Origin of the sequence: Rhodoplanes sp. SY1, assembly GCF_046000175.1 — a bacterium.
Classification (GTDB): domain Bacteria; phylum Pseudomonadota; class Alphaproteobacteria; order Rhizobiales; family Xanthobacteraceae; genus Rhodoplanes.
This window is the reverse complement of record NZ_JBEOMB010000064.1, coordinates 1-56,534: the sequence shown is the minus strand read 5'-3', so window position 1 is coordinate 56,534 and position 56,534 is coordinate 1. Positions and strand designations below refer to the sequence as shown.

Annotated in this window: 47 protein-coding genes and 3 pseudogenes; 28 read left to right on the top strand and 22 right to left on the bottom strand. The window is 70.6% G+C overall.

Annotated elements, in window-relative coordinates:
* Positions 1–283 precede the first annotated feature (283 nt).
* Together ABTU92_RS17695 and ABTU92_RS17690 are read right to left on the bottom strand one after the other, a co-directional pair.
* Positions 284–3,457 carry an efflux RND transporter permease subunit gene (locus ABTU92_RS17695; RefSeq protein WP_408093022.1) on the bottom strand — a complete coding sequence of 1,058 codons (3,174 nt, stop codon included), beginning with the start codon at positions 3,455–3,457 and terminating at the stop codon, positions 284–286.
* Positions 3,457–4,836 carry an efflux RND transporter periplasmic adaptor subunit gene (locus ABTU92_RS17690; protein WP_408092922.1) on the bottom strand — a complete coding sequence of 460 codons (1,380 nt, stop codon included), beginning with the start codon at positions 4,834–4,836 and terminating at the stop codon, positions 3,457–3,459. The genes ABTU92_RS17695 and ABTU92_RS17690 overlap by 1 nt, the downstream gene beginning before the upstream one ends.
* Positions 4,837–5,488: 652 nt before the next feature.
* On the opposite strand from ABTU92_RS17690, the gene ABTU92_RS17685 reads away from it, so the two are divergent.
* From ABTU92_RS17685 to ABTU92_RS17630, 12 genes and pseudogenes are all read left to right on the top strand, one after another.
* Positions 5,489–5,689, top strand: coding sequence for a hypothetical protein (locus tag ABTU92_RS17685; RefSeq protein ID WP_408092920.1), 201 nt, complete (start codon positions 5,489–5,491; stop codon positions 5,687–5,689).
* Positions 5,690–5,752: 63 nt separating this feature from the next.
* Positions 5,753–6,627: pseudogene (locus ABTU92_RS17680) on the top strand (M20/M25/M40 family metallo-hydrolase).
* Positions 6,627–8,024 carry a UbiD family decarboxylase gene (locus ABTU92_RS17675; RefSeq protein ID WP_408092918.1) on the top strand — a complete coding sequence of 466 codons (1,398 nt, stop codon included), beginning with the start codon at positions 6,627–6,629 and terminating at the stop codon, positions 8,022–8,024. The pseudogene ABTU92_RS17680 and the gene ABTU92_RS17675 overlap by 1 nt, the downstream one beginning before the upstream one ends.
* A gap of 15 nt (positions 8,025–8,039) precedes the next feature.
* Positions 8,040–8,381 (top strand): annotated as a pseudogene (locus ABTU92_RS17670) (DUF917 family protein); the annotation flags it as partial.
* Positions 8,382–8,480: 99 nt separating this feature from the next.
* On the top strand, positions 8,481–9,431 hold the full coding sequence (locus ABTU92_RS17665) for a LysR family transcriptional regulator (protein ID WP_408092916.1): 951 nt from the start codon (positions 8,481–8,483) through the stop codon (positions 9,429–9,431).
* Between the two features lie 167 nt (positions 9,432–9,598).
* Positions 9,599–10,498, top strand: coding sequence for an ABC transporter ATP-binding protein (locus tag ABTU92_RS17660; RefSeq protein ID WP_408092914.1), 900 nt, complete (start codon positions 9,599–9,601; stop codon positions 10,496–10,498).
* Positions 10,495–11,361, top strand: a complete 867-nt coding sequence (locus tag ABTU92_RS17655; protein WP_408092912.1) for an ABC transporter permease — start codon at positions 10,495–10,497, stop codon at positions 11,359–11,361. The genes ABTU92_RS17660 and ABTU92_RS17655 overlap by 4 nt, the downstream gene beginning before the upstream one ends.
* A gap of 65 nt (positions 11,362–11,426) precedes the next feature.
* Complete coding sequence (locus ABTU92_RS17650; RefSeq protein ID WP_408092910.1) at positions 11,427–12,512, top strand: ABC transporter substrate-binding protein; 1,086 nt, start codon at positions 11,427–11,429, stop codon at positions 12,510–12,512.
* Complete coding sequence (locus tag ABTU92_RS17645) at positions 12,509–13,498, top strand: ornithine cyclodeaminase family protein (protein ID WP_408092908.1); 990 nt, start codon at positions 12,509–12,511, stop codon at positions 13,496–13,498. The genes ABTU92_RS17650 and ABTU92_RS17645 overlap by 4 nt, the downstream gene beginning before the upstream one ends.
* On the top strand, positions 13,495–15,234 hold the full coding sequence (locus ABTU92_RS17640; RefSeq protein ID WP_408092906.1) for a CocE/NonD family hydrolase: 1,740 nt from the start codon (positions 13,495–13,497) through the stop codon (positions 15,232–15,234). The genes ABTU92_RS17645 and ABTU92_RS17640 overlap by 4 nt, the downstream gene beginning before the upstream one ends.
* Positions 15,235–15,427: 193 nt before the next feature.
* On the top strand, positions 15,428–16,405 hold the full coding sequence (locus ABTU92_RS17635; RefSeq protein ID WP_408092904.1) for a Bug family tripartite tricarboxylate transporter substrate binding protein: 978 nt from the start codon (positions 15,428–15,430) through the stop codon (positions 16,403–16,405).
* Between the two features lie 177 nt (positions 16,406–16,582).
* On the top strand, positions 16,583–17,746 hold the full coding sequence (locus ABTU92_RS17630) for a serine hydrolase domain-containing protein (RefSeq protein ID WP_408092902.1): 1,164 nt from the start codon (positions 16,583–16,585) through the stop codon (positions 17,744–17,746).
* A gap of 78 nt (positions 17,747–17,824) precedes the next feature.
* Here ABTU92_RS17630 and ABTU92_RS17625 read toward each other — a convergent pair whose 3' ends face one another.
* The 4 genes and pseudogenes from ABTU92_RS17625 to ABTU92_RS17610 form a co-directional block, all read right to left on the bottom strand.
* Positions 17,825–18,214: a nuclear transport factor 2 family protein gene (locus ABTU92_RS17625; protein WP_408092900.1), complete on the bottom strand. Its 390-nt coding sequence runs from the start codon at positions 18,212–18,214 to the stop codon at positions 17,825–17,827.
* A complete protein-coding gene (locus ABTU92_RS17620) occupies positions 18,172–18,603 on the bottom strand; it encodes a tripartite tricarboxylate transporter permease (RefSeq protein WP_408092898.1) in 432 nt (143 codons plus the stop codon). The genes ABTU92_RS17625 and ABTU92_RS17620 overlap by 43 nt, the downstream gene beginning before the upstream one ends.
* 11 nt (positions 18,604–18,614) lie before the next feature.
* Positions 18,615–21,338, bottom strand: a complete 2,724-nt coding sequence (locus ABTU92_RS17615) for an ATP-binding protein (RefSeq protein WP_408092896.1) — start codon at positions 21,336–21,338, stop codon at positions 18,615–18,617.
* Positions 21,339–21,501: 163 nt separating this feature from the next.
* Positions 21,502–21,570: pseudogene (locus tag ABTU92_RS17610) on the bottom strand (DNA starvation/stationary phase protection protein); the annotation flags it as partial.
* Positions 21,571–21,698: 128 nt separating this feature from the next.
* Between ABTU92_RS17610 and ABTU92_RS17605 the strand changes: the two are divergent.
* The 9 genes from ABTU92_RS17605 (at position 21,699) to ABTU92_RS17565 (ending at position 29,806) form a co-directional block, all read left to right on the top strand.
* A complete protein-coding gene (locus tag ABTU92_RS17605; protein ID WP_408093021.1) occupies positions 21,699–22,106 on the top strand; it encodes an ATP-binding protein in 408 nt (135 codons plus the stop codon).
* The gene (locus tag ABTU92_RS17600) at positions 22,103–22,726 is read left to right on the top strand and encodes a response regulator transcription factor (RefSeq protein WP_408092894.1); all 624 of its coding nucleotides are present in this window, start codon (positions 22,103–22,105) and stop codon (positions 22,724–22,726) included. Before ABTU92_RS17605 ends, ABTU92_RS17600 begins: the two co-directional genes overlap by 4 nt.
* A 124-nt stretch (positions 22,727–22,850) precedes the next feature.
* The gene (locus ABTU92_RS17595; protein WP_408092892.1) at positions 22,851–23,201 is read left to right on the top strand and encodes a response regulator transcription factor; all 351 of its coding nucleotides are present in this window, start codon (positions 22,851–22,853) and stop codon (positions 23,199–23,201) included.
* 106 nt (positions 23,202–23,307) lie between these two features.
* A complete protein-coding gene (locus tag ABTU92_RS17590; protein WP_408092890.1) occupies positions 23,308–23,976 on the top strand; it encodes a hydrolase in 669 nt (222 codons plus the stop codon).
* A gap of 158 nt (positions 23,977–24,134) precedes the next feature.
* On the top strand, positions 24,135–24,971 hold the full coding sequence (locus ABTU92_RS17585; RefSeq protein ID WP_408093020.1) for an alpha/beta fold hydrolase: 837 nt from the start codon (positions 24,135–24,137) through the stop codon (positions 24,969–24,971).
* A gap of 276 nt (positions 24,972–25,247) precedes the next feature.
* Positions 25,248–25,541, top strand: a complete 294-nt coding sequence (locus ABTU92_RS17580; RefSeq protein ID WP_408093019.1) for a DUF1427 family protein — start codon at positions 25,248–25,250, stop codon at positions 25,539–25,541.
* Between the two features lie 51 nt (positions 25,542–25,592).
* Positions 25,593–27,575: an amidohydrolase gene (locus ABTU92_RS17575; RefSeq protein WP_408092888.1), complete on the top strand. Its 1,983-nt coding sequence runs from the start codon at positions 25,593–25,595 to the stop codon at positions 27,573–27,575.
* A gap of 156 nt (positions 27,576–27,731) precedes the next feature.
* Positions 27,732–28,157 carry a DoxX family protein gene (locus ABTU92_RS17570; protein WP_408092886.1) on the top strand — a complete coding sequence of 142 codons (426 nt, stop codon included), beginning with the start codon at positions 27,732–27,734 and terminating at the stop codon, positions 28,155–28,157.
* On the top strand, positions 28,154–29,806 hold the full coding sequence (locus ABTU92_RS17565) for an MFS transporter (protein WP_408092884.1): 1,653 nt from the start codon (positions 28,154–28,156) through the stop codon (positions 29,804–29,806). Before ABTU92_RS17570 ends, ABTU92_RS17565 begins: the two co-directional genes overlap by 4 nt.
* A 24-nt stretch (positions 29,807–29,830) precedes the next feature.
* Here the strand turns inward: ABTU92_RS17565 and ABTU92_RS17560 are convergent, their stop codons facing one another.
* Entirely contained in the window at positions 29,831–30,451 is a 621-nt protein-coding gene (locus tag ABTU92_RS17560; RefSeq protein WP_408092882.1) for an SGNH/GDSL hydrolase family protein, read from the bottom strand.
* A gap of 161 nt (positions 30,452–30,612) precedes the next feature.
* The gene (locus ABTU92_RS17555) at positions 30,613–31,716 is read right to left on the bottom strand and encodes an alkene reductase (protein WP_408092880.1); all 1,104 of its coding nucleotides are present in this window, start codon (positions 31,714–31,716) and stop codon (positions 30,613–30,615) included.
* Positions 31,717–31,902: 186 nt separating this feature from the next.
* Here ABTU92_RS17555 and ABTU92_RS17550 point away from each other — a divergent pair, with 186 nt between their 5' ends.
* The gene (locus ABTU92_RS17550; protein WP_408092878.1) at positions 31,903–33,687 is read left to right on the top strand and encodes a metallophosphoesterase family protein; all 1,785 of its coding nucleotides are present in this window, start codon (positions 31,903–31,905) and stop codon (positions 33,685–33,687) included.
* 136 nt (positions 33,688–33,823) lie between these two features.
* Here ABTU92_RS17550 and ABTU92_RS17545 read toward each other — a convergent pair whose 3' ends face one another.
* Both ABTU92_RS17545 and ABTU92_RS17540 read right to left on the bottom strand, forming a co-directional pair.
* Positions 33,824–34,861: an AI-2E family transporter gene (locus ABTU92_RS17545; RefSeq protein WP_408092876.1), complete on the bottom strand. Its 1,038-nt coding sequence runs from the start codon at positions 34,859–34,861 to the stop codon at positions 33,824–33,826.
* Between the two features lie 139 nt (positions 34,862–35,000).
* Complete coding sequence (locus tag ABTU92_RS17540; RefSeq protein ID WP_408092874.1) at positions 35,001–35,507, bottom strand: hypothetical protein; 507 nt, start codon at positions 35,505–35,507, stop codon at positions 35,001–35,003.
* A 315-nt stretch (positions 35,508–35,822) separates the two neighbouring features.
* Between ABTU92_RS17540 and ABTU92_RS17535 the strand changes: the two genes are divergently transcribed.
* Complete coding sequence (locus ABTU92_RS17535) at positions 35,823–36,575, top strand: SDR family NAD(P)-dependent oxidoreductase (protein ID WP_408092872.1); 753 nt, start codon at positions 35,823–35,825, stop codon at positions 36,573–36,575.
* Between the two features lie 297 nt (positions 36,576–36,872).
* Positions 36,873–39,245, top strand: coding sequence for a Tex family protein (locus ABTU92_RS17530; RefSeq protein WP_408092870.1), 2,373 nt, complete (start codon positions 36,873–36,875; stop codon positions 39,243–39,245).
* 113 nt (positions 39,246–39,358) lie between these two features.
* On the opposite strand, the gene ABTU92_RS17525 is transcribed toward ABTU92_RS17530, so the two are convergent.
* Positions 39,359–39,898 (bottom strand): cyclase dehydrase, encoded by a 540-nt coding sequence (locus ABTU92_RS17525; RefSeq protein ID WP_408092868.1) that lies wholly within the window; start codon positions 39,896–39,898, stop codon positions 39,359–39,361.
* Positions 39,899–39,909: 11 nt separating this feature from the next.
* Entirely contained in the window at positions 39,910–41,079 is a 1,170-nt protein-coding gene (locus ABTU92_RS17520) for a zinc-dependent alcohol dehydrogenase (RefSeq protein ID WP_408092866.1), read from the bottom strand.
* 273 nt (positions 41,080–41,352) lie between these two features.
* Between ABTU92_RS17520 and ABTU92_RS17515 the strand changes: the two genes are divergently transcribed.
* Positions 41,353–41,634 (top strand): DUF6894 family protein, encoded by a 282-nt coding sequence (locus ABTU92_RS17515; protein ID WP_408092864.1) that lies wholly within the window; start codon positions 41,353–41,355, stop codon positions 41,632–41,634.
* Between the two features lie 244 nt (positions 41,635–41,878).
* Here ABTU92_RS17515 and ABTU92_RS17510 read toward each other — a convergent pair whose 3' ends face one another.
* Positions 41,879–42,202 (bottom strand): hypothetical protein, encoded by a 324-nt coding sequence (locus ABTU92_RS17510; RefSeq protein ID WP_207199560.1) that lies wholly within the window; start codon positions 42,200–42,202, stop codon positions 41,879–41,881.
* 1,023 nt (positions 42,203–43,225) lie between these two features.
* Here ABTU92_RS17510 and ABTU92_RS17505 point away from each other — a divergent pair.
* Positions 43,226–43,717 (top strand): Lrp/AsnC family transcriptional regulator, encoded by a 492-nt coding sequence (locus ABTU92_RS17505; RefSeq protein ID WP_408093018.1) that lies wholly within the window; start codon positions 43,226–43,228, stop codon positions 43,715–43,717.
* 89 nt (positions 43,718–43,806) lie between these two features.
* Here the strand turns inward: ABTU92_RS17505 and ABTU92_RS17500 are convergent, their stop codons facing one another.
* The 8 genes from ABTU92_RS17500 to ABTU92_RS17465 all read right to left on the bottom strand — a co-directional run bounded on the left by ABTU92_RS17500 (position 43,807) and on the right by ABTU92_RS17465 (position 53,206).
* Positions 43,807–44,892, bottom strand: a complete 1,086-nt coding sequence (locus ABTU92_RS17500) for a sulfate/molybdate ABC transporter ATP-binding protein (protein WP_408092862.1) — start codon at positions 44,890–44,892, stop codon at positions 43,807–43,809.
* Positions 44,861–45,775, bottom strand: a complete 915-nt coding sequence (gene cysW, locus ABTU92_RS17495; protein ID WP_408092860.1) for a sulfate ABC transporter permease subunit CysW — start codon at positions 45,773–45,775, stop codon at positions 44,861–44,863. The genes ABTU92_RS17500 and cysW overlap by 32 nt, the downstream gene beginning before the upstream one ends.
* On the bottom strand, positions 45,768–46,664 hold the full coding sequence (gene cysT / locus ABTU92_RS17490) for a sulfate ABC transporter permease subunit CysT (protein WP_408092858.1): 897 nt from the start codon (positions 46,662–46,664) through the stop codon (positions 45,768–45,770). The genes cysW and cysT overlap by 8 nt, the downstream gene beginning before the upstream one ends.
* Positions 46,661–47,734 (bottom strand): sulfate ABC transporter substrate-binding protein, encoded by a 1,074-nt coding sequence (locus ABTU92_RS17485; RefSeq protein WP_408092856.1) that lies wholly within the window; start codon positions 47,732–47,734, stop codon positions 46,661–46,663. Before ABTU92_RS17485 ends, cysT begins: the two co-directional genes overlap by 4 nt.
* A 307-nt stretch (positions 47,735–48,041) precedes the next feature.
* Positions 48,042–49,244: a chromate efflux transporter gene (gene chrA, locus ABTU92_RS17480; protein ID WP_408093017.1), complete on the bottom strand. Its 1,203-nt coding sequence runs from the start codon at positions 49,242–49,244 to the stop codon at positions 48,042–48,044.
* A 26-nt stretch (positions 49,245–49,270) separates the two neighbouring features.
* On the bottom strand, positions 49,271–50,209 hold the full coding sequence (locus tag ABTU92_RS17475; protein WP_408092854.1) for a fumarylacetoacetate hydrolase family protein: 939 nt from the start codon (positions 50,207–50,209) through the stop codon (positions 49,271–49,273).
* A 361-nt stretch (positions 50,210–50,570) separates the two neighbouring features.
* Entirely contained in the window at positions 50,571–52,697 is a 2,127-nt protein-coding gene (locus ABTU92_RS17470; protein ID WP_408092852.1) for a molybdopterin cofactor-binding domain-containing protein, read from the bottom strand.
* Complete coding sequence (locus ABTU92_RS17465) at positions 52,694–53,206, bottom strand: (2Fe-2S)-binding protein (protein WP_408092850.1); 513 nt, start codon at positions 53,204–53,206, stop codon at positions 52,694–52,696. The genes ABTU92_RS17470 and ABTU92_RS17465 overlap by 4 nt, the downstream gene beginning before the upstream one ends.
* A 268-nt stretch (positions 53,207–53,474) precedes the next feature.
* On the opposite strand from ABTU92_RS17465, the gene ABTU92_RS17460 reads away from it, so the two are divergent.
* On the top strand, positions 53,475–53,849 hold the full coding sequence (locus ABTU92_RS17460; RefSeq protein WP_408092848.1) for a hypothetical protein: 375 nt from the start codon (positions 53,475–53,477) through the stop codon (positions 53,847–53,849).
* Between the two features lie 180 nt (positions 53,850–54,029).
* On the opposite strand, the gene ABTU92_RS17455 is transcribed toward ABTU92_RS17460, so the two are convergent.
* Positions 54,030–54,881, bottom strand: coding sequence for an EamA family transporter (locus ABTU92_RS17455; RefSeq protein WP_408092846.1), 852 nt, complete (start codon positions 54,879–54,881; stop codon positions 54,030–54,032).
* Positions 54,882–55,149: 268 nt separating this feature from the next.
* On the opposite strand from ABTU92_RS17455, the gene ABTU92_RS17450 reads away from it, so the two are divergent.
* Positions 55,150–56,391 (top strand): ABC transporter substrate-binding protein, encoded by a 1,242-nt coding sequence (locus ABTU92_RS17450; RefSeq protein ID WP_408092844.1) that lies wholly within the window; start codon positions 55,150–55,152, stop codon positions 56,389–56,391.
* Positions 56,392–56,534: the final 143 nt, after the last annotated feature.

The following is a 56,534-nucleotide window of genomic DNA, read 5'->3' as shown; positions in this document are numbered from 1 at the left end:
TGGTGTGGTGTTTGTGTGACCAACCTCCGCGACCGCACCACGCGGCTCCTCCGCAGGCGCGAGCACAGCCATTCACCGTGCTGGTCGAAAGGCGCCACTGTGTCGCCCTCGCCGCCCATCACCACGACCGGGCATTCCGGCCGGCTCAGTTGCTCCTCGAGGGCGGTCTTGCCAGGATTGAAGCTGCAGCTCCGCCGCCATCGCCAGGATGCCTTCAGACTCTTCCGCCACGGCGAGAGGAAGCTGGTCGGTGCGGGACGGGGCCACTTGGGGAGAGCACCGTTCACGGCCGCGTCGGCGGACCGATGAACTCGCCGCCGCCGGCGGCGACCTCGGGACCGGAGGTCCGTCGCCCGGCCGGCTCGGTGCGGGCCGGTGCCCGCAGCACCAGCCGGAAGAATAGCGGCACGAACAGGATCGCCAGGAAGGTCGCGGCCAGCATGCCGCCGATCACCCCGGTGCCGACCGAGTGCCGGCTCGCCGAGCCGGCCCCGGCGGCGATCGCTAGCGGCACGACGCCGAGCACGAAGGCGAGCGACGTCATCACGATCGGCCGGAAGCGCAGCCGTGCCGCCTCGAGCGCCGCCTCCACGACGGGCAGGCCGGCGCGGTGGCGCTCCGAGGCGAACTCGACGATCAGGATGGCGTTCTTGGCCGCGAGCCCGATCAGAGTGATGAGGCCGACCTGGAAATAGACGTCGTTCTCGATGCCGCGCAGCCAGATCGCCAGGATCGCCCCGAACACCGCGAACGGCACGGCCGTGACCACGGCGAGCGGCAGGCTCCAACGCTCGTACTGAGCCGCCAGGATCAGGAACACCATCAGAATGCCGAACAGGAAGCCCAGCCGGCCGGTGCCAGCGGTCTGAATCTCCTGATAGGACGCTCCGGTCCAGCCGATCGTGTAGCCGCTCGACAGCGTCTCGGCGACGACCTGCTGGATGGCGGCGATCGCCTGGCCCGACGAGTAGCCCGGTGCGGGGCTCGCCTGCACGCGGGCGGCCGGGAAGACGTTGAAGCGCTCCACCACGTCGGGGCCGGTGGTGCGCGCGACCGTGACCAGCGCCGTGAGCGGCACCATGGCGCCGCCCTCCGAACGAACGAAGACGTGCCGAAGGTCGTCCGGCGCCTCGCGGAACGCGCCCTCGGACGACAGCGTCACCCGGAAGGTGCGGCCGAACAGCGTGAAGTCGTTGACGTAGAGGCTGCCGAACGAGCTCTGCATGGTATCGAACAGCGCGGCGATCGGCACGCCGAGCGCCTTCGCCTTCTCGCGATCGACGGTCGCCCGGTATTGCGGCGTGCCGGTCGAGAAGGTGGTCGACACGCCGGTGAGCTCCGGCCGCCGGCCCGCTGCCGCGATCACGCGCTGCACGGCCTGGCTCAGGCTCTCCAGGCTGCCGCCGGAGCGGTCCTGCAGATAGAGCTCGAGGCCGCCCGTGGTCGAGATGCCCTGGATGGGCGGCGGGTTGAAGCTGACGACGACGCCATCCCGGAAGCGGGCGTTCAGCGCCGCGAACGCGGCCGGCAGGGCGCGGGCGTCGAGGGCCGGGTCGGTGCGCTCGGCCCAGTCCTTGAGCGAGACAAAGGAGACGCCCGCGTTGGTCTTCTGTGCGCCGGCGAGGAAATCGAAGCCGGCGAGGGTGATGATGTCGGCCACGGCCGGGTTCTCGCGCGCTCCCGCCGTGACCTTCTCGGTCACGGCCAAGGTGCGGTCGAGCGCCGCGGCGGGCGGGAGCTGGGTGACGAGGAAGACGTAGCCCTGGTCCTCGGCCGGCACCAGCGCGCCGGGGACGCGCTGGAACAGCAGCCAGGTGGCGCCGAGCATCACGGCGACGAGCGCGAGGCCGAGCGCAGCGTGACGCAGAAAGAAGCTCACGCCATCCGAATAGCGCGCCGTGAGGGCGCCGAAGGCGCGATTGAACCAGCGGAACGGCAGCCACGGCTCGCGACGGCCGGGCTTCAGCAGGAGGGCGCAGAGCGCCGGCGTCAGGGTCAGCGCGACGATGCCGGAGATGACGACCGACACCGCGATGGTGACGGCGAACTGGCGGTAGAGCTCGCCGGCGAGCCCGCCCAGGAACGACACCGGCACGAACACGGCGACCAGCACGAGCACGATGGCGACCACCGGGCCGGACACCTCCTGCATGGCCTGCACGGCGGCGTCGTAGGGGCTCTTGCCCTCGCTCGTCATGATGCGCTCGACATTCTCCAGCACCACGATGGCGTCGTCGACCACGATGCCGATCGCGAGGATCAGGCCGAACAGCGTGAACAGGTTGATCGAGAAGCCGAGCACGTACATGCCGGCGAAGGTGCCGATGATCGACACCGGCACGGCCAGCACCGGGATCAGGGTGGCGCGCCAGTTCTGCAGGAACAGGAACACCACCGCGATCACCAGCGCGATCGCCTCGGCGAAGGTCTTGGCCACCTCCTCGACGGAGGCCTGGATGAAACGGGTGGTGTTGAACGGCACGTCGTAGCGCAGCCCCTCGGGGAATCGCTGGGCCAGCCGGTCCATGGTGGCGTTCACGGCGTTGGCGACCTGCAGCGCATTGGCGCCGGGCTGCAGATAGACCCCGATCGGCACGGCCGGCGCCCCGTTGAGGGTCGCGACGGTCGAGTAGTTCTGCGATCCGAGCTCGACCCGGGCGATGTCCTTGATGCGCAGCGCCGCGCCGTTCGGGTCCGATCGGATGATGATGTTCTCGAACTCCTTCGGGTCGGCGAAGCGGCCCTGCGTCGTCACCGAATAGGTGAACGCCTGGTCGCCGCGCAGCGGCTCCTCGCCGAAGCGGCCGGCGGCGAACTGCGAGTTCTGCTCGCGGATCGCGGCGGCGACGTCGCTCGGCGTCAGCTTGTACTGCGCCACCTTGTCGGGCCGCAGCCAGATGCGCATCGAGTAGTCGGAGGCGCCGAACAGCGAGGCGTCGCCGACGCCGGGCGTGCGGCGCAGCTCGTCGATGACGTTCACGAGCGCGTAGTTGGAGATGAAGATCGTGTCGTAGCGCCGCCCCGGCGACGACATGGAGACGACCTGCAGAACCGAGCTCGAGCGCTTGGCGACGGTGACGCCCTGGCGCCGTACCTCCTCGGGCAGCAGCACGGTGGCGCGCTGCACCCGGTTGTTGACGTTGATGGTCGCCTGATCCGGATCGGTGCCGATCTCGAACGACACGGAGATCCGCATCGTGCCGGTGCCGGTCGCGGTCGAGCGCATGTAGATCATCCGCTCGACGCCGTTGATCTGCTGCTCGAGCGGTGCCGCCACGGTCTCGGCGATGGTCTGGGCGTCGGCGCCCGGATAGGTGGCCGTGACGATCACCTCGGGCGGCACGATCGGCGGATACTGCTCGATCGGCAGCACCCGGACCGCGACCAGGCCGGCCAGCACGATGACGATCGACAGCACTGTCGCGAACACCGGCCGGTCGATGAAGAACTTGGAGATCACGGCCGCGCCTCGGATTTCTCCGCGTCGCTGCGTCCGGACGCGCCGGCACCGGTGCCGGCCGACCCGGTCGTCGACGTGCCGGCGGCGGCGCCCGCACCGGTGTCGCCACCGCGCCCGCCGTTGCCGGACGGGGTGGTGGCTGCCGCATCCGCGGCCGGCGACGGCGCGGCGGCGACCGCGCGCACCGGCTGGCCCGGCTTCACCCGGATGACGCCATCGACGACCACCCGCTCGCCCGGCTGAAGCCCCGACCGGACGACGAAGCCGTCCCGTACCTCCTGGCCGAGCCGGACCGGGCGCGCCTCGGCGACTCCGGCGGCCGTGACGACATAGATGGAGGCACCCTGCGGGCCTTGCGACACGGCGCGTTCCGGGACCACCAGGGCGTCCGGCAGGGTGACGCCGCGGATCACCACGCGGACGAACTGTCCCGGCAGCAGCACGCCGTCCGGGTTGGGGAAGATCGCCCGCGCCTGGATGGTGCCGGTCTGCTGGTCGACGCGCTGCGCCGACGTGTCGATGCGACCCGGCTTGTCGTAACGGCTCCGGTCGCCGAAGCGCAGCTCGACCGTGAGATCCTTTTCCAGGATCGGCTTGGCCCGGTGCTCGTTCAGCTCGCGAAAGTCCTGGGCCTCCTGGTCCGTGAAGGAGAAGTTCACGTAGGCCGGGTCGAGCGGCGTGATGGTGGTGAGCAGGGTCTGCTGTGGCTGGATCAGGCTGCCCACCGCCGGCGAGGTGAGCGCCGTGACGCCGTCCATGGGCGACACGATGGTCGTGTAGTCGAGATTGAGGCGAGCCGCCTCCACCTCGGCCCGGGCGAGATCGACGGCGGCGCGCGCCTGGTCGCGGGCGGCGATCGCCTGCTCGAGCTGCTGCTCGGAGGCGACGTTGCGGCTGCGCAGCTCGGAGATGCGGCCGAAGTTCTCCTGCGCCTGCGTCAGCGTTGCCTGCGCCTGGGCGAGCTGTGCCGCGACGCGCGCCAGGGCGACCCGGAAGGTCGCGGGATCGATGCGGAACAGCACCTGCCCGGCCTTCACCCGGGCGCCTTCGTCGAACTCGCGGCTGAGCAGGAGGCCGCCGACCCGCGGCCTGATCTCGACATCGCGGGGAGCGCCGATGCGGCCCGCGTAAGTGACCGGCAACGGAATCTCGCGCGGCGTCACGGTGACGATGCCGACCTCGGGCGGCGGCTGCGGCGATGCGCCGGTCGGGCTCGCGACACCGCCCGCGGGCGCCGTCGCCGCTCCGGATGCGCCCTGGCCGATCGGCAGCAGGGTCGCGACCTTCTGCCAGCCGAGACCCCAGCCGACGATGGCGGCGACCGCGGCGACCGCCAGGAGCCCCGCAAACGAAACGACCAGACTGCGACGGGCCACGGCACCTTCCATACGACTGACGGGAACGAACGTCCCCGACCTCAACTCCGGTCCGGCCGCACGGTGCCGTGGCCGATCGAGGAACTTCGATTCCCTCACCGGCGCTCGTCTCCCGGCACCGCTTCATGTCGAGCAACGCCGCCGGAGCGCCGCTGCCGGCTCGGCGAGACGGAGCGGCCGGTCTTTTCCTCCTTCGTCACGAGGACGACATGGACCAAAAGCCGAAGAAGAAGGCCGTCCAGAGGGAGTATTCGGGTCCGGCCGCCGGTCGGGGATCCGTCAAGGCGGTGCCAGCATCCTGCCCCGGGAGGAGGTCTGGATCCTCGGAAGCGAGATCCTGTGGAAGCAGAACAAGCCCGACGGCTTCGCGGGATGGATGGCCGGGACACGGGGCTGCTCCGGATCGAACCGGGCCTTCTGTCGACCGCCGACGTATGACGCCTGCTCGGGATTGCGGCTTTCACACATCGAGGCGACGCGCCGCCGAAATGCCCGCAGGGGCGCCGCGGTCTCGGCCCGCATCTCCGCGATCTCGCGGTCGGCGACCAGTCCATCAGGTTATGGGTGCCGCCGTTCTGGGAATAACCGCCCGGTCCGTTGCTCGGCTATGCTCGCGTCAGTGATCGATTCCGGCAATAAAGAAGAAGCGACGATGGGCGATTTCGATCTGGTGGTGACGGGCCATGTCGTCCTCACCGACCGCACGATCCCCTGCGGCTTCGTGGCGGTGCGGGACGGCACCGTCGAGCGTGTCGGCGCCGGCGACGGCCCGGCGGCGCGCGAGCGGCACGATTTCGGCGCCGCGCTGGTGCTGCCCGGCAGCTTCGTGCGGCCGCCCGCGGTCGCCGGCTGAGCGGGGCGCGCCGTGGATCTCACCAACGCGTCGGTGAATCGAGACCGTCTGTGGTCCGACTTGATGGCGCTCGCCGCCGTCACGGACCCGGACAAGCCGTGGACGCGCCGCTCGTTCACGCCCCGTTTTCTCGAAGGCCGCGACTGGCTGGCGCGGCGCTTCCGCGACGCCGGCCTCGCGGTGCGCATCGACGCCGCCGGCAACCTGATCGGCCGCCGCGAGGGCCGCGTCCCCGGCGCCAAGGCGATCACGATCGGCTCGCACTCGGACAGCGTGCCGAGCGGCGGCCGCTTCGACGGCCCGGCCGGCGTGCTGGCCGGGCTCGAGGTGGCGCGCGCGCTCGCCGACCGCGGCATCGCGCTGGACCATGCCTTCGAGGTGATCGACTTCCTGGCCGAGGAGCCGAGCGAGTACGGCCTCTCCTGCGTCGGCAGCCGCGGCATGGCCGGGGCGCTCGGCCCGAACGAGCTCGCGATGACCGAACCCGGCGGCGAGACGCTGCGCGCCGCCATCGCCCGCGTCGGCGGCGCGCCGGAGCGGCTCGGCGAGGCGGTCCGCGACGACATCGCGGCCTATCTCGAGCTGCACATCGAGCAGGGCACGGTGCTGGAGTCCCAGAAGCTCGACGGCGGCATCGTCACGGCGATCGTCGGCATCACCCGGCTGGAGATCGTGTTCGCCGGCGAGGCCGCGCATGCGAGAGCGCGGCGGCGCTCGGCGCCGGCACCACCGTGATGGCGTCGGGCGCCGGCCACGACGCGGCCTTCGTGTCGCGCATCGCGCCGGCTGCGATGCTGTTCATCCCGTGCCGCGACGGCCGCAGCCACTGCCCCGAGGAATGGAGCGAGCCCGGCGAGGTCGCCGCCGGCACCACGGTGCTGGCCGAGGCGGTGTGCCGGATCGACCGCGACCCGCCGCACCCCGAGGAGAGTCATTGATGCGTGGTCTTCCCCCCGCCGGCCCCGGCGAGACCCATTCGCTTCGCACGTTTCTGGCGGCCCTGCAGGCGCGCGACGAACTGGCCGTGATCGAGACGGCGCTCGACCCGGCCGGTTTCGAGATTTCGGCCTGCTTGTCGGCGCTGGACGGCGGCCCCGCGCTGCTGTTCACCGGCACCGGCGCGACCGGCATCCCGGTGGTCGGCAACGTGCTGGCCGGGCTCGACCGCATCGCCTTCGGGCTCGGCGTGACGCGCGAGGCGCTGACGGGCCGGATCGCCGCGGCGATCGCGGCGCCGCTCGCGCCGGTCGTGATCGACGCCCCGCCCGTGCAGCAGACGGTGCTGCCGCCCGATCTCGGCCTGTTGCCGATCCCGCGCTTCTTCGAGCACGAGACCGGGCCTTACGTGACGGCCGGCTGCATCGTCGTGGAGGACCGGGTCACCGGCCACCGCAACCTCTCCTATGCGCGGCTGAAGCCGCTCGGCCCCGACCGCGCCCTGATCGGCATCGCGCCGAACCACCATCTCGCCGTGATGGCGCGCGCCGCCGCGGCCCGCGGCGAGAAGCTGCCGATCGCCATGACGCTGGGCAACCACCCGGTCGTGCTGATGGCCGCGGCTCTCTACCTGTCGCTCGGCCAGGACGAGCTCGCGGTCGCCGGCGCCCTGCAGGACGCGCCGATCGCGGCGGCGCGCTGCACCACCAGCACTCTGATCGTGCCGGCCCATGCCGAGATCGTCATCGAGGGCGAGATCGACACGGCGCAGAGCGTCGAGGAAGGTCCGGTCAGCGAGTATCACGGCATGTACGAGCGCTACGGCGCCGGCTGGATCGTCGAGGTGAAGGCGATCACGCGCCGTGCCGACGCGATGCTCCAGGTGGTCGAGCCCGGCTACCATGTCGAGCACGTGCTGCTCGGCGGGGTATCGATCGCGGCCGGCCTGCAGTCGCACCTGAAGGCGTTCATGCCGGCGGTCGCCGGAGTCGCGGTGGGAATGGGCGGCTGCGGACGGCTCTCCGCCGTGGTGAGCCTCTCGGCCGACAAGCGGCCCGGCGACGCCCGCAAGACGATCCTGGGCGCGCTCGCCGCCGTGAACCTCGTCAAGCAGGTCACCGTGGTCGACGACGACCTCGACCCGTGGGACGACGCCGCCGTGCAGTGGGCCGTGACGACGCGGCTGCGCGCCGAGCGCGACATCGTCGTGGTGCCGGGCCTGCGGACCGACCGTTCGGAGCCGATGAAGCTCGGCGGCACCATCACCAAGCTCGGCTTCGACGCCACCCGCAGCGACGACGACCGCGACGACTGGACCCGTGCGCTGCCGCCGGCCGACGCCTATACCCGGGTGGCGCCGATCGTCGACGCGATTCGTCGCGGTGCCCGCACCCTCTGACCAGGAGACGACGCCATGCGCAGGATTCTGACCGCCCGCGACGTCGAGCCCGCGATCAAGGGCGGCGCCGTGTTCGCGGCCGGCGGCGGCGGCTGGGCCGATCACGGCCGCATGCTGGGCACCGCCGCCATCAACGCCGGCCAGCCCGAGCTGGTGTCGATCGACGAGCTGCCGGACGACGCCTGGATCGCGACCGCGGCGGCGATCGGCGCCCCCGCCGGCACCACGGCCTGGCAGATGCTCGGCGCCGACTACGTGAAGGCCGTTCAGCTTCTCCAGGACGATCTCGGCGCGCCGATCGCCGGCCTGATCATCGGCCAGAACGGCAAGTCCAGCACCCTCAACGGCTGGCTGCCCTGAATGACGGGCCCGACCTGCGGGTCCATTGGCCTCCTGTTCTGCCTCGCCTCCGGGTTGGATCGGCCGATCCGACGCCTGGACGTTTTCGGAGCGCAAATGAACGACAAGCAGCTCGAATACTTCGTCCGCATCGCCGAGCTGGGCAGCTTCCGCAAGGCGTCGGAGTCGCTGCGCATCGCGCAGCCGGCGCTGACCCGGCAGATCAAGAAGCTGGAGGCGGAGCTCGGCGTCGCCCTGTTCACCCGCGGCACCCGCGGCATCACCACGACCATGCCGGGCACGCTGCTGCTGGAGCGGGCTCGGTTCATCCGCCGCCAGACTGAGCAAGCGGTCGCCGACGTGATGGCGAGGGGCACGATGCCGAGCGGCGCGGTGAGCTTCGGGGCACCGCCGTCGGTCGCCGAGCTGATCTTCTCGTCGCTGTCGAAATCCTACCTGGCGCTCTATCCCGATGTGCGGCTCAACTTCTTCGAGGGCGTCGGGCGACTGCGCCCGTGGCTGCTCTCCGGCGAGATAGACCTCGCCGTCTTGCCGAACACACGCGGCATCGCCAGCCGTCAGGTGGCGCTCGAGACGCTGATCCGAGAGCCCGTCTATCTTGTCGGGCGTCCCGGCGAGTTCCCGTCCGGCCACGTCTGCACCTGGCGGGACGTGGTCGCGCGGCCGCTCATACTCGCGGCGCCGCCGTCGACGGTACGGGGCTGGCTGGAGGCGGCGCTCGCCCGCACCGGCGAGCGGCTGCGGGTGGTCGTCGAGACCGAGAGCCTGCACATCCAGAAGGAGCTGGTGGACGCCGGCGTCGGCCACGCGATCTTGCCGCACAGCGCCGTCTACCGCGACTTCGAGGCCGGAACCCTGACGCTGTCGCGGGTGAAGGGCTGGTTGATGGACCGCGTGCTGGCATGGCGCACCGACCGGCCGCTGACGCCGGCCGTGCAGAAGATGATCGAGCTGACGCGCGTCGAGCTGGCCCGGCTCGCGGCCGCCGGGGCCTTCGGCGAGTCGCCACCCGAGAAGCCGGCGACCCGCCGGCGCTCGCGCGGCTGAGGCGCCGGCCGCCCCAGCCCGCGGGCCGCTCCGGGGCCGTGATGCCGCTGCGGCATCGCGTGCATGCCGCGAAAGTATTGGCCGGCATCGGGTCGGATCTCCTAGCCTCGCTCTCGCCGCACCGGGAAACCCGGACATAGAACAACAGCGGCAGAGGGAGCGAACGCATGAACCTGGGGACCGCGCGTCTCCCGGATCCGGTCGCCACGCCGCGCCCGGCGCGCGCGGCGGTGCCGTGCCGCAGCGCGATCCGGATCTCGCATCTCGACAAGACGTTCGTGACGGTGCGCGACGAGCGGGTGCGGGCGCTCTCCGACATCACGCTCGACGTCGCCGACCGGGCGTTCGTCACCGTCGTCGGCCCGAGCGGCTGCGGCAAGAGCACGCTCCTGAAGATCATCGCCGGCCTGCTCGCGCCGACCTCCGGGCGGCTGGAGGTGGTCGGCGAACCGGTCCTGAAGCCGCGGCGCGACATCGGCGTGGTGTTCCAGAACCCTGTCCTGCTGCCCTGGCGCACCATCCTGGACAACGTTCTGCTGCCGGCCGAGGTGCAGGGTCTACCTGCCGCCGCGTCGCGCGCCCGCGCCCGCGATCTCCTGAAGATGGTCGGGCTCGCCGAGTTCGAGAGCAAGTATCCGGCCGAGCTGTCGGGCGGCATGCAGCAGCGCGCCGCGATCAGCCGGGCGCTGGTCTGCGATCCCGCCATCCTGCTGATGGACGAGCCGTTCGGCGCGCTCGACGCGATGACGCGCGAGCAGATGAATCTCGACCTGCAGCGCATCTGGCGCGAGAGCGGCAAGACGGTCCTGCTGATCACCCACTCGATTCCCGAGGCGGTGTTTCTCGGCGATCGCGTCGTGGTGATGACGCCGCGCCCCGGCCGCATCGCCTGCACGATCGACGTGCCGCTGGCCCGTCCGCGCTCTCTCGAGGCCATGGGCGATCCGGTGTTCGGGCGGCTGTCGAGTGACATCCGCCGGCTGTTCTACACGCTCGGGGACGCCCCGTCCGGTGCGGCGTCGCGAGAGGCCGCACCGGCTCGTGAGTATGCCGGAGGACTCGGATGAGCGTCGACATCGAGACCGCCCGCATCGCCCTCGACGCGCCCAAGCCGATCGGCGGCCTGCGCCTGCTGCTGCGGACACGGCCCGAGCTGGTCCTCGCTCCGACCGTGCTGGTCGTCGTGCTGCTCGTCTGGGAGTACGGTGTCGTCTGGTTCGACGTGCCGAACTACATCTTGCCGCCGCCGAGCGACATTGCGGTGGCGCTGTGGCGTGGGCTCGACGCCGGACTTCTGTCGCGCGGCGGCTACTGGCTGCACGCCGGCGTGACGATCTCGGAGGTGCTGCTCGGCTTCGTCATCGGCAGCTCGGTCGGGCTGCTGCTCGGCACCGTCGTGTCGCAGTTCCGCATCGTCGAGGCGACCTTCAGCCTCTATCTGGTGGCAATCCAGAGCCTTCCCAAGATCGCACTCGCTCCCATCATCGTGCTGTGGTTCGGCTTCGGCCTCACCTCGAAGGTCGTGATCATCTGCCTGCTCACCTTCTTTCCGCTGCTCGTCAACGCGATGGCCGGGTTCCGGGCGGTCGAGCCGGAGCGCATCGAGCTGATGCGGGCGATCGGCGCCAATCCGTGGCAGACGTTCTGGAAGGCGCGGCTGCCCAGTGCGCTGCCCTACATCTTCGCCGGCCTCGATATGGCCGCCGTGTTCGCCGTGGTCGGCGCGGTGGTGGGTGAGTTCGTCGGGGCGCAGCGCGGGCTGGGGGTGCTGATCCTTTCGATGAACGCCCAGATGGACACGGCCGGGACGTTCTCGATCTTCATCATCCTGTCGCTCGTCGGCATCCTGCTGCACGGGAGCCTGCGCCTGGTGGAGCGGCGTCTCCTCTTCTGGTCCGGCGACCGCGGCACGCGCCGCATGGGCGCCTGACACGCTGGCCGGACTGTCCGCATCCGCATCGTCGATCTCCACGAACCACGGACACTGGGTGAAGCATGATCACGCGTCGCGGGTTCAACACGGGCCTCGGTGTCGCCGGAGCCGGCCTCCTGATGCCGACCGTCGTCTTCGCCGAGGACAAGGGACTGGTGCGCCTCGGAAACGCCGCAGGAATCGTCGATCCGCAGCTCAGCTTCATGACGGTCGGTCAGCATCCGCGCGTGAAGTTCTACGAGCAGGAGGGCGTCCGGCTCGAGATCATCAACATGTCGGGTGCCGGCCAGACCCTGCAGGCGCTGGCGAGCGGCAACTGCGAGACCTCGGCGGTGGCGCCGGTCTCGTTCCTCGGCGCCTATGCCAAGAATCCGCGCATCGACGTGATCTTCCCCTATTGCTGGCTGCGCGAGCCGCACTGGTCGGTCGCCGTGAAGCCGGACAGCCCGGTGAAGGCGCTCGCCGAGCTGAAGGGCAGGAAGGTCGGCATCCGCAACCAGGGCGACACCGGCTATTTCGGCGCCCGGGCGATGTTCAAGGAGCTGAGCATCGATCCCGACAACGACATCGAGTGGGTGTCGATCGGCGAGGGCGGCCCGGCCGGCGACGCGATCTATCGTGGCCGGGTCGATGCGATGGCGTTCTGGGACGGCAGCTTCGCCCGCATCGAGCTGGCCGGCTACAAGCTGCGACACCTGCCGAACACGCCCGGCATGGAGAGACTGTTCGGCAACGCCTACGGCGTGCAGAAGTCGAGCCTCCAGAAGAATCGTGACACCGTGGTGCGGTTCTTCCGCGCGATGGCGAAGTCCACCGTGTTCGCTTACGCGGACCTGGACAACTCCATCCGGCTGCACTGGGACATCTATCCGGAGACCAAGCCGAAGGGCCGCACCGACGCGCAGTCCATGGAGGAGGCGCGATACATTCTCGCATCGCGCGCCGACAAGTGGATGCCGAAGCCGGGCCAGCCGGACCAGCGCTTCGGCGCCCAGTCGCTCGCCCAGTGGCAAGCCCAGGTGGAGTTCGCCGGCCTGGAAAGCCAGATCAAGGACGTCTCGGGCGCCTTCACGACCGACCTGCTCGACGAGATCAACGCTTTCGACAGGGCGGCGATCGCGGCGCAGGCCAAGGCGCTGAAGCCGTGACGGCGGCGCCGCCCTTGTATCTCACCGAGGCCGACGTCGCCGCGCTGGCCGGCGTCGACGATGCCATCGCGGCACTGGAAGACTGCTTCGGTGCGCCGGACGGCGATGTCGAGACGCTGCCGCGGCAGCGCGCCGCGCTGCCGTGCGGCGCCTTCAACCTGATGGGCGCCGTGCACCGTTCGCACGGTGTGTTCGGCCTCAAGGCCTATCTCGGTCGGTCCGCCGGCGGCCCGTATCACGTGTTGCTCTATTCCGCGACCGAGGCGCGGCTGGTGGCGCTGATCGAGGCCGACCTGCTGAGCCAGATGCGCACCGGCGCAGCCTCCGGCCTCGCCACCCGCCTGATGGCACGGCCCGACGCCGCCGTGCTCGCCGTGATCGGCACCGGCAAGCAGGCGTTCTGGCAGGCCGCCGCGGTGGCCGTCGTGCGCTCCCTGAAGGAGATCCGCGTGTTCGGTCGCGACCGGGGCCGCCGCGACGCGTTCGCCCGCGAGGTGGAGGAACGCCTCGGCGTCGCGACCGTGGCGGCCGAGAGCGCCGAGGCCTGCGTGCGCGGCGCCGACGTCGTCGTCACCATCACCAAGGCGAGCGAGCCGGTGTGCCTGTCCGACTGGGTCGCCGACGGCGCCCATGTCAACGCCGCGGGCGCCAATTCGGCCGACCGCCGCGAGGTCGACGCCGCGCTGATCCGCCGCGCCAGCCTGCTCGCCACCGACGACCTGCCGCAGGCCCGCATCGAGGCGGCCGAGTTCCGGGACCTGATCGCCCGCGGCGAGCTCGACTGGTCGCAGGTGAGGAGCCTGTCGGAGCTGATGCGGCATCCGCCGCGCCGGAATCACGCCGGCATCAGCCTGTTCAAGTCGCTCGGCGTCGCCATCGAGGACGTGGCCTTCGCCGAGGTGATCGTTTCGCGGGCGCGCACGGCCGGGCGCGGCCGCAGCCTGGAGCGCGGCGTCGCCGCGGAGATGTCGGGAGAAGCCGGATGAGCAGCAAGACAGAAGTGCGCGACAGCATGCGGATCGACTGGGACGTGCCGATCACCATGGACGATGGCGTGGTGCTGCGGGCCGACATCTTCCGCCCGATGGGCGACGCGACGGTGCCGGCCATCCTCACCTACGGTCCCTACGGTAAGGGGCTCGCCTTCCAGGAGGGCTACAAGACCGCCTGGGAGATCATGGCGCGGGACTATCCGGACGCGCTCGAAGGCTCGACCAACAAGTATCAGTCCTGGGAGGTGCCCGACCCGGAGAAGTGGGTGCCGGACGGCTATGCCTGCGTGCGCATCGACAGCCGCGGCGCCGGCCGCTCCGAGGGCTTCCTGTCGGTCCACAGCCCGCGCGAGACCCGGGACCTCTACGACTGCATCGAATGGGTGGCGGCGCAGCCGTGGTGCTCCGGCAAGGTCGGCATGAACGGCATCTCCTACTTCGCCGCCAACCAGTGGCGCGTCGCCGTCAGGCGGCCGCCGCATCTCGCCGCGATCTGCGTCTGGGAGGGCTATGCCGACAATTACCGCGATGCCACGCATCACGGCGGGATCCTGAGCGTGTTCCGCAAGAACTGGCAGGACATGCAGGTGAAGACCGTTCAGCACGGGCTGGGCGAGCGCGGGCCCCGGAGCCGCGTCAACGGCGAGCTGGTGTGCGGGCCGGAGACGCTGAGCGAGGAGGAACTGGCCAAGAATCGAGCCGACATGCCGGGCGACCTGCTGCGCAACCATCTCGACGGCGACTACTACCGGGCCCTCACCGGCGACCTGACGAAGATCGAGGTGCCGCTGCTGAGCTGCGCCAACTGGGGCGGCCAGGGCCTGCATCTGCGCGGGAACATTGAGGGCTTCGTGCAGGCCGGCTCGCCGGAGAAATGGCTCGAGGTGCACGGCGGAGCACACTGGGCGGAGTTCTACACCGACTACGGCGTCGGCCTGCAGAAGCGCTTCCTCGGCCACTTTCTCAAAGGCGAGGACACCGGCTGGGACCGGCAGCCAAAGGTGCAGATCCAGATCCGGCGGCCGGGCCAGATCCGCTTCCCGGTGCGGCACGAAAGCGAATGGCCGCTCGCCCGGACCCGGTGGACGAAGTTCTATCTCGATCCGGCGAACCGCACCCTCGGCACCGGCCGGCCGGCCGCTGCGACGACCATCGACTACGAGGCGATGGGAGAGGGCGTCACCTTTACGACCCCGCCGCTGACGGAGGAGATGGAGATCACCGGGCCGTCGGCGGCGAAACTGTTTGTGTCGTCGAAGACGCGCGACGCCGACGTGTTCCTGATCCTCCGGGTGTTCGATCCGGAGGGTGCCGAGGTGACGTTCTACGGTGCCCTCGATCCGCATACCCCGATCGGCCAGGGGTGGCTGCGCGCCTCGCACCGCAAGCTCGATCCGGCGCGGAGTCTGCCCTATCGCCCGTGGCATCCGCACGACGAGGTGTGGCCGCTGACGCCGGGCGAGGCGGTCGCGCTCGACGTCGAGATTTGGCCGACCTGCATCGTGGTGCCGAAGGGCTTCCGCATCGGCCTTACCGTGAAGGGCTGCGACTACGAGTGGGCCGGTGCCGCCGCGACGCTGTCCAACATGAAGAACCCGATGAAGGGCTGCGGCCCGTTCGTCCACGACGACCCGGAGGATCGCCCCATGGACGTGTTCGGCGGCGTGAACACGCTGCATTTCGGCCCCGACCGCGAGCCCTACGTTCTGCTGCCGGTGATCCCGGGATGACGGCTTTCCTTCAGCCTCCGACATGCGCTCCGCTCGCTCCCGTGGAGGACTCTACGGGCCCGCTCGCCGTGTCGCCCCACGAGGGCCCGCCTTCGCGGGGACGAGGGCACGTCGGAGCCGAAGAATCATCGCCACCGAAAAGCGCTTCAGCCTGCAAGAAACACCCCAGGGAGGAACAACGATGGGCCGTAGCTTGTCTTTCGTCTTGACGGCACTTGCCCTGCTCGCCGGCACTTTCGCCGGCTCTGCCGCTGCGTCCGACTGGCCGACGCGCCCCATCACGGTGGTCTCGCCCTATGCGGCCGGCGGGCCGAGCGACACGGCGATCCGGACCATCGCCGACCGCATGGGGCAGGCGCTCGGCCAGCCCCTGATCGTCGAGAACATTGGCGGCGCCGGCGGCATGATCGGAGCCGCGCGGGTCGCCCGCGCCGCGCCGGACGGCTACACGCTGCTGATCCACCAGAACGGCCTGGCGATCGCACAGACGCTCTATCCCAAGCAGGCGATCGACGTCGCCAAGGAGCTGTCGGCAGTCGGCATGGTCAATGTCAGCCACTCGTTCCTGGTCGGCAACCCGAAGATCCCGGCGAAGACCTTCGAGGAGCTGGTGGTGTGGATGAAGGGACCCGGCAAGCCGGCGAAGTTCGCCCATCCGGGCCTCGGCACGCTCGCCCACATGCAAGCGATCCTGCTGGCGCGCGAGATCGGCGTTGACGTCACGTATCTCGCCTACAAGGGCGGCGGTCAGGCGATGAGCGACGTGATCGGCGGCCACGCCGATCTCGTCTGGGCGGCGCCGACCACCTCGGCTCCGTTGATCGCCGCCAACAAGGTCACCGGCTACGGATTCGGTGCGCCGAAGCGCTATCCGGAGCAGCCCGGCATCCCGACCTTCGGTCAGATGGGCCATCCCGATCTCGACATCCAGTTCTGGCAGGCGCTTTTCGCGCCGGCCGGCACGCCGCGCCCGGTGATCGACAAGGTCAACGCCGCGCTGCGCGAGACGCTGCAGGATCCGGCGATCCTCAAGGCCTATAGCGAGCGCGGCGTCGAGGCCTATCCGCCCGAGCAGATGTCGCCCGAGGCGGCCGACAAGATCCTGCACGCCGAGCTGGAGAAGTGGCGCGGCGTGATCCGCGAGGCCGGCATCACGGCCGAAGGGAATTGACGGCCGTATCCCGAGCCGATCCGTCACCCCGAGGCTCGCCCCGTTCGGGGCGGGCCTCGAAGGGCGCCGGCCCGAGCCGCTCGTCCTTCGGGGCCCGGCCGCCGGGCACTTCGGGACGGCGGAATCGCTCGGGCCGTGCGGAAGAAGAATCAGGTCACGTCGAGCGAAGAGGCCGTCATGGACGAGCAGACCATTCTCATCGAAGGCGAATGTGCGCCCGCGTTCGCGGCCGTGCGGCAGGCGTTCGAGCAGAACTTCCGCCGGCGCGGCGAGCTCGGCGCGGCCGTCTGCGTCTACAAGGACGGCGAGAAGGTCGTCGACCTGTGGGGCGGCTTCAAGGATATCGAGAAGACGCAGCCGTGGCGCGAGGACACCATCGTCATCATGAACTCGGTGGCGAAGAGCATGAGCGCGATCTGCACCCACATCCTGATCGACCGGGGCCGGATCGACTTCGACGCGCCGGTCGCGGCCTATTGGCCGGAGTTCGCCCAGGCCGGCAAGGAGAATGTCCTGGTGCGCCACGTCCTGTCGCACACCGACGGCGTGATCTTCTGCGACGCGGCGCCGCCCGGCTCGTGGTTCGACTGGGAGACCCACATCCGGGCGCTCGAGGTGCAGGAACCGGCCTGGGAGCCCGGCACCCGGGGCGCCTACAACTCGATCAACATCGGATTCCTGCTCGGGGAGATCGTCCGCCGCGTCACCGGGCGGAGTATCGGAACGTTCCTGCGCGAGGAGCTGTCGGGCCCGCTGCGGGCCGACTATCAGATCGGCCTGACGCCGGACGAGATCGCCCGGGTCTCCGACATGCACAAGAACCCCAAGAACGGCTTCTTCCGGATCGCCCAGGACACCACGACGCCGCTCGGCCGCGCCTTCAAGTCGGCGCCGCCGTTCGGTTACTTCCAGAACTGCCGGGAGATTCGCGAGCGCGAGGTGCCGTCCTTCGGCGGCCATGGCAATGCGCGCGCGGTGGCACGCATCTATGCGGCGCTCGCCGGCGACGGCATCGTCGACGGCGTGCGCATCCTGTCGCCCGCCGCGGTCGAGCGCGCGGCCGGGCTCGTGTGGGAGGGCGACTGCATCATGACGCAGCGGCGCATCCGCATGGGCTACGGCTTCATGCACAACGAGCCGGACACGGCCCCGATGGGCGAGAACCTCGCCGCCTTCGGCCACACCGGCACGGGCGGCGCCTTCGCGTGGTGCGACCGCGCCCGCAACATGGCGTTCGCCTATTGCCCGAACTTCCAGCGCGAAGGACCCGGCATCGGGCCGCGCGGCGCGGCCGTCTCGGTCGCGGCAGGGGGCGGCCCGCGCCCGCGCTGGCTGGACTGAGGCGTCCAGGAGCGAGAGGTCGTCTGTCATCGGTCGGGCTTCATGCGGCTCGGGTGCCGCTGCAGACGCGGCGTGTGCTCAGCGCGGGCGCACCTCGCCGGTATCGTTCCACACGTCCTGGCGGGTGATGCCCTCGGCGCCGACCTCGAACCGATCGATGAAGCGAATGCCCGAGAAAGGCCTGCCATCCGGCCACTCGCCGAACAGCGTGCCCCGGCAGTAGACGACCCAGGCCTGGTCCTGGTGGGAGACCTCCCAGGCCTCGATCGTCTTGTCGTTCCGGCGATAGCGCGACGCCGAGCCGGCGGCGATCGCCGACGCCCCGTCGCGACGCACCCCGCCCGGAAACGTCAGCACGGCGCCTTCGGACAGGCAGTCCGATGCCGCCTCGCAATCGCGCATCTGCATCGCGGCCAGATAGGTCTTCACCAGCGCGAGTGCGTCCTGTTCGGAGGAGATCGTCGGCATCGGCCACCTCTCGGGTCGGGGTCAAAGCTCGTTGACGGCGCGGGCCGGCGACAGCACGCGCCGGACCGAGGAGAACAGCGGCAGCACGTGACGACCAGGGCGATCACCAGGATGGTCAGGGCGATCGGGCGGCCGAGCAGGATCTCCCAGGAGCCGCGCCCGAGCATCAGGGTCTGCCGCAGGTTCAGCTCCATGGCTCCCCCGAGCACGTAGGCGAGGATCAGCGGGGCGGTGTCGAAGCGGAGCTTGCGCAGGCCGTAGCCGAGCAGGCCGAAGACCAGCAGCAGGCCGAGGTCGAACACGCTGTTGTTGAGCGAGTAGCCGCCGACCATGATGAACAGGATGAGCGGCCCGTAGAGGAGCTTGTAAGGGACCTTGAGGAGCTGCACCCAGACGCCGATCAGCCGCCGCGCCGCTGCGCATGAGCGACGAGGCTAGTCGCCGTCCGCAGTTCCCAGGCGAGCGCATTCTGGCCGCGAGCGACGTCGAGCGATCGCGCGAACCAGTCCGCCGCCGACGTGTCGCCAGGGTCGCGCCCGGCGATCTCGCCCTTGATCCGCAGGAGCTCGGCGATGCACCACGCCTCGTCGGTCGCCTCGCAGCGGGTCAGCGCCTCGTCGATCACGGCGCGCGCCTCGTCGAGACGGTCGGCCCGGCAGAGGCCCGCGGCGAGCTGGCCGAGAAAGCACGTCAGGTACTGCACGAAGGTCGCCTTGCGCAGCGTGTCGACGCCGGCCTGCAGCCGCGCTATGCCGCCCGACAGATCGCCGGCCTGCAGCAGCGCGTCGCCCTCGAAGCAGGTGGCGTAGGTGCGCCAGCCGTGCAGCGCGTCGCGGGTCGTCAGACTGATCAGCAGTGCGGTCCAGCGTCGCACCGCGTCGAGATCGCCTACCAGGAGCGCGATCGGGCAGGCGGCCTGAGCGAGCAGGTTGCACAGCGAGAGCGGATGATCGAGCGCCTCGGCCGCGGCGACCGTCTCGGCCGCCATCCGCAGCGCCTCGCCGGGCCGTCCCTGCAGCCACAGCACGCGGCTCAGCGTCATCCGGGCCGTCACGGTCTGGTCGAACTGGAAGCGGACCTGATCCGAGCGATGCCGCGGCGCCCGATAGGTCGCCAGCATGCGCTCGATGTGCTGCCGCGCGGCGTCCTGCTCGCCGAGGAAGTGCAGCGAGTCGCCGATCATCCGCTCGCCGACCAGCACGTCGCTGGTCTGCCCGGTCGCCTTCGCCAGCCCGCTGAACCGCCCGGCGATCGCGGCGGCGTCGCGGAAGCGGCCGCGGTTCTTCGAATCCGCCCACAGGCCCCACAGCGCGCGCAGCTGGTGATCGACGTCGCCGAAGGCCTCGGCCAGCGCCAGCGCCCGCGACCACATCTCGTTCGTCTCGCGCTCCCGCGTGGAGGTGTACATCTGCGACCAGGCGAGCGCCGTGTAGAGCCGCATCGCCTCCGGGCTCTTCGCCGCGCCGGCCTGCTCGAGCGATGCGAGCGCCCGATCGGCGCGAACCCGGCATTCCTCCAGCAGCGACAATTCGAGCCAGAGCGGCACGGCCGCGACCGTGAGGGCGACGGCGAGGGCGACATCGCCGTCCGGCCCGCAAGCCCAGTCGAGCGCCGCACGCAGATCGTCGGCGAGCGGCTGCCAGGTGGCACGCCAGGCCGCCGTCGGCTGCAGGTCCCAGTCGCGCGCCGCCGTCGTGAACAGGTCGCGGCAGTGCTCCGCATGGGCGCGCTTCGCGCCGGCGATCTCGCCCGTCTCGGCGAGCTTTTCGAGCGCATAGGCTCGCGTCGAGTCGAGCAGCCGATAGCGCGCCGTCTCGCCGGCGACGTCGACGACGACGAGCGACTTGGAGGCCAGGCTCGCGATCGCCTCGGCGACGCAGAGCGGCCGGGTTTCGTCGGTCGCCACCACGGCCTCGGCCGCCGTGGTCGTGAACCAGCCGGCGAACACGCCGAGCCGACGGAAGAGCAGGCGCTCCGGCGCCGGCAGCAGGCCGTAGCTCCAGTCGAGCGCGGCCTGGAGAGTCTGGTGGCGGGGGAGGGCCGTTCGCCGGCCGCGCGTCAGCAGATGAAAACGGTCGTCGAGCAGGCGCGCGATGTCGGCGAGGCCGAGCGAGTCGACGCAGCCCGCCGCCATCTCGATCGCCAGCGCGATGCCGTCGAGCCGGCGGCAGATCGCGGCGACGAGCGGCGCCTCGGTGTCCGTGAAGGTGAAGCTGTCGCGGGTGGCGATCGCGCGCTCGACGAAGACGCGAACCGCCGGATAGGACAGCGCCTCGGCGGCGGTCAGGCCGTCGCTGCGGTCCGGCACCGCGAGCGGCGGCAGCCGCAGCACCCGCTCGCCGCCGGCCCGCAGCGGCTCGCGGCTGGTGGCCAGCACGGCGGCGGCGGTGTCGCGCACCAGGGCTTCGGCGAGGCAGGCGGCCGCCGCCACGAGGTGCTCGCAGTTGTCGAGCACGATCAGCATCGCCTTGTCGGCGAGCGACGTGATCAGCTCCGGGATCGGCAGCGTCGAGCGGACCGGACGCCCGAGCAACGCGGCGAGCGCGGTCGGCACGAGCGCCGGGTCGGTCACGGGCGCGAGATCGACGAACCAGACGCCGTCCGGGAAGCGCGCGAGGAGCCGCTCGGCGGTGGCGACCGCGACCGTCGTCTTGCCGATGCCGCCCGGTCCCACGACGGTGACCAGTCGGGCCTCCGAAAAAAGGCGCACGATCGTCTCGACCTGGTCGCTGCGGCCGACGATGCTCCCGAGCTGTGCGGGCAGGTTGCCGGGCGGCGGAGCGACACTGGCGCCCGGGCGCGGCGTGTCCGTCTCCTCGAGCACCCGGACCGGGGCGACGAACTTGTAGCCGCGGCCGGGGATGTTGACGATGTAGCGCAGATCATCCCGGCCGTCGCGCAGCGCCTTGCGCAAGGCGGCGACATGCACCTTCAGATTGCCTTCGTCGACGAAGGTGCGGGGCCAGGCGCGCGCGATCAGCTCCTGCTTGGTGACGAGATCTCCGGCCCGCTCCACCAGAGCGAGAAGGATGTCGAGCGCGCGATGGCCGATCCGAACCGGGAGGTCGTTCTCCAGCAGAACGAGCTCCGCCGAACTCAGTCGGAAAGGGCCGAACGACAGCACGCGACCCTGTCCGGCAGGCGCCGGATTCTCCACTGCTCGACCCCGATGTACCAACCTCTGATAGCGGCATCTTAGAAGGGGGCGGCAGCAACCTCCAAATTCATCCGGGGTTTTCCGGATATGCGTCACGGGCCGGCCGATTGAATCGAGCCGGCTTGGGGTTGGTCGCGAGAATCTGGGTCGCCTGCTCGTCGAGCATCAGGTGGTAGTCGCGGAAGTGCGGGCCCGACATGTCGGTCGGTGTCGCGAGGGCATTCTTGGGGGGCATCGGTGATGTGATGGTTCGTCGCACCCGATGAACGCCGATCGCGGTATCGGGTTCACGGCGATCGCGACGATGTGTGCCGTGTTTTCGGAACGATGTCGGAGCGGGGTCGCATTGTCACGATGCGGCGGGCCGCCTTTACCGAAATTTACTCGCCTCGTGCCGCCCGGGCGCGCACGGTCGCGCGGCTCGACTTCAACGGAGACGACCAGCGGAGCCATGACGACATCGACCCGTACACTCGTGCCAGTGGAAGTTCTTCGTCTTCAGGTAGAGCGCGAACGTGTCGGCGAGCACGCCGCGAACTCGTCGAGCGCATCTTCGAGCCGTTCGTCTCGACCAAGCCGGAGGGCATGGGCATGGGACTGATGTTCTGCCGCGCCGTCGTCGAGGCGCATGGCGGCCGCCTGTGGACCGGGCCGGCGCACCCGCGCGGCGCCGTCTTCACGTTCTCGATTCCGACCGCTCTCGTATCCACCGATGCCCAGGAGGTGACGGGATGACCGAGCAATCCGCCGTGTTCGTGCTCGACGACGATCCCTCCGTCTGCGCCTCGCTGGAGAGTCTGCTCGGCTCGGAAGGGCACGACGTGCACGTGTTCGGCACCGCCGAGGCCTTCATCGCGGCGGAGCGGCCCGACCTGCCGGGCTGCATGGTGCTCGACGTGCGGCTGCGCCGCGAGAGCGGGCTCGAAGTCCAGCGCGAGCTCGGCCGCCGTGGCATCGATCTGCCGATCGTCTTCATCACCGGCCACGGCGACGTGCCGATGTCGGTCGCCGCCATGAAGGCGGGCGCGATCGAGTTCCTGCTGAAGCCGTTCCGTGATCAGGATCTGCTCGACGCCGTCAACAAGGGAATCGCGATCGACCGCGCCCGACGCGAGCGGGCTGCCCGGATGGCGGAGCTGCGCGATCGTTTCTCCGCGCTCACGCCCCGCGAGCGCGAAATCATGCCACTCGTCGCCGGCGGCCTGCTCAACAAGCAGATCGCCGGGAACCTGCAACTTTCGGAAGTCACCGTGAAGGTGCATCGCGCCCAGATCATGCAGAAGCTGCGCGCCCGCTCGCTGCCCGATCTCGTGCGCATGGCGGACCGCCTCGCCGCCGATACCGCAAGGGCGTAGACGCGCGACCGAAGAGAACAATTGCCATCGTCCCGGGCACGCTCGACGCTGCCCGGCCCGGCACTCCGCCGGCGCGGCGGCGAGGAGCGCGATGGCGAGCGATGCGGCGTTGAACGAAGCATCGGTGGCGATAGTCGAGGACGACGGCTCCGTACGCGCCGCCTTGATCAGCCTCGCCGGCGCGTTCGGCTTCCCGGCTCGCGGGTTCGCCGACGCGGAGAGCTTCTTGGCCGACGCCGCAGCCGGCCAGGTCGGCTGTCTGGTGGCCGACGTCCGGCTGCCCGGTCTGAGCGGGCTCGCCCTCCAGCACATCCTGTGCACCTCCGGCATCGTGGTGCCGACCATCCTGATCACGGCCTATCCGGACGAGGCGAGTCGAGGCGTCGCGCTGCGGGCCGGTGCCTTCGGCTATCTGGTCAAGCCGGTGTCGCCCGAGGCTCTGCTCGCCTGCCTGCACGCGGCGCTCGGCGGGTGACGCGACCCAGTCCTATCCGCAGGTCCAGGGCCGACGATACCAGGGCACAATTGCTCCGAGCCCGCGCTCCTCAGTAAAATCCGCATACACATCCAGAGGAGCTCGCATGCCCACTGCAACCCCCACGCCTGGCAAGACGCTCGTCGATCCGCGCAATCACATGCTGATCATGATCGACTTCCAGTCGCAGATGTCGTTCGCGACCAAGTCGATCGACGCCGTCACGCTGCGCAACAACGCGGCGCTCGTCGCCCATGCCGCGGCGGGCTTCCAGGTGCCGACGATTCTCACGACGGTCGCCGAGAAGAGCTTCTCTGGCCCGATGTTCACCGAGATCACCGACGCCTTCCCGGGCCAGGCGCTGCTCGACCGCACCTCGATGAACACCTGGGAGGACGCGCCCGTCATCGCCGAAGTGAACCGCATCGGCAAGGGCCGTGTCGTGCTGTGCGGCCTGTGGACCAGCGTGTGCATCGTCGGTCCGGCACTCTCGGCCATCGACCAGGGCTTCGAGGTCCACGTGATCGCCGACGCCTGCGGCGACATCTCCGAGGAGGCGCATGCGCGCGCGATGGATCGCATGGTGCAGGCCGGCGCGCGCCCGATGACTTCGCTCCAGTATCTGCTCGAGCTGCAGCGCGACTGGGCCCGCACCGGCACCTACGACATGACCACCGGCATCGCCAAGCAGTTCGGCGGCGCCTACGGGCTCGGCATCATCTACGCCAAGACGATGTTCGGCGCCTCCGAGGGCCACGCCAAGAGCGCCGCATGAGCGACGTCGAGATAGAGTCTCACGACATGACCGCGACGACGCGGCGCACCGCGCTCGGGCTCGGTGCCGCCGCGGCTCTTGCCGCGGTCGCCGGTTTTCCGGGCGGGCCGTCACCGGCCCGCGCCCAGACCTCCTCCACCTCGCAAGGAAGCACCTCCATGCCCTTCGTCACCACCAAGGACGGCGTCGACATCTTCTACAAGGATTGGGGTCCGAAGGACGCCCAGCCGATCGTCTTCCATCACGGCTGGCCGCTCTCGTCGGACGACTGGGACGCCCAGATGCTGTTCTTCGTCCAGAAGGGCTTCCGCGTCGTCGCGCACGATCGCCGCGGTCACGGCCGCTCGACCCAGGTGAGCGGTCCGCACGACATGGACCACTACGCCGCCGACGCCTTCGCGGTGGTCGAGCATCTCGACCTGAAGAACGCCGTTCATATCGGCCACTCGACCGGCGGCGGCGAGGTCGCCCGCTACGTCGCCAAGCACGGCCAGCCGGCCGGCCGCGTCGCCAAGGCCGTTCTGGTCAGCGCCATTCCGCCGCTGATGCTGAAGACCGAGAAGAACCCGGGCGGCCTGCCGATCGAGGTGTTCGACGGCTTCCGCGCCGCGCTCGCCGCCAACCGGGCGCAGTTCTATCTCGACGTCGCCTCCGGCCCGTTCTACGGGTTCAACCGCCCGAACGCCAAGGTGTCGCAGGGCGCCATCCAGAACTGGTGGCGGCAGGGCATGATCGGCGGCGCCAAGGCGCATTACGACGGCATCAAGGTGTTCTCGGAGACCGACCAGACCGAGGACCTGAAGACCATCACGGTGCCGACGCTGGTGATGCACGGCGACGACGATCAGATCGTCCCGATCGAGGATTCGGCCAAGCTCGCTGTCAAGCTCCTGAAGAACGGCACCCTGAAGGTCTATCCGGGCTTTCCGCACGGGATGCTGACCACGCACGCCGACGTGATCAATCCCGATCTGCTCGCCTTCATCAAGAGTTGAGGACGGCGATAGCCATCGAAAGATCTCGCGTCACGTTCCGCGCATCGCCGCGCAAGCGGGGATCCAGGAGCTGCTTGCCGTGTCGCCCCTGGGTCCCCGTCTTCACGGGGACGAGCGGAGGCCGTGCGCCGCGCCGTGAGCCGTCATGCGCGGGCTTGACCCGCGCATCCATCGCTTTCCGAAGAGGTGAGCCGTTTCGAAAAGTGATGGATCGCCGGGTCGAGCCCGGCGATGACGCCGAGACAGTCATCCGACGGGACGAAAAGAATGCCCGATCTGAAAGCCTATCTCCTGTCGCTCGGCGCCGGCCTGCTGGTCGGCGTCGTCTACAGCGTGATCGGCGTGCGCTCGCCGGCGCCGCCGACCATCGCGCTGATCGGCCTGCTCGGCATTCTACTCGGCGAGCAGATCGTGCCGGTCGCGAAGCGGCTGATCGCCGGCCACGATGTCGCGGGCTTCGTCCGCACGAGCTGCGCCGCGCACGTGCTCGGCCCACTTCCGGGCGGCGAGCCGACCGTGTCCCGCACGTCGGGGGTAGGCCGACCGGCCAGGAGCGACGAGCCGTCCTGATCACGAGCCCGCCCCCATCCCGATAAGCCCCCCCGAACCGGGAGATCCGCCGTGGCCAGAAACCCCGACCGCCGGACCGTCGTCGGCACGCTCGCCGCACTCGCCGCCGGCCTTTCCACGAGAGACAGCGTGACCGCTCAACCCGCCTCACCCCCAGACCTCGTCCTGTTCAACGGCAAGATCACGACGCTCGACCGCGCCACGCCGGAGGCGTCGGCGGTCGCGATCCGGGACGGCCGCTTCGTCGCGGTCGGCAGCGATCGCGACGTGATCGCGCTCGCCGGTCCGCAGACGCGCCGCATCGACCTGCGCGGCCGCCGGGCGATCCCGGGCCTGATCGACAGCCACATGCACATCATCCGCGGCGGCCTGAACTACAACATGGAGCTGCGCTGGGACGGCGTGCGCTCGCTCGCGCAGGCGATGCGGATGCTGAAGGATCAGGTCGACCGCACGCCGGCGCCGCAATGGGTGCGGGTCGTCGGCGGCTTCACCGAGCATCAGTTCGCCGAGAAGCGGCTCCCCACCTTGGAGGAGATCAACGCCGTCGCGCCCGACACGCCGGTGTTCATCCTGCATCTCTACGACCGCGCGCTCCTCAACGGCGCCGCGCTGCGCGCCGTCGGCTACACCAAGGACACGCCGGCGCCGCCCGGCGGCGAGATCGTCCGCGACGGCAACGGCAACCCGACCGGCCTCCTGGTCGCCAAGCCCAACGCGACGATCCTCTACGCGACCCTCGCCAAGGGGCCGAAGCTGCCGCCCGAGTATCAGAAGAACTCGTCGCGGCACTTCATGCGCGAGGTGAACCGGCTCGGCGTGACGAGCGTGATCGACGCCGGCGGTGGCTTCCAGAACTACCCGGAGGACTATTCGATCGTCGAGGAGCTGCATCGCGAGGGCCAGCTCACCGTGCGCATCGCCTACAATCTGTTCACCCAGAAGCCGAAGGAGGAGCTGAAGGACTTCTCCACCTGGGCCGGCCAGGTGAAGCCCGGGCAGGGCGACGACATTTATCGGGCGAACGGCGCCGGCGAAATGCTGGTCTACTCGGCCGCCGACTTCGAGGATTTCCGGGTCGAGCGCCCCGAGATGCCCCCCAACATGGAAACCGACCTCGAGCCGGTGATCCGCCTGCTCGCCGAGAAGCGCTGGCCGTGGCGCCTGCACGCCACCTACAACGAGACGATCTCGCGCGCCCTCGACGTGTTCGAGAAGGTGAACCGCGACATTCCCTTCGACGGGCTGCACTGGTTCTTCGATCACGCCGAGACGATCGACGACCGCAACATCGATCGCATCGCGGCGCTCGGCAGCGGCATCGCGGTCCAGCACCGCATGGCCTATCAGGGCGAGGACTTCGTCGCCCGCTACGGCGAGCGCGCCGCCGAGCGTACGCCGCCGGTGCGGCGCATGCTGGCCGCCGGCCTGCCGGTCGGCGCCGGCACCGACGCGACCCGCGTCGCCTCCTACAATCCGTGGGTCTCGCTCTCCTGGCTCGTGACCGGGAAGACGCTCGGCGGGCTCGCGCTCTATCCGGCCGCCAACCGGCTCGATCGCGAGACGGCGCTGCGGCTGTGGACCGAGACCAACACCTGGTTCTCGACCGAGCCCGGCAAGAAGGGGCAGGTGAAGGCCGGCCAGCTCGCCGATCTCGCCGTGCTGTCGGACGACTTCTTCTCGGTCCCGGAGGATACGATCCAGGATATCACCGCGGTGCTGACGTTGCTCGGCGGCACGCCCGTGCACGGCGACAAGGAGTTTTCCGACCTCGCCCCGCCGTTGCCTCCCGCCATGCCGGACTGGTCGCCGGTGCGCCGCTTCGGCGGTTATCAGATGCGCGCCGAGGCCGGCGGGTCGCGCCAGGCCTTCGTCGCCGAAAGCGTCACGGCGGCGGCCGCGGCAGCCTGCGGCTGCGCCACCGGGTGCGGCGTGCACGGCCACGCGCACGCCTCGGCCTGGGGCGCCGGCGTGCCGGTGTCGGACTCGCGCGCCTTCTGGGGCGCACTCGGCTGCTCGTGCTGGGCGTTCTGAGAGCGGCTCCGCCGACGTCGCCCCACACTCCGCTCATCCCCGCGAAAGCGGGGATCCAGGGCGTCACGACCTGTGGCCCTGGGTCCCCGCCTTCGCGGGGACGAGCGGATCGCGCGGCCAATCCATCAAGACACTAACTGCTCCTGAGGAGCTGCCATGAGCGATCTCGCACTGCCCGCTCCCGTCGCCCGTCTGCTCGGGCTTCCCGGGCTCGATTATCTGCTCCGGCTGGCGCTCGCCTCGCCGTTCCTGATCAGCGGCGTCGTCAAGCTCCTCGACTTTTCGGGCGCCACCGCCGAGGTGGCGGAGCTCGGCGTGCAGCCGGCCGTTCCGGTCGCGGCGCTCGTCGTCGCCACCCAGCTCGTCGGCTCGGTGCTGTTTCTCACCCGGCGCTGGTGCTGGCTCGGCGCCGGGCTGCTCGCCGGCTTCACCGTGGTGGCGACGCTGCTCGCCCATGCGTTCTGGCTCGTCGACGGACCGGAGCGCGGCCGGCAAACCGCGACGTTCTTCGAGCATGTCGCGATCGTCGGTGGCCTTCTCGGAGCCGCCGTGTTCGCTGGACGCGACGGCGTGCGCCGATGACGGCGACCCCGGACCACGCCGCCGCCGCGCCCGCCGTGCCGAACAGCGGCGGCGCTTTCGCGCCGCTGCGCCATCGGCTGTTCGCGGTGATCTGGGCCGCCACCGTGCTCGGCAATGTCGGCACCTTCATGCGCGACGTGGCGAGCGCCTGGCTGGTCACAGAGATCAGCCCGACGCCGGCCGCCGTTGCGCTGATCCAGGCCGCCGCGTCGCTGCCGATCTTCCTGTTCGCGATTCCCGCCGGCGTCCTCTCCGACATCCTCGATCGCCGAAAGTTCCTGATCGCCGTGCAGGTGATGCTCGGCACGGTCAGCGCCGTCCTGGCCGGCCTCGCCGCGACCGGCACCGTGTCGGTGACGGGCCTGGCGCTTCTCACGTTCCTGGGCGGCACCGGGGCGGCGCTGGCGATGCCGACCTGGCAGGCGATCGTGCCCGAGCTCGTCCCGCGGGCGGATCTGAAGGGCGCCGTTGCGCTCGGCTCGCTCGGCTTCAACATCGCACGCGCGGTCGGCCCGGCGCTCGGCGGCGTCGCGCTCGGCGCCTTCGGGGCCGCCGTGACCTACGGGCTCGACGTCGCGAGCTACTTTCTGGTCATCGGCGCGCTGATCTGGTGGCGGCGCGACGCGGCGGCCGACGACGAGCTGCGCGAGCATTTCGGCGGGGCGCTGCGGGCCGGCCTGCGCTATGCGCGGGCGAGCCGCGACATGCACCGCCTGCTGTGGCGCGCCGTGCTGTTCTTCGTCTTCGCCAGCGCCGTGTGGGCGCTGCTGCCGCTGGTCGCCCGCCAGGAGCTCGGCGGCAGCCCCGGCTTCTACGGGCTGATGCTGGGCAGCGTCGGCGCCGGCGCGATCCTCGGCGCCCTGCTGCTGCCGCGGCTGCGCGCCGCCGTCGGCCAGGACCGCCTGGTGCTCGGCGCCGCGCTCGTCACCGCGGCATCGACCATCCTGCTCGCGCCGGCGCAGGCCCCGTGGCACGGCATCGTGATCATGGTGATCCTCGGGGCCGCCTGGATCGCCATCCTGACGACTCTCAACGCGACCATGCAGGCAATCCTGCCGAACTGGACGCGCGGCCGCGGGCTCGCGATCTATCTCACGGTGTTCAACGGTGCGATGGCGGCCGGCAGCCTCGGTTGGGGCGGCGTCGCCCAGGCGGTCGGCATCGACGCCGCGCTGGTGACGGCCGGCCTCGGGCTCACCGCGGCCTCGGCGCTCGCTTTCCGAGCGCGACTGCCCAGCGGCGAGGCGGATCTGATGCCGTCGATGCACTGGCCCGAGCCGATCGTCGCCGATCTGGTGCCGGACGACCGCGGTCCCGTGCTGATCACGATCACGTATCGGGTCGCGCCGGAGGATCGCGCGGCCTTCGCCGCCGTGCTCGATCGGTTGTCGGCGGCGCGGCGCCGCGACGGCGCCTATGCCTGGGGGCTCACCGAGGACGCGGCCGATCCGGAGCGGCTGGTCGAGTGGTTCTTCGTCGAGTCCTGGGCCGAGCACAGGCGCCAGCATCGCCGCGTGTCGCGGGTCGATGCCGACCTGCAGGCCGAGGCGGTGGCGTTGCACCGGGGGGCGGAGCCGCCGGCCGTGCAGCACTATCTGTCGGTTGATCCGCGCGCGGCGGCATGGCCCCGGCCACCGGATCCGTCGTGATCCCAGGAACGGCGCGGCGTCGGGTCAGATGATCACGGTCGGCGCAGGCGTGGTGCGATCGACGAAGCGGACGACGGCCGAGGCGGTCTTGGCGCATCCGCGGGCCGACGGCGTGCCCGCGAGGTCGAAATCGTCCTCGCCCGGACAGACCAGCCGGAGATCGATCAGCGCGAGCCCGCGGGCGAGCGCGATCCGGACGATCGCGTTGTCGAGAAGGTCGATCCCGACGCCCGCCGCGCGGGCGAACCGATCCTCGCGCGCCGACGGCCGCCACATCGTGCACAGCGCCACGGGCCGATGGGTCGCCTTCAGCGCGTCGGCCACGGCGGCGTAGCGGCCGGCGAAGCGGTCGCGGGCCGCGGCGAGGCGATCGAGCGAGTCGCCCACCGTCGCGACGGGGTCCGTCACCCCCGCCAGCGCCGCGATCGCGTCGGCGCCGCCGATGCTGACGACGAGATGGGTCACGTCCGCCGGCAGGCGGGTGAGCTGGGCCGGGAGATCGTCGATCGCGGCGCCGTCACGCGCCAGGCTGGAGGCGGCCGCACCGGCGGGCAGGACGCGACGGAGCGCCGCGAGCACGCCGCCGCTCGATCCGACATCGGCGCCCGGGTCGAAGACCGTGTCGCCCAGCAGCACCACATGCATCGGCCGTCCCCGCGTCCTGGCCGCGAGACGTCCGCCGCACCGCGCCCATGCCGTCGTCCATAGAACGCGCCGGCGCGAAAGTCGAAGCCGCGCACGGGGGGGGGAGACGCCGCCAGGGCCGGAGCCCGGGCGCGACGTCTCCCGCCGGCGTCGTGGACGCCTTACGCCGGCTGCGGCTGCAGGACCGGGTAGTCGGTGTAGCCCTTCGCGCCGCCACCGTAGAACGTCGTCTGATCCGGCGGGTTCAGGGGCGCGCCGCGGCGCAGGCGCTCGACCAGATCCGGATTGGCGATGTAGGCCTTGCCGAAGGCGACGAGATCCGCCCGGCCTTCTGCGAGGGCCGCCTCGGCGAGTGCGGGCGTGTAGCCGTTGTTCGCGACATAGGCGCCCTTGAAGGCGCGGCGCAGCGCCGTCCAGTCGAACGGCGCGTTGTCGCGCGGCCCGCCGGTCGCTCCCTCGATGACGTGCAGGAAGGCCGGGGCGAGCGTGTTCATGCGGGCGACCAGATGGCCGAACAGGGCGGCCGGATCGCTGTCGACGATATCGTTGGCCGGCGACACCGGCGAGATGCGGATGCCGGTGCGCTCGCGGCCGATCTCGTCGATGACGGCGGCGAGCACCTCGAGCGTCAGCCGCACGCGGTTCTCCAGCGATCCGCCGTACTCGTCGCTGCGCTGGTTGGTGCCATCGCGCAGGAACTGGTCGAGCAGGTAGCCGTTCGCGGCGTGCACCTCGACGCCGTCGAAGCCGGCCGCAATCGCGTTGGCGGCGGCCTGGCGATACGCCGCGACGATGCCGGGCAGCTCCTCGGTGCGCAGCGCCCGCGGCGTCGAGGTCTCGACGAACTGGCCGCCGACCCACGTCTTCGTCTTCGCAGCGATGGCCGACGGCGCGACCGGCGCGCGGCCGCCCGGCTGCAGCGACACGTGCGAGACGCGCCCGACATGCCAGAGCTGGATGACGATGCGGCCGCCCTTTGCATGCACGGCGTCCGTGACGGTGCGCCAGCCGGCGATCTGCTCCTTCGAATGGATGCCGGGCGTCGCCTCGTAGCCCTGGCCCTCCGGCATGATCTGGCTCGCCTCGGTGATCAGCAGGCCGGCCGAGGCACGCTGCGCGTAATAGGTCGCGGCGAGCGGGCCCGGCACGTTGCCGGCAACGGCGCGGTTGCGCGTCAGCGGCGCCATGACGATGCGGTTGGGAAGCTTCATCCCGCCGAGCCGGAACGGCTCGAACAACTTGCCCGAGGATGCGGGAGTGGCCATCGTGATGTCCTTCGTTGATCGCGTCTTACGTTGATCGCGTGTGGATTGCATGCGAGGAGACGCACCGCGCGGGGCGCGCGGCGGGCACGGGGTCGGAACCGCCGGCGTTGCGGCGTCCGCGGTTGAGTTGGGTGCGCTGCACCCCGTCGTCAATGGCGCCCGCCTCGGCGCATCGGAGCACCTGCCATGCAGCCGATCACGGATCCGCGAGACGGCGACGCCGAGGACGACGCCTCCAGCACCAAGCAGCGCTCGCTCCTGTCGCTCGCCGGCAGTCTTCTGGCCGAGATCAGCCTGCCGAAGCTCGTGGTCGCGTGGGTGTGGCTGATCGGCGTGCCGGCGCTCTTGCTCGGCGTCGCGCCGCTGCTCGCCTCGGTCTGGCTGTCGACGGTTTCGACCAAAGTCGCATACGCCGTCTCCGGCGTGTGGTCGGCGCTGGTGCTCGCCGCCGTGCTGGCGCTCGGCTGGTATGGCGGACGCCGGCTCGTCCGCATCGCCGAGGGCAGCTTCTGGGCGCTGACGTCGCTCGCCGTGCAGCCGATCTATGCGCTCGCCCGCGAGGGGCTGCGTCATCTCGCCGAGGCCGTGCTGGCGAAAGGCGCCGGACAGGCGCGCCGGGCGCGGCTGCGGGCTGCGACCGCGGCCGTCGCCGGCCTCGCGGTCGCGGTGCCGGCCGTGCTGCTCGTCGTCTGGCTGTGGCCGTCGACCCGCTGGAGCGGCAGCATGGCGGATCTCGCCGCGCCGCTGCGCCTCGCCGCCGCCGGTGCCGCCAACGCGGCCGTGCTGATCGTCGGCTACTTCGCGGCCGCCGCGGCCGTGTGGGGCATCGCCGACGCCACCATGGACCAGCCGCGCACGCGCCGCTTCTCGGTGAAGGCGGGCGAGGCTGGGCCGGACGAGGCGTCACCGGACGCGACACCTCGACCGGTGGCTCGGCGCTGGCGGGTCGCGCATCTCTCCGACATTCACATCGTCGGCGAGCGGTGGGGCTTTCGGATCGAATGCGGCCGCGCCGGACCGCGCGGCAACGGCCGGCTGCATCGCGTGCTCGCCCGGCTCGCCGAGATCCATGCGAGCGAGCCGCTCGACCTCGTGCTGATCACGGGCGACGTGACGGACGCGGGCCGCTCGGCCGAATGGGCCGAGTTCTTCGACGCGCTGACACCTTATCCCGATCTCGCCGCGCGGCTCCTGATCCAGCCCGGCAATCACGACGTCAACGTCGTCGATCGTGCCAACCCGGCCCGGCTCGACCTGCCGTTCAGCCCGATCAAGCGGCTCCGCCAGGTGCGCACGCTCTCCGCCATCGCGGCCGTCCAGGGGAGCCGTGTCAACGTCGTCGATCTCCAGGCGCGAAAGATCGGGCCGACCTTGGACACCGCGCTGGCGCCGCATCGAAAGATGCTCGCGAGCTTCGCCGATCGGGCGGCGCTGCGCGACGTGCCGGCCGTCGCCGACGTGTGGGCGCAGTCGTTCCCGCTGGTGCTGCCGCCCGAGACTCCGGACGGCCTCGGCGTCGTGTTGCTCGACTCCAACGCCGACACGCATTTCTCCTTCACCAACGCGCTCGGCCTCGTCACGGCCGAGCAGATGCGCGGCGTGGAGATCGCGATCGAGGCGCATCCGGCGGCGTGCTGGCTCGTCGCCCTGCATCATCACGTGGTCGAGTATCCGATGCCGGCCAAGGAGCTGTCCGAGCGGATCGGCACCGCGCTGGTCAACGGCACCTGGTTCGTCCGCCGCCTCCAGAAACTGGTGCCCGACGCCGTGGTGATGCACGGCCATCGTCACGTCGACTGGATCGGGACTTGCGGGGATCTCACCATCGTCTCGGCGCCGTCGCCCGTGATGGGCGCGACCAACGACCGCGACACCGCCTTCTACATCCACACCCTGGCGCGCGACGCGGAGGGCCGGCTGCATCTGCTCGCGCCGGACCGGATCGTGATTCCGGGCGAGGCGGAGGGGTGACGTAATCCTCGTGCGTCGACCGTCCGCTCGTCCCCGCGAAGGCGGGGACCCAGGGGCCACACGGAAGAGACGCTCCTGGATTCCCGCTTGCCCGGGAATGAGCGGAGCGTGTGGCGGCGCCTTCTGTCGGACATGATCAGGACGGTGTCTTCTCCTCCGCCGTCTCGTCCGGCTCGCCGGCCAGCAGCGTCGCGACCCAGCGGCTCGCCGGATACTGCTCGCACACGGTGAGGATCGCGATGACGATCGGCACGCCCATGAAGGCGCCGGCGATGCCCCACAGGAAGCTCCACAGGAACACGGCGAGCAGCACCACGAAGGGCGACAGCGACAGCCGGCTGCCGGCGACCCGCGGCTCCAGATAGCTGCCGACCACGAACTGGATCAGGTTGAGGGCGGCGAAGACGACCAGCATCGTCTCCCACGACTGGAAATGCGCCAGCGCGAACAGGGTCGGCGCGAGCGTGGCGACGAACGGCCCGATGAACGGAATGTAGTTGAGCGCGAAGGCGATGACGCCCCATTCGGCATAGAGCGGGAGGCCGATGGCGAATGCGAAGCCGGCGACCAGAGCGCCCGTGATCACGCTCATCACGGTGCGCACCAGCATGTAGGTCTGCAGCTTGGCGGCGGTCGCGGCGCCGGCCCGCACCAGCCGCTCGGCGCCGATCGCGACGAGCTTTTTCGCCGTGTCTTCGACCTCGAGCAGACCCAGAATCAGGAACACCAGCGCGACCACGGAAAAGCTCGCGACGCTCTGCAGGCGCGACGCGACGGTCTGGATCGCGCCCACCATCCAGCTCGGGCTGAGCATGTCCGAGAACACGCCCGTGACGGCGAAGCCGTGACCCTCCAGCCAGACGGTCGCCTCCTGATACATCGCCTGGAACCGCGCCGTGTCGGCGATCAGCCAGCGGGCGGCGCGGCCGAAGCCCCAGCCGATCATGGTGGCGAGCCCGGTCAGCACCACGGCGACGGCGACGACCGTGATCAGCAGCGCGACGAGGCGCGGCAGCCGCGTCTGCAGCGTCGCCTGCACGGGCCAGGCGACCGCGACGACGAAGATGCCGAACGCCACGGGCGCCAGGATCACGCGGCCGTAATAGAGCGCGATGCACACCAGCACGATGGTGCACACGGCCAGCAGGGTCAGGTGTCCGCGGTTCGGCGTCATGTCGCTTCCGGAAGCTGGATCGTCGTCATTCCGGGTTCGGCGCTGCGCGCCGCCCCGGAATGACGCGTTCTCGTCGTCGCGCACGTCACGCGAGGATACGATGTGCCGTCTGTCGCTGCCCAGCGCCCGGTCCCGCCGATCACGCGCTGATCGCGTCGGGCGCCTCGACCGCCTTGCGCCAGTGGCAGTCGGCGAAGCAGCAGCCGACGATGCCGTCCTGGAGGCGGCCGCCGATGCGGGCGAGGCGCCCGGAGAGGCCGGCGACGACCAGCGGCTTGCCGATCGGGTAGCAGGTGTTGAGCCCGAGCCCCCAGGCGAAGTCGGCGGCGGCGAAGCGGTGCGCGCGGTTGCCGGTGCCGATCAGCAGCACCGGCGCCGTGTAGCAGAGATTCGCCAGCGTGCGCAGGAAGCCGGCCACGGGTGCGCCGTCGACCGAGAGGTCGGTGATGATGCAGTCGAAGTTCTCGGTGCCGAGCAACGTCTCGGCGTCGGTGAAGCGGGCGGCCGCCACGGCGGCCCAGCCGGTGCGGTCGGCGATGGCGCAGACGGTCCGGCACACCGCCGGGTCGTCGTCGATCACCAGCAGGCCGCGTTTCCAGGTCTGGCCGCAAGGCTCTGGCCGCAGCGGGGTCGCGCGGGTCGGCACCACCGTCTCCTGTCTGGCTCGGGTCGACGTTCGTCCGGCGGAGGCAGCGCGCAACCGCCGCCTCGGCGGCCGGACGGTCGTCGCGGGTGCGATCGACCGCGTCGGAGCGTGACTCTTGCACACAGCTCGCTGAAAAGCCGTTAACGGCTAGCCCATGAAACGGGGGATTGCCTATTGCGAACGCACCGTCCGCGGGCAACGGCTGCCGTCGCCCAGCCGAAACCGCGGGGCAGATCCGCCGGCCGCGCCGCTTCCGCGTCGTTCCGGCCGCCCTGTAAGAGGGGGGAACCGAAAGCAAAACAAGAGGAAAACGCCATGGCTCGACTGCAGGGGAAGGTCGCCGTCGTCACCGGAGCGGGCGCCGGCATCGGGGCCGCGATCTGCCGCGCCTTCGCGGCCGAGGGCGCCGCCGTCGTCGCCGTCGACATCGCTGCCGGACCGCTCGACGGACTTGTCGCCGAGGTGAGCGGAGCCGGGGGCCGCATCGTGGGGCTCGCCGCCGACGTCGCCGAGGAGGCGACCGCCGAGGCCGCAGTGGCGCGCGCCGTGGCGGAGTTCGGCGGGCTCCACGTATTGGTGTCGAACGCCGTGCTCGACCTGCCGCTGGCGCCGCTCACCACCCTGTCGCTCGCCGACTGGCGGCGCACCTTCGCGGTCAATCTCGACGCCTCGTTCCTGTTGTCGAAGCACGCGATCCCGGTGATGGAGCGCGGCGGCGGCGGCAGCATCGTGCTGGTCGCCTCGCAGCAGGCGCGCGTCGCCCGGCCGGGCCGGCCCTGGTACTGCGCCGCCAAGGGCGCGCTGGTGCAGCTCGCCAAGGCCATGGCGGTCGACCACGCGGACCAGAACATCCGGGTCAACACGCTGTCGCCCGGGCCGATCGAGACCGGCCGCTACCTGAAGAACTTCGCGACCCGGGAGGCGGCCCGCGCCAGCCACCACACGCTGCTCGGCCGGCTCGGCCGGCCCGACGAGATCGCCGGTGGCGCCGTGTTCCTGGCGAGCGACGAATCCTCGTTCATGACCGGTTCCGACCTCCTGATCGACGGCGGCTACACGGCCGTGTGACGAAAAGCGCCTCCTTTCACCTCTCCCCGCGTGCGGGGAGAGGTCGGCCCTCGCGCGACAGCACGAGGGTCGGGTGAGGGGGCGTCGCCGCGAGTCTCTGCCGTGTCGATAGGCCCCTCGTCCGGCTCGCCGCTGCGCGACGAGCCGGACGCACCGCGCGCGGGGAGCAAGGATGGCGGCCGTCCCCCTCGGGGGCCCCCCGGCCAGGGGGGTTGCGGAATCGTGCCGGCCTCCGGCATACCCCGGACCCCGGCGCCGCGGCCTCCGCCCGCGCCGGCCGAGGGTCGGGAGGTCCGAGTGAGCGCAACCAACGTGAGCGCAACCATCAATCGCCGCATCGCCGAGGAGCTGGAGGTGCGCGAGCCGCAGGTCGCGGCGGCCGTCGAGCTGCTCGACGGGGGCGCGACGGTGCCGTTCATCGCCCGCTATCGCAAGGAGGTGACCGGCGCGCTCGATGACTCCCAGCTTCGGACGCTCGAGGAGCGGCTGCGTTACCTGCGCGAGCTGGAGGAGCGCCGCACCGCGATCCTCGAGTCGATCAAGTCGCAGGGCAAGCTCGACGACGCGCTCGAGGCGCAGATCATGGCGGCCGACTCGAAGGCGCGGCTCGAGGACATCTACCTGCCGTTCAAGCCGAAGCGCCGCACCAAGGCGGAGATCGCCCGCGAGGCCGGCCTGGCGCCGCTCGCCGAGCAGCTCCTCGCCGATCCGACCAACGACCCGCAGGCGCTCGCCGCCACCTTCGTGAACCCGGACAAGAACGTCGCCGACGCGGCGGCGGCGCTCGACGGCGCCCGCGCCATTCTCGTGGAGCGCTTCGCCGAGGATGCGGATCTGATCGGCAAGCTGCGCGAGGCGCTGTGGTCGACCGGCAGGCTGGTCTCCAAGGTGCGCGACGGCAAGGCCGAGGCGGGCGCCAAGTTCTCCGACTATTTCGACTTCTCCGAGCCGCTGACCAAGCTGCCGTCACACCGCATCCTCGCGATGTTCCGCGGCGAGCGCGAGGAGATGCTCGACGTGCGCATCGAGGGCGAGGACGCGGGAACGGGCCCGACCTCTTACGAGCTCTCGATCATGCACCGCTTCGCCATCGCGGACCGCGGCCGGCCGGCCGACAAGTGGCTCGTCGACACGGCGCGCTGGGCGTGGCGCACCAAGATCTTCGTGCATCTCACCATCGACCTGCGGCTGCGCCTGTGGACGGCGGCCGAGGAGGAGGCGGTGCGGGTGTTCGCCGCCAACCTGCGCGACCTCCTGCTCGCCGCCCCGGCCGGCACCCGCGCCACCATGGGGCTCGATCCGGGCTACCGCACCGGCGTCAAGGTCGCCGTGGTCGACGCCACCGGCAAGGTGGTAGCGACCGACGCGATCTTCCCGCACGAGCCACAGCGGCGCTGGGACGCCTCGATCGCGACGCTGGCGGCCCTCGCCCGTGCCCACAAGGTCGAGCTGATCGCCATCGGCAACGGCACGGCGTCGCGCGAGACCGACAAGCTCGCGGTCGAATTGATCAAAAAGCACCCCGAGCTGAAGCTGTCCAAGATCGTCGTGTCGGAGGCGGGCGCCTCGGTCTACTCGGCCTCGGCCTTCGCGTCGGAGGAGCTGCCCGGGCTCGACGTGACGCTGCGCGGCGCCGTGTCGATCGCGCGCCGGCTGCAGGATCCGCTCGCCGAGCTGGTCAAGATCGATCCGAAGTCGATCGGCGTCGGCCAGTATCAGCACGATCTCTCCGAGTCGAAGCTGTCCCGCTCGCTCGACGCCGTCGTCGAGGACTGCGTGAACGCCGTCGGCGTCGACGTGAACACGGCCTCGGCGCCGCTGCTCGCCCGCGTGTCGGGCATCGGCTCGGGCCTTGCCCAGAACATCGTGCTGCACCGCGACTCCAACGGCCCGTTCAAGAGCCGCAAGGCGCTGAAGGAGGTGCCGCGGCTGGGGCCGAAGGCGTTCGAGCAGTGCGCCGGCTTCCTGCGTATCCGCAACGGTGAGGATCCGCTCGACGCCTCGGGCGTGCATCCCGAGGCCTACCCGGTGGTGCGACGAATCCTCCAGGCGACCAAGAGCGACATCAAGGCGTTGATCGGCAACAGCGCGACGCTGCGCGGCCTGCAGCCGAAGAGCTTCGTCGACGAGACCTTCGGCCTGCCGACCGTCACGGACATTCTGAAGGAGCTGGAGAAGCCGGGCCGTGACCCACGCCCCGCGTTCAAGACAGCCGAGTTCAAGGAGGGCGTCGAGACGCTCGACGACCTGAAGCCCGGCATGATCCTGGAAGGCGTCGTCACCAACGTCGCGGCGTTCGGCGCCTTCGTCGACATCGGTGTGCACCAGGACGGGCTCGTCCACGTCTCGGCGATGTCGAAGACCTTCGTGAAGGACCCGCGCGAGGTGGCGAAGCCCGGCGACATCGTGCGCGTGAAGGTGCTGGAGGTCGACAAGCCGAGGAAGCGCATCTCGCTCACCATGCGGCTCGACGATCAGCCCGGGCAGGAGCAGCGCTCCGGCGCCGGCCGGCCGGGCGGCGGCGGCGGCGGCGGCCAGCGCGACATGCGGGGCGGTGGCGGCAAGGGCGGGCCGCGCGTCAACGAGCGCGACACCGGCAACAACGCGCTCGCCGAGGCGCTGCGCCGCGCCGGCCTGGGCGGCGGCGGCACCGAGAAGGGCCGCCGCTGATTTACGTCCGGAGTGCGTAGCCCGCATGGAGCGCAGCGGAATGCGGGATCCCGAGGCGCGCGCGCGCCTCCCGCATTCCGCTGCGCTGCATGCGGGCTACGGCTGAGGCTCCGTCACGCCCTCGCGCCGCGGCTCGTCCACGGCCGCATCTTCTCCGGGATGCGCATGTCCTTCGGGATGGTGGCGTCGCGGGCGATGCCGCGGACCCGGTTCAGCGGATCGTGAAACCCGCGCCGGTGCTCGTAGCCGTAAGTGATGCGGCGGCGCGGCCGCTGGTCGCCGCCGGCCGCGAGCGCCGCGGCGATGTCGAGCGCCGTGACGCCGACGAGCGCCGCGAGCGCCATGCCGCGCGCGCCGCGGCGACGGCTCGAGCCGTCGTGGCCCGCCGCCAGCGTCGCGATGTCGAGCGCGTCCCCGGCGACGCGGCCCCACAGCCACGGCGCGGGCTGCGACGTCGTGAGCAGGCCGATTCCGGTGGCGATCTCGCGCGCCCCGTAGGCCTGCACCAGCCCTTCCTGACCCCGCAGGCCGATCCGCCGCGTGATGGCGCGCGGCGCCACGATCTCGGCGACGCCGAGCGCGATCGAGAACCAGCCGAGGCCGCGGGCGAGCGCGTGCGACGTCGGGGCGGCACTCCGGGTGCGATCCAGCATGGCGGCTCTCCTCACGGCTGCAGCACGACCTTGACGCAGCCGTCCTGCTTGTCGCGGAACGTCTTGTAGAGCTCCGGCCCGTCGGCGAGGGAGGCGCGGTGCGTGATCACGAAGCCGGGGTCGATCTGGCCCTCCTCGATCCGCTTCAGGAGGTCGTCGGTCCAGCGGTTGACGTGGGTCTGGCCGGTCCGGATCGTCAGGCCCTTGTTCATCGCCATGCCGAACGGGATCTTGTCGAGCACGCCGCCATAGACGCCCGGCACGGAGAGCACGCCGGCGGGCCGGCACACATACATCATCTCGCGCAGCACGTGCGGCCGGTCGGTCTCCAGCATCACGGCCTGCTTGGCGCGGTCGTACATGGAGTCGAGCGTGGCGGTCGCGTGCGCCTCGAGCCCGACCGCGTCGATGCACTTCTCCGGCCCCTTGCCGCCGGTGAGGTCGTTCAGCCGCTCGACGACGCTCTCGTTCTCGAAGTCGATCGTGATGGCGCCGCCGGCCTTCGCCATGGCGAGCCGGTCGAGAACGCGGTCGATGGCGATCACTTGGCGTGCGCCGAGCATCACGGCGCTCCTGATGCAGAACTGGCCGACCGGGCCGCAGCCCCAGATCGCCACCGTGTCGGTCGGCTCGATGTCGCACTGCACGACGGCCTGCCAGCCGGTCGGGAAGATGTCGCCGAGGAACAGCACCTGCTCGTCGGTGAGCGTGCTCGGCACCTTCACAGGCGCCACGTCGGCATAGGGCACGCGGACGTATTCGGCCTGGCCGCCCGGATAGCCGCCGGTGAGATGCGTGTAGCCGAACAGGCCCGCCGTGGTGTGGCCGAACACCTTGTCGGCGACCGACTTGTTGCGGTTCGAGCGCTCGCAGACCGAGAAGTAGCCGCGGCGACACTGCTCGCACTCGCCGCAACAGATCGTGAACGGAACGACGACGCGATCGCCGACCTTCAGCTTCTTGTTCTCGGAGCCGACCTCGACCACCTCGCCCATGAACTCGTGGCCCATGATGTCGCCGGATTCCATGCCGGGCATGAAGCCGTCGTAGAGATGCAGATCGGAGCCGCAGATCGCGCAGCTCGTCACCTTGATGATGGCGTCGCGCGGATGCTCGATCTTCGGATCCGGCACCTCGTCGCAGCGGATGTCCTGCTTGCCGTGCCAGCACAGAGCCTTCATGTCCGTCTCCCCGAGCGCGTGTTCCGCATGCCGCCGGCGGCGCCGGGGCGGTCCGTCGCAGCGCCCGCGCTGCAGACACGGTCGCCGCTGATGCGATCGTTCTCCGTCAACGTGTCGGTCGGGGCGGCGTTCCTGGTCGGGACACGACCAATGCGGGAAACCGCGCCCGCACGTCGGTCGTCCGACCCCGCGGGCCATGGCCGACGACGGAACAATCGGGCCGCCGGTGCCTTGATCCGGAGGAACTAGGCCCGAGCCGGACGACGAGCCGCGATGCCCCGCTACACGATCAGGATCAGCGACGAGGAGACGGCCTACGAGGCGTCCGACATCGTTCTGCCGGACCCGGAGACGGCGTCCGCGCTGGCGGTCAAGCTGGTCGCCGACCTGTTCTCGTCGGGGCCGCCCGGGTTCGCGGCGACGGGCTGGTCACGCTGCTCGATCCGGGTGGTCGCCGACGACGGCGAGCAGGTGTTCGCGGCGAGCGCCAGCGAGGCGGCGATGATCGAGCGGGATCTGGTCAGGACCGAGTCGGGCGCCCGGGCGAACGACTGAGGCGGGCCGCGAGGGGTCCGGCCGATGCATCCAGCCTCGAGGGGCCGCTGATGCATGCTGATGCATTATGTCCGGCGTCATGGCCCGGCGGTGCCTTGGAGCTGATCGACGTTCCGAACAAAAAAAGCACGAGCCGACTGATCCCGCGAACGGGAGCAGTCGGCTCGTGCCGGACATGTCTTCAGGAGCGCCGTCCGATGCGCCGCCCGGTCGGAGCCGTGCGGCGCGTCGGACGATCGCCGCGTCAGCGCCGCGAGTCGAGCGACACGCCGAGCGAATAGGCCTTCTGGCGGGTCGCGCCCTCGGTCCGCTTCAGCGCCTTGGCGATCTTCGCGGTCGGCAGCTTCTGCTTGGCGAGCGCCTTGAGCTCCTTCACGTCGTCGTTGGTCCAGCCGCGCCGCTTGGAGGCGCCGGCCTTCTTCGCGGTGGCGGCGGTCTTGCTCGCTGCCTTCGGGGCCGCGACCTTCTTGGGCGCCGTCACCTTCTTGGCCGGGGCCTTCTTGGCGGCAGCCTTCTTGGGGGCGGCCTTCTTCGGTGCGGCCTTCTTGGCAGTCGTCGCTTTAGCCATCGATTACTCCTCGATCGGGCTGGGGCGGAACGCGCAATGTGCGGCCTCGAGAGCTGCGGTTCCGCGGTTTCGTGAGACGTGTCGTCGGTCCGTTCGGTCCGGCTGTTCTGATGCCCGTGGGCCGCATCACGACGCGACGGGACGCATGACGACCATCGCGCAGCATACAAACGAATGTTCCGGTTATCTCATCACGACGCCCCTGTAAACCTTCGATCTGCATTTCATGCCGCATAAGCACAGAACATTTCGGATCAGGACCGGATCAGGTCGGCTTCCGGGGTGCCTCACATCGTCTGATCTCGTCTGGTCGGCCGTGTGGGCGGAACGGCATCCCGGCCGCCGCGGGATCCCTCGTTTCGTGCGATAACGAATTGTTAACGCGAGAACAAAGGTCGTGATCACGTACACGCGCGGTACGGCCCGGGCCAGCTGATCAGCACGGCCGCCGGTGATGTGAGGCATCGGCGAACCAAGGCACCGCGGCGCTTCGGCCGGCGGCTCGACCGCTGTCCGGGGGGTGACGCGCAGGGACGATCGCGTTTCTGCTTGGACCCGACCCCGTGCGGCGCATCGCCACGCTGCTCCGTCGCCGGCGAGCCGGACGCGAAGCTGATCACGCCGGCGCCGTGGATGCCGCGTCACCGGTGCGCGCGCGTCATGATCAGACTCGGCGCCGCGAGCCGGCGGGCGGGGGCGTCGTCGCGACAAAGGTCATCACGTTCGCGACCATCGCGGGCGACCATGGTCGCCCGCGGCGGATGGTGTCGGGTGCGTCGAAGCGGATGCTTCCTGGTGAAGCGGCCGGCACGATGCGGCGTCGGATCGCTTGCGCGGTCGACGGGCGGGACCGGTCGTCGGCCGGGCGAAATCCCGTGTCCGGCATCATGCGGAACGGGACGTCTTGCGTTTCTCAGAGAATTATTTTTTAGTGCGGGCGGACGGATTCGACATGGAAGAAAAATTATTCTTCCAGAGTGAAAGATCATGAAACAAGACACCACGCCGAGCCGAGTTCGAAAAGTGGACGCGGTCGATCGCCGGATTCTCACCGTGCTGCAGCGGGACGCGAGCATCACGCTCGCCGCGCTCGCCAAGCAGGTCCACCTGTCGCAGACGCCGTGCTGGAAGCGCATCCAGCGCCTCGAGGCGGACGGCGTGATCACCGGCCGGGTGGCGCTGGTGTCGCCCGAGAGGATCGGCCTCGGCCTCACCGTGTTCGTCTCGATCGAGACGAGCGACCATTCCAAGGAGTGGCTCGACGGCTTCGCCACCTCGATCTCGGCCCTGCCCGAGGTGATGGACGTCTACCGGATGGCCGGCGATGTCGACTACATGCTGCGCGTCGTGGTCGCCGACATGGGGGCCTACGACACCTTCTACAAGCGGCTCATCGAGACGGTGCCGCTGAAGAACGTCACGTCGCGCTTCGCGATGGAGCGGATCAAGTCCAGCACGGCCTATCCGGTGCCGGGGCCGAGCGAGCCCCGCACCGGCGCCCGCGCGTCGGCGTGAGGAGAGGGCGAGTAGCGAGTAGCGAGTAGCGAGTAGCGAGTAGCGAGATGCCTCGCCGGCTCGCTCCCCTATTCGCTACTCGCCATTCGCTATTCGCCTCTCTCCGGAAACAACCGCAGCGCCCGGAACGCGACGTGCATCGTGTCGCCGCGGGCGACCGTGACGTCGGTGGGCAGCTCGATCTCGACCGGCGGCAGGGTGTCGCCGAGGCGCAGCTCCGCCCGCCGGGCCGGGCCGGCGCGCCGGACGCCGACGACGCTCGCCGCGACGCCGGAGCGCGCATCGGACGGCACCAGGTCGCGTGGCCGCAGGAACAGGGCGGCCGGCCCGGCGATCGCGGCCGCCGGCACCGGCAGCGTATGCCGGCCGATCCGCACCACCCCGCGCTCCACCGTCACCGGGATCCGCAGCGCATCGCCGATGAAGCCGGCCACGAAGGCGCTCGCCGGATGGTCGTAGACCTCGTCCGGGGTGCCGATCTGCTCGATGCGGCCGTGCGCCAGGATGGCGACCCGGTCGGCCAGCTCCAGCGCCTCGTCCTGATCATGGGTGACGAACAGCGTCGTGTGGCCGGTGCGGTCGTGCAGGTCGCGCAGCCAGCGCCGCAGGTCGCGCCGGACTTTTGCATCGAGTGCGCCGAACGGCTCGTCGAGCAGCAGCACCTTCGGCTCGACGGCGAGCGCGCGGGCGAGCGCGACACGCTGCCGCTGCCCGCCGGAGAGCTGCGAGGGGAAGCGCCGCTCCAGCCCGGAGAGCTGGACGAGATCGAGAAGCTCGGCGACGCGCCGCCGGATCTCGGTGCCGCTCGGGCGCAGCCGGCGCGGCCGCACCTTCAGCCCGTAGGCGATGTTGCCGGCGACGTCGAGATGCTTGAACAGCGCGTAGCTCTGGAACACGAAGCCGACGCGGCGCGCCTGGACGGGCACGAAGGTCGCGTCCTCGCCGCCGAAGAAGATGCGCCCGGCGGTCGGCCGCTCGAGGCCGGCGACGACGCGCAGGAGCGTCGTCTTGCCGGAGCCCGACGGCCCGAGCAGCGCGACGAGCTCGCCTGCCTCGACCGACAGGTCGACTCCGGCGAGCGCCGGCGTGCCGGCGAACCGCTTCTCCAGCCCTTGCGCCCGTATCGCGACCGTGTTCACGCCGTCAGTATAGGCGGGTTCGGGCGAGCGCGTCACCGTAGCGCCATTCGAGGACCGACTTGGCCAGGAGGGTGACGAGGGCGAGGCCGGCGAGAAGGGAGGCGACGGCGAAAGCCGCCACGAAGTTGTACTCATTGTAGAGAATCTCCACGTGCAGCGGCATCGTGTTGGTCAGGCCGCGCACGTGGCCCGACACGACGGAGACGGCTCCGAATTCGCCCATGGCGCGCGCATTGCACAGGAGCACGCCGTAGAGCAGGGCCCATTTCACGTTCGGCAGCGTCACTGTCAGGAAGGTGCGGAACCCGGAGGCGCCGAGCGTCAACGCCGCCTCCTCCTCGGCCGTGCCCTGCTCCTGCATCAGCGGGATCAGCTCGCGGGCGACGAACGGGAAGGTGACGAACACGGTGGCGAGCACGATGCCGGGCACCGCGAAGATGATCTGCAGGTCGTGCGCCGCGAGCCATTTGCCGAAGTAGCCCTGTGCCCCGAACAGCAGCACGAAGACCAGGCCGGAGACCACCGGCGACACCGAGAAGGGCAGGTCGATCAGGGTGATCAACAGGCTCTTGCCGGGAAACTCGAACTTGGCGATCGCCCAGGCGGCGGCGACGCCGAACACCAGGTTGAGCGGCACGGCGATCGCCGCCACCGTGAGGGTGAGCCGGATGGCCGCTTGCGTGTCTGGATCCGCGAAGGATTGGAGATAATGATCGATGCCGCGGCGAAATGCCTCGGCGAACACGGCGACCAGCGGCAGCACGATGAACAGCGCCAGGAAGCCGACCGTCAGCGCCACCAGGATCGCCTTGGTCGCCGGCGACTCGTCGATGGTCGGCCGCGGCCACACCGGCCGGGCGCCGTGGAACGGCGTGCCGGACACGTCCTCCGACGTCTCGTCCGCGACCCCATCAGACATGGCCGAACCTCCGCCGGCTCCACGCCTGCAAGAGGTTGATGGCGAGCAGCGACAGGAACGAGATCAGCAGCATGATCGAGGCGATCGCAGTGGCTCCCGCATAGTTGAACTCCTCGAGCTGGATGACGATGAGGAGCGGGGCGATTTCGGAGCGGAACGGCAGGTTGCCGGCGATGAAGATCACCGAGCCGTACTCGCCGACGGCGCGCCCGAAGGCGAGCGCGAAGCCGGTCAATACCGCGGGCAGCAGGGTCGGCAGCACGACCCGGACGATGGTCTGGGCCCGCGTGGCGCCGAGCGTCGCCGAGGCCTCCTCGATCTCGCGGTCGAGATCGGCGAGCACCGGCTGCACGGTACGCACCACGAAGGGTAGGCCGATGAACACGAGCGCGACGAAGATCCCGAGCGGCGTGAAGGCGATCTTTATGCCGAAGGGCGCCAGCAGGCCGCCGATCCAGCCGTTCGGGGCATAGATGGCCGCGAGCGCGATGCCGGCGACCGCGGTCGGCAGCGCGAACGGCAGATCGACCACGGCGTCGAGGAGGCGGCGGCCCGGAAACTCGTAGCGGGTCAGCACCCAGGCGACCACGAGCCCGAACACCGCATTGACGGCGGCGGCCGCGAGGGAGATGCCGAAGCTCGTCTCCAGCGCCGCCAGCACGCGCGGCGTCGTGGCGATGCGCCAGATGCCGTCGAGGCCGAGCCCGCTCGCGCGCACCACCAGGGCGGCGAGCGGGATCAGCACGATCAGCGACAGATACGTGACGGCGAAGCCGAACGTGATGCCGAACCCGGGCAGCGCGCTCGGCTGGCGGAACCGCCAGGGCGTCGCGGCGGGGCGGGGCAGGGGCGGCTCGCCCGGTCCCGGCTCTGTCGTCGCGATGCTCATCGCGACGGGGTTCCGGGCTTGTAGATCTGGTCGAAGATGCCGCCGTCGGAGAAATGCTCGGCCTGCGCCTTGGCCCAGCCGCCGAACACCGCGTCGATGGTGACCAGCTTCACCTTGCGGAAACGCGCGAGATCCTCGGCCGCGGCATGCTCGGGCTGCGACGGCCGGTAGAAATTCGCCGCGATGATGCGCTGCGCCGCGGGCGTGTAGAGGAACTCGAGATAGGCCTGTGCGATCGGGCGGGTGCCCCGCTTGTCCACCACCTGGTCGACCAGCGATACCGGCGGCTCGGCCAGGATCGAGAGCGACGGATAGACGATGTCGAACTTGTCGGTGCTGAACTCCTGCTGGGCCAGGAAGCCCTCGTTCTCCCAGGAGATGAACACGTCGCCGATGCCGCGCTGGGTGAACGTCGTGGTCGAGCCGCGCGCGCCGGTGTCGAGCACCGGCACGTTCCTGTAGATCGCCGCGACCAGCGCCTTGGCCTTGGCGACATCGCCGCCGGTGCGGTCGAGCTCGTAGGCCCAGGCGGCGAGATAGTTCCAGCGGGCACCGCCCGAGGTCTTCGGGTTCGGCGTGATCACCTGGATGCCGGGCTTCGCCAGGTCGTCCCAGTCCTTGATCCCCTTCGGGTTGCCCTTGCGGACCAGCAGCACGATGGTCGAGGTGTAGGGCGAGGCGTTGTTCGGTAGTCGAGTCTGCCAGTTGTCCGGCAGCTTCTTCGATTCGCGCGCGATGGCGTCGATGTCGCCGGCGAGCGCCAGCGTGACCACGTCGGCGTCGAGGCCGTCGATGACGGAGCGCGCCTGCCGGCCCGAGCCGCCGTGCGAGGTGCGGATCGTCACGCTCTGGCCGGTCTTCGCCTTCCACTCCTTGGCGAAGACGTCGTTGATCGCCCGGTAGAGCTCGCGCGTCGGATCGTAGGAGACGTTGACGAGCGTCACGGTCTGGGCCTGCGCGGATGTGACGCCAAGTCCCGTCGGTCCGACGCCGCCCATCATCAGGGGCGCGGCCAGCATCGCCGCCACCCGCAGGCTTCGCCACAGCGGCATCCTCGAGGCACGAATCATTGCGTTCACCTGTCTCCGTTCCTGGGCGGGCCGCTCCGCGCCGGAAGGTCGTGCAACCGGCCAGGGCGGCGATGGAAGCCGCAATCGGGCGAACCCGCAATCGGGGGCGGACAGAAAAGTCGGTCCTCGCTGTCCGCCGTGCGAGTCGAGAACGATCGTCTCTCGCGGGCCGGATCGGGAGAGCACCCTTCGCGCAGGCGGTACGCATCATCCCTGGGGCATGCTGGACAAGCGCGGTCGCCGGGTCAACCCGCCGGCGCGTCGCGGCCGCGGTCACGCGGCGGCCGGCAGCACGCCGCCGTCGTGATCAGAGGAGCGCCATGAGCGCGCCGGCGCCGGCGCTGAGCAGCACGACGAGCCAGGGCGGCGTCGCCCAGGCGACCAGCAGCAGGAAGGCCGCGGCGGCGAGCGCGAAATCGAGGCCGCCGTGGATCGCCGCCGTCCACACCGGATCGTAGAGGGCGGCGAGCAGGATGCCGACGACGGCGGCGTTGACGCCGCGCAGCATCGCCTGCGCGGTGTCGCGTCGCCGCAGCGCCTCCCAGAACGGCAGCGCGCCGATTACCAGGAGAAACGACGGCAGGAAGATCGCGGCGAGGGCGATCGTCGCGCCGAGCCAGCCGTTCGGCGCGGGACCGGCGACCGTGCCCAGATAGGCCGCGAAGGTGAACAGCGGACCCGGCACCGCTTGGGCCGCGCCGTAGCCGGCCAGGAAAGCGTCGTTGCTCACCCATCCGGGCGGCACCACGGCGGCCTGCAGGAGCGGCAGCACCACGTGGCCGCCGCCGAACACCAGCGAGCCGGCCCGGTAGAAGGCGTCGACCAGCGCGGCGAGGTGCGCGCCGGTCGTGCTCGCCACCACCGGCAGCCCGGCGAGCAGCACGAAGAACAGGATCAGCGCGATCACGCCGGTGGTCCGACCGACGGTCAGCGGCAGCGGTGCGTGATCGGCCGCGGCGTCGCCGCGGGGCAGCAGGAGAAGCCCGGCGACGCCGCCCATCACGATCGCGACGATCTGGCTGAACGCCGACGGCACCGCCAGCACGATCGCGGCGGCGATCACGGCCAGCGTGGCCCTCTCACGATCGGGCGCGAGCGAGCGCAGCATGCCGAGCACGGCCTGCGCGACCACGGCGACGGCGGCGATCTTCAGCCCGTGCAGCCAGCCGGCGCCGGTCGGGTCACCGAGCGCGCGGATGCCGTAGGCGAAGGCGACGAGCGCGACCGCCGACGGCAGCGTGAAGCCGATCCACGCCGCGAGGGCACCGGAAAAGCCGGCGCGTAAGAGCCCGACCGCGATGCCGACCTGGCTCGACGCGGGGCCCGGCAGGAACTGGCACAGCGCGACAAGGTCCGCATAGGCGCGGTCGTCGAGCCAGCGCCGGCGCGTGACGAACGCTTCGCGGAAATAGCCGAGATGCGCGATGGGGCCGCCGAACGACGTGAGGCCGAGACGGAGAAAGACGAGAAAGACCTCGGCCACCGTGCCGCGGGCGGCAGGCGTTTCGATCTCCTGCGGGGCGCCGTCGCGAGCCGTCACGGCCGGATCAGGCGGTTTCGCAAAATGCCGATCTTCTCGATCTCGAGCTCGATCACGTCGCCGGAGGAGAGCGTGCGGCCGAGCTCGTGGGCCGAGCCGGTGCCGACCGTGCCGGAGCCGATGATCTCGCCGGCATAGAGCGTCTCGCCGCGCGAGACGTATGCGATGATGTCCCAGAAGGTCCAGTGCATGTCGGCCGAGGTGCCGCCGCCCTGGCGCTCGCCGTTGACCCGAACCTCCATGGCCAGCGCGTGCGGATCGCCGATCTCGTCGGGCGTCACGATCCACGGGCCGAACACGTTGCCGGTGTCGAAGTCCTTGCCCTTGGCGGGGCCGAGGCCGGCGCGCATCTCCTCGAACTGCACGTCGCGGGCGCTGAAGTCGTTGTAGATCGTGAAGCCGAAGACGTGGGCAGGCGCATCGGCCGCCGCGATGTCGCGGCCGGTCTTGCCGATCACGCAGGCGAGCTCGAGCTCGTAGTCCATCCACTCCGAGAAGGACGGCCAGATCACGTCCGCCTCGTGGCCGACGACGTTGAAGCGGTTGCACTTGTAGTAGACCGGATGCTCGTACCAGATCTCCGGCATCTTCTGCGGCCGGCCGGTGCGCTTCGCCACCTGGTCGCGGCTGTTCTTCACATGCGCCTCGAACGCCATGCCGTCGCGCAGCTGGCGCGGGATCGGGATCGGCGCGAGGAGCTTCACGCCGTCGAGGTCGTCGACCGCCTCGCTCGGCCATTCACGCACCAGCTCCTCGACCCGGGCGAGGCCCGGCGCGGCCGCGTCGATCAGCGACAGCATGTCGGCCAGGATCGGATCCTGGCGCTTGTGGACGATCTCGGCCGCGGTGGCGAGATCGAGCACGGCGCGCTGCTCGACGTCGACGACGCCGAGGCGCGGTCGCTTGCGAAGGCCGATGAAGGTGGCGAGCTTCATGCGCGATGCGAGGTCCGCTGAAGGGGCCGGGGGCGGTGGGCAGCGTGGGCGCGGACGCTAGCACGTCCGCGTGACGGCCCGAAAGCATCAGGGCACCATCGCCCCGCCACGTTCCGAGGGTGTCGTTAAAAGACATGATGAATTCGAACGATCGCGTCCCGGCGCGCAGGCGACGCGAAACGGCGTTCCCGTGCGGGCGCGCAATCGAAAAGCCCCTGTCCGTCCTCACCCTGAGGAGCCGCCGAAGGCGGCGTCTCGAAGGGCGAGGACGCCACCACACCGGTGGCCGCATGGTTCGAGACGCGCTCCTTTGGAGCGCTCCTCACCATGAGGGGCGAGCCATTCGCCGCGTCACCGCGACTCAAGCGAGCAGCGCCGCCATGATGCGGTCGCGGCTGAGCGGCAGCGAGCGGATGCGGGTGCCGAGCGCGCGCGCGACCGCGTTGCCGATCGCTGCGGCGGTCGGCCCCATGGCGGCCTCGCCGACGCCGAGCGGCGGGTCGCGATCGTCGCCGACCAGCCGGATCTCGATCTCGGGGATCTGCGAGAAGCGCAGGATCGGATAGTCGTCCCACATCGCCGTCGCGACCTTGCCGTCGGAAAAGCGCAGCTCCTCGAACAGCGTCCAGCTCGCCGCCTGGATGATGCCGCCCTCGAGCTGGTTGATCGCACCGTCCGGCGTGATCACGAGGCCGCAGTCGGCGGCGCCCCATATCTTCACCAGCCGCACGCTCTCGTCGACCTCGACCTCGGCCGCGACCGCCATGTAGGCGGCGCGGTTTTTGTAACGTCCGAAAGCGAGGCCGAGCCCGCGGCCTTCGCCGACCGGCGCCGTGCCGGGCCAGCCGCACATCGCGGCCGCCGCCTCGATCACGGCGCGCGCCCGCGGATCCGACATCAGCGCCAGCCGGTAGGCGACGGCGTCGGCGCCGGCCGCCGCGGCGAGCTCGTCCATGAAGGATTCGATCGCGAAAATGTTGGCGAAGGCGCCGAGCCCGCGCAGCGAGGAGGTGCGCAGCGGGATCGGATCGACCGTGTGGTGGATCATCCGGTGGAACGGCAGGTCGTAGAGCGCCTGCGCGTTGCGGCTGGCGCCGCCGCCGGCGGCATCCGGATTGTCGTTGCGCTCGGCCGGCTGCGGCGGCGGGTTCGGCAGCGCCTCGCGGCTCCGCAGGCCGTGGTGCCCGTGCGACCCCGGCCGGTTCGAGTGCACCGGGCTCGCCAGATCGATCGTCCAGCTTTTGGGCCGTTTCTCCGCATCGAGCACGGCCCGCAGCCGGATCACCATGGCGGCGCCCATCGGGGCGGCCAGGAACTCGTCCTCGCGGGTGAACAGCACCCGCACGGTGCGGCCGGGATGACGGGTCGCCAGGAACGCCGCGTCGAAGGCGGCGTCGTCGGCCGTGTTGTGGCCGTAGCAGCCAGCCGCCTGCCGGTGCAGCACCGTCACGGTCTCGGCCGAGCGGTCGAGGGCGCGGGCGATCTGGGCGCGCAGCGCATAGGGGTTCTGGGTGTGCGACCAGACCGTCAGGTGCCCGGCCTCGTCGAGCCGAGCGAGGCCGCAGGACGGGCCGATCGAGCCGTAGGTCTGGAACGGCCGCCAATAGGTCGCCTCCACCACCTCGCCGTCGTCGTTCGCGGGCGGCGTGCCGGTGTCGACGGTGCGCGAGCGGGCCGGCTGGGCGAGCAGCCAGTCCGGACTGTTGGTGTTTTCGGGCAGCGGCGTGCCACCCTCCCAGACGGCCTTTTCGCGCGCGACGAGCGCGGCGCGCTGCACGGCGTACTCCTGCTCGCCCAGAATCGCGGCGAAGTCGCCCTCGTGCAGAATCTCGACGGCTGTGCCGGCGGCCCGGCGGATCGCCGCCTCGTCGAGGGATGCGAGCCGGGCGTTCTGCCAGGGGCGATGGACGACGCGGGCGTGCAGCAGGTCCGGCGTCGTGATGTCGTGGATGAAGCCGCGCCCCGAGACCTTGGCCGGCAGGTCGACGCGCGGCAGGCTCTGCCCGACCACGCGATAGCGCGTCGGCGACTTGGCCGGCGCTCCGCCGGTCGCCGGGCGCACGAGGTCGACCTCGCCGGCGAGCGACCAATAGTCGTGGCCGGTGTCCTGCCCGTCGCGGCGGATCCGCCCGTCCTCGACGTCGAGGGCTTCGGCCGCGACGCCGAGCCGTTCGGCCCCGCGGGCGAGGAACAGCGCCCGCACCTCGGCGCAGGCGAGCCGGATGGCGGCGCCCGACATCGCGACCGAGGTGCTGCCCGCCGTCACGCCCTCGTTCGGGCCGGCGGACGTTTCTCCCGAAACAGTTCGGATCCGGTCCGGGTCGACGTCGAGCTCCTCGGCGGCGATCTGCACCAGCGCGGTAAGGATGCCCTGGCCGATCTCGACCTTGCCGGTGGAGACGCGAACCCGGCCTTCGGGCTCGAAGCCGACCCAGTCGGACAGCAGCGGATTGTCGAGGAGGCTCTGCGGGAGCGTGTTCGGGATCATGCGCCGGCTCCGTCGGCGGCGTTTGCCGCCAGAACCGCGCCGGCGCGCTGGACGGCGCGGACCACCCGGTTGTGGACGCCGCAGCGGCACAGGTGGCGATCGAGCGCCTCGAGGATCTCCGGACGGGTGGGGCTCTGGTTACGGGCGAGCAGCGCGGCACCCGAGATCATGATCCCCGAGAGGCAGTAGCCGCATTGGCCGGCCTGCTCGTCGAGCAGCGCCTGCTGCAGCGGGTGGAGGCCGCGGCCGCCGCCGAGTCCCTCGATCGTGACGACGCTGCGGCCGGCCAGTGAGCTGATCTCGCGCGAGCAGGAGTAGGCGGGCTCGCCGTCGATCAGCACCATGCAGGCACCGCACTGCTCCTGGCCGCAGCCGAATCGGCTGCCGGTGAGGCCGAGCTCCTCGCGCAGCACGGCGAGCAGCGGGCGTGTCGGATCCCCGACAAGCCGGGCCGGGGTGCCGTTGACGATCAAGGCGACTGCGGGGGCGTCGTCGGCCGGTAAGGTCATGGCTGTTTCGATGGGGCGGGGGTTTTCGGAAGGCACGAGATTATAGACGCGGGGAACGGCGCGGCAATCGCGGCGGAGCGTCCGGTTCGGGCGGCCCAGGTCCGATGGCGCGGTCCGGCCGCCGAGGCTTTCGGCCTCCCCCATCTTCTGCTACCGAGAGAGTCGCGCTTCCGTTCGACGGAAGCCGATCGTTTCGCGTTGCCGTTCGACGGTCCGGCCGGGCCTCGACGATTGAGACGACGGAGTACCGTTGATGCGAGCACGTTCGATGCGAGCACGTTCGATTCGAGCACGTCTGGCCGGGGCTTTCGCGCTGGTTCTTCTGATCGGCGGATGCGGCTTCCTCGATGCGCCGCAGAAAGGCGATCCCGGACCCGCCGGCCCGCCCGGCCCGCCTGGTCCGGCCGGCCCCGCCGGACCTCCCGGACCGCCCGGGCGCGGTGCCGGCGGGCTGCGCTTCGCCGAGTTCACTTGCCAACAGACCGCCTGCTCGGCCGCCTGCGAGCCGAACGAGCGGCTGGTCAACGCCTTCGCGGTCAATCCGGCCGGCACCTTCACGGTCGAGGACGACCGCAGCGTCGTCTACACGCCGCCGCGCCGCGGCCCGTCCGGCAAGCTGGTCCTGGTCTGCGTCGCCCCCTGACGGGGTATGCCCGCGAACGCGGGCACCAGTGCCTTGCTCGCTGAATTGCCCCACACACCGCTCATTCCCGCGAAGGCGGGAATCCAGGGGCCTCCCGTCGTGTCGCTCCTGGGTCCCCGCCTTCGCGGGGACGAGCGGACATAGAGGCGAGCTTCGCCTCCGTGGGAAGCGGCTTTAAGCTCACGCGAGGGCGAGGAGCGCCAGGGCGGCGACCGCGGCGGCGAGGCCGAGGCCCTTGCGGGGCGTCATCGCCTCGCCCTCCACGGCGATCCCGAGCAACGCCGCCGGCACGAATCCCATCTGGGCGATCGGCACGACGACGCTCGCCTGACCGCCGGCGAGCGCGTTCACCATCAACAGGAAGGCGGCGGCCAGCACCACGGCGGTTGGCACCGCGTGCCGCCACAAGCCGGGCGGCCAGGCGAGCCGCCGCTCGACTGCGGCGGTCGACAGGACGGCGAGGCTCGCGAACACCATCGCCTGGGCGGCGACGAGCGTCGCCGGCGCGGCCCCGCCGAGGCTGCCGAGCTTGTGGCAGAAATAGCCGAGCCCGGCCGCCACGGTCGCGACCAGCACCTCGACCAGCGAGCGGCCCGAGAGCCGTCGCGTGCCGGCGGGCGGCGCCCCGCCGAGCAGCAGCGGCACCGCGACGAGCGCCAGCGCGAGGCCGCCGAGCTTGGCCGGCGTCGCCGGCTCGCCCAGCGTCGCGATCGCCAGCACCACGGTGACGACGAAGCCGAGCCGGAACACCGGGCCGTTGACGCTCACCGGCCCGGTGCGCAGGCTGCGCGCGAACAGGAAGAAGCCGACGAACAGGAACAGGCCGGCGAGATTGCCCCACAGCGCGGCGCCGCCGACCGAGAGCGTGCCGGTCGTCGCGGCGTAGAGGAGCACGGACGGGGCGAACAGGCAGGCCTGACCCATCAGGAAGTGATGCGCCGCGTAGCCGTCGCGGGCGGCACGGCGGTAGATCCAGTCGCCGATCCCGAAGCAGATCAGCGCCCCGAAGGCACAGGCGGTGGCGTCCGTCATCGCCGGCTTTCGCGCATCAGCTTTGCAGACAAAGCATACGGTGCCGCTCCGAGGCGCCGATCTCGCACTGCGGCAGGCGTTTCCGCCGTCTCTTCCCTTTGCAATTTCAAAATCCCTGTCGGATGATCGGCGCCCGCGACCGAACGGATCGCCAAACGCCGCGAACGCGGCGCCGGCACGGGCGGCCGACCGCGGCTCCTCCCGGCGCTCGGAGAGGACGCGGACGCGCCGCCTCCCGCCGACATAACAACAGGAGGAACGAAACGCCATGCCGAGAGTGACTCGTCGTGCCTTCGTGGCCGGCACCGCCGCCGGATCCGCCGCCGCCGCGCTCGGGATGCCGGCGATCGCCCAATCAGCGCCCTTCAAGATCGGTCTTCTCACGGTGAAGACCGGCCCGCTGGCGCAAGGGGGCATCCAGATGGAGCAGGGCATCATGACCCTGCTCAAGCAGCGCAACAACATGTTCGCCGGCCGCAAGGTCGAGCTGATCTCGGCCGACACCGGCGGAAATCCGGCCGGCGCCAAGACCAAGGCCTCGGAGCTGATCGAGCGCGACAATGTCGACGTGGTGCTCGGCCCGCTCGCCGCCTTCGAGCTGCTGGCGCTCAACGACTACATCCGCCAGAAGGGCACGCCGCTGATGAGCCTCGCCGCGGCCGAGGACGTCACCCAGCGCAGCACCAATCCGTTCATCATGCGTCCGTCGGCGACCTCGGCGCAGTGCTGCCACGTGCTCGGCGACTACGCCGCGAAGGAGCTGAAATACAAGCGCGCCGCGACCATCTCCGAGGACTTCGCCTTCGGCTACGAGCAGATGTCCGGCTTCCAGCGGGTGTTCGAGGACAACGGCGGCAAGGTGGTCAAGAAGCTGTGGCCGCCGCTGGTCACGCCCGACTACACGCCCTACATCGCCCAGATCGGCAATGTCGATTGTGTCGCCAACGGCTTCGCCGGCTCCAACCCGGTCAAGTTCATGCGCGCCTACGCGGATCTCGGCATGAAGCGCATCCCGCTGCTGGCCGGCTGGACCGCCATGGACGACGCGCTCTTGAAGAGCCTCGGCGACGAGGCGGTCGGCGTCGTCTCGGCCGCCTGGTACTCGGCCTCGCTCGACAGTCCGGTCAACAAGCAGTTCGTCGCCGACATGGCGAAGGACTACAACGTGCTGCCGGGCGGCTACTCGGCCGGCATGTACATCGCCGGACAGGTGGTGGAAGAGGCGCTGAAGAAGACCGGCGGCAAGTCGGACGACAAGAAGGCGTTCAACGAGGCGCTGCGCGGCGTCTCGCTCGCCGACACGCCGCGCGGGCCGGTGAAGTTCGACAAGTACGGCAACGTCGTCGGCGACGTGCATATCCGCCGCTGCGAGCGCAAGGGCGGTCAGCTCGTCAACACCATCGTCAAGACCTATCCGGACGTGAGCCAGTTCTGGACCTACGGCGACCAGGCCTTCCTGGCCAATCCGGTCTACGCGCGCGACTACCCGCCGGCGAAGAATCTCGAGTGAGGCAGTCCGAGCGTCCGTCCTCGTAGCGAGGAGGGGCGCACGGTCGTCGGGCACGACGCCCGCTCTCCCTCTCCCCGCGTGCGGGGAGAGGGTGGCTCGCCACGTAGCGGCGAGACGGGTGAGGGGGCGCCTCCGTATCCACG

What these genes read in the sequence shown, in the direction of transcription:
- ABTU92_RS17450 (WP_408092844.1), top strand. Translation starts at nt 55,150, where the DNA reads ATGCCGAGAGTGACTCGTCGTGCCTTCGTGGCCGGCACCGCCGCCGGA.
- ABTU92_RS17570 (WP_408092886.1), top strand. Translation starts at nt 27,732, where the DNA reads ATGAGCGATCTCGCACTGCCCGCTCCCGTCGCCCGTCTGCTCGGGCTT.
- ABTU92_RS17510 (WP_207199560.1), bottom strand. Translation starts at nt 42,202, where the DNA reads ATGGCTAAAGCGACGACTGCCAAGAAGGCCGCACCGAAGAAGGCCGCC.
- ABTU92_RS17560 (WP_408092882.1), bottom strand. Translation starts at nt 30,451, where the DNA reads ATGCATGTGGTGCTGCTGGGCGACACGGTCTTCGACCCGGGCGCCGAT.
- ABTU92_RS17590 (WP_408092890.1), top strand. Translation starts at nt 23,308, where the DNA reads ATGCCCACTGCAACCCCCACGCCTGGCAAGACGCTCGTCGATCCGCGC.
- ABTU92_RS17640 (WP_408092906.1), top strand. Translation starts at nt 13,495, where the DNA reads ATGAGCAGCAAGACAGAAGTGCGCGACAGCATGCGGATCGACTGGGAC.
- ABTU92_RS17565 (WP_408092884.1), top strand. Translation starts at nt 28,154, where the DNA reads ATGACGGCGACCCCGGACCACGCCGCCGCCGCGCCCGCCGTGCCGAAC.
- ABTU92_RS17685 (WP_408092920.1), top strand. Translation starts at nt 5,489, where the DNA reads ATGGGCGATTTCGATCTGGTGGTGACGGGCCATGTCGTCCTCACCGAC.
- ABTU92_RS17460 (WP_408092848.1), top strand. Translation starts at nt 53,475, where the DNA reads ATGCGAGCACGTTCGATTCGAGCACGTCTGGCCGGGGCTTTCGCGCTG.
- ABTU92_RS17655 (WP_408092912.1), top strand. Translation starts at nt 10,495, where the DNA reads ATGAGCGTCGACATCGAGACCGCCCGCATCGCCCTCGACGCGCCCAAG.
- ABTU92_RS17605 (WP_408093021.1), top strand. Translation starts at nt 21,699, where the DNA reads ATGTCGGAGCGGGGTCGCATTGTCACGATGCGGCGGGCCGCCTTTACC.
- ABTU92_RS17650 (WP_408092910.1), top strand. Translation starts at nt 11,427, where the DNA reads ATGATCACGCGTCGCGGGTTCAACACGGGCCTCGGTGTCGCCGGAGCC.
- ABTU92_RS17550 (WP_408092878.1), top strand. Translation starts at nt 31,903, where the DNA reads ATGCAGCCGATCACGGATCCGCGAGACGGCGACGCCGAGGACGACGCC.
- ABTU92_RS17520 (WP_408092866.1), bottom strand. Translation starts at nt 41,079, where the DNA reads ATGAAGGCTCTGTGCTGGCACGGCAAGCAGGACATCCGCTGCGACGAG.
- ABTU92_RS17465 (WP_408092850.1), bottom strand. Translation starts at nt 53,206, where the DNA reads ATGACCTTACCGGCCGACGACGCCCCCGCAGTCGCCTTGATCGTCAAC.
- ABTU92_RS17660 (WP_408092914.1), top strand. Translation starts at nt 9,599, where the DNA reads ATGAACCTGGGGACCGCGCGTCTCCCGGATCCGGTCGCCACGCCGCGC.
- ABTU92_RS17470 (WP_408092852.1), bottom strand. Translation starts at nt 52,697, where the DNA reads ATGATCCCGAACACGCTCCCGCAGAGCCTCCTCGACAATCCGCTGCTG.
- cysT (WP_408092858.1), bottom strand. Translation starts at nt 46,664, where the DNA reads ATGAGCATCGCGACGACAGAGCCGGGACCGGGCGAGCCGCCCCTGCCC.
- ABTU92_RS17475 (WP_408092854.1), bottom strand. Translation starts at nt 50,209, where the DNA reads ATGAAGCTCGCCACCTTCATCGGCCTTCGCAAGCGACCGCGCCTCGGC.
- cysW (WP_408092860.1), bottom strand. Translation starts at nt 45,775, where the DNA reads ATGTCTGATGGGGTCGCGGACGAGACGTCGGAGGACGTGTCCGGCACG.
- ABTU92_RS17600 (WP_408092894.1), top strand. Translation starts at nt 22,103, where the DNA reads ATGACCGAGCAATCCGCCGTGTTCGTGCTCGACGACGATCCCTCCGTC.
- ABTU92_RS17515 (WP_408092864.1), top strand. Translation starts at nt 41,353, where the DNA reads ATGCCCCGCTACACGATCAGGATCAGCGACGAGGAGACGGCCTACGAG.
- ABTU92_RS17525 (WP_408092868.1), bottom strand. Translation starts at nt 39,898, where the DNA reads ATGCTGGATCGCACCCGGAGTGCCGCCCCGACGTCGCACGCGCTCGCC.
- ABTU92_RS17455 (WP_408092846.1), bottom strand. Translation starts at nt 54,881, where the DNA reads ATGACGGACGCCACCGCCTGTGCCTTCGGGGCGCTGATCTGCTTCGGG.
- ABTU92_RS17675 (WP_408092918.1), top strand. Translation starts at nt 6,627, where the DNA reads ATGCGTGGTCTTCCCCCCGCCGGCCCCGGCGAGACCCATTCGCTTCGC.
- ABTU92_RS17485 (WP_408092856.1), bottom strand. Translation starts at nt 47,734, where the DNA reads ATGATTCGTGCCTCGAGGATGCCGCTGTGGCGAAGCCTGCGGGTGGCG.
- ABTU92_RS17630 (WP_408092902.1), top strand. Translation starts at nt 16,583, where the DNA reads ATGGACGAGCAGACCATTCTCATCGAAGGCGAATGTGCGCCCGCGTTC.
- ABTU92_RS17625 (WP_408092900.1), bottom strand. Translation starts at nt 18,214, where the DNA reads ATGCCGACGATCTCCTCCGAACAGGACGCACTCGCGCTGGTGAAGACC.
- ABTU92_RS17555 (WP_408092880.1), bottom strand. Translation starts at nt 31,716, where the DNA reads ATGGCCACTCCCGCATCCTCGGGCAAGTTGTTCGAGCCGTTCCGGCTC.
- ABTU92_RS17545 (WP_408092876.1), bottom strand. Translation starts at nt 34,861, where the DNA reads ATGACGCCGAACCGCGGACACCTGACCCTGCTGGCCGTGTGCACCATC.
- ABTU92_RS17665 (WP_408092916.1), top strand. Translation starts at nt 8,481, where the DNA reads ATGAACGACAAGCAGCTCGAATACTTCGTCCGCATCGCCGAGCTGGGC.
- ABTU92_RS17535 (WP_408092872.1), top strand. Translation starts at nt 35,823, where the DNA reads ATGGCTCGACTGCAGGGGAAGGTCGCCGTCGTCACCGGAGCGGGCGCC.
- ABTU92_RS17585 (WP_408093020.1), top strand. Translation starts at nt 24,135, where the DNA reads ATGCCCTTCGTCACCACCAAGGACGGCGTCGACATCTTCTACAAGGAT.